Below are 57,671 nucleotides of genomic sequence, written 5' to 3'. Positions count from 1 at the left end.
CGCCTGACCAGGCTGTCCGGGGCCTACTGGCGGGGCGACTCGCGGAACGAGCAGCTGCAGCGGGTCTACGGCACGGCCTGGGCCGACAGGAAGCAGCTGTCCGCCTACCTGCAGCGCATCGAAGAAGCGGAGAAGCGCGATCACCGCAAGCTGGGTGCCCAGCTCGACCTGTTCCATTTCGACGAAGCCGCGCCGGGTTCGGTGTTCTGGCATCCCAGGGGCTGGACGCTGTTCCAGACCCTGATCGGCTACATGCGCCGACGCCAGGAGGCCGTCGGCTACGTCGAGGTCAACACGCCGGACGTGATGGACCGCAGCCTGTGGGAAACCTCGGGGCACTGGTTCAACTATCGGGAAAACATGTTCACCACCCGCACCGAGGACGACAGGGTGTTCGCCCTCAAGCCGATGAACTGTCCCGGCGCGGTGTCGCTCTATGCGCGCGGCCTGAAGAGCTACCGCGACCTGCCGCTGCGCATGGCCGAGTTCGGCAAGGTGCACCGCTACGAGCCGTCCGGCGCATTGCATGGGCTTTTGCGCGTGCGGCATTTCACCCAGGACGACGCGCACATCTTCTGCACCGCGGAACAGATGGAGCAGGAGTGCGCCGACACCATCGCCCTGGTGTTCGCCATCTACCGCGATTTCGGCTTCGAGGAGGTGGCCGTCAAGCTATCCACCCGGCCGGCCCATCGCATCGGCAGCGACGAAACCTGGGACATGCTCGAGGGCGCCCTGTCCGGCGCTCTGCAACGCATCGGCATCGAGTACCGGGTCAATGCCGGGGAAGGCGCGTTCTACGGGCCCAAGCTCGAGTTCGTGCTGCGCGATGCCATCGGCCGGGACTGGCAGTGCGGAACCCTCCAGGTCGACCTCAACCTGCCGGAGCGCTTCGATATCCATTATGTCGACGAGCAGGGCGGGCGGCAGCGCCCGGTCATGTTGCATCGTGCCCTGTTCGGCTCGCTGGAGCGCTTCATCGGCATCCTCATCGAGCAGTACAGCGGCGCCTTCCCGCTGTGGCTGGCTCCCCTGCAGGCGGTCGTACTCACTATCAGCGAGGCGCAGGATGACTACGCACGCGAAGTCGCCGGCTGCCTCAAGCATGCCGGAATTCGCGCCGCGGCCGATCTGCGCAACGAGAAGGTCGGTTACAAGATTCGCGAGTACACCCTGCAGAAGGTTCCGTACCTGCTGGTGGTCGGGGACAGGGAAAAGAGCGAGCGAACGGTGGCCTTGCGCAGCCGTGGCGGCCAGGACCTGGGGCCTTTGCCGCTGGCTCGGCTGATCGAGCGCTTGTGCGACGAGGCCCGGGTCCCGGCGAGCCGGAAAGCAGGAGATGCCCTGCCAGCACCGACGGCTGATGCCTCTCGGGCGTGCGTTCCTGAAGCCTTCACCTGAAGGGATTGGCCTCTCCAGGGGCGCACGGGCGCCGGCCAGGCCGCGGTCCCGTGCGCGCTGGCTATGATGCGCGTTCGTCTGACGTCAGGGTGCGGGCTTCGCTCTCGAGCATGACCGCAATGCCGTCTCGAATGGGAAAGGCCAGGCCGGCCTGCTTGCTGATCAGTTCGGTGCCGGCTTCGTTCAGCCGCAGGGGACCATGGGTGATGGGGCAGACGAGCAGGTCGAGCAGTTTCGGGTCCATGGGGCTGTCTCAGTAGCGTTCCGGGAGGCACCGCCCCGTTCGTGGAGGCATGCGGCGGTGTCTTGTCTCATGCCTGCCGGGGCGCGCAGTGGTCGAGCTTATCGGGGGCGCAGTACCTGGAAGGTTCTTTCGATCACGTCCCGTCCGACGTTCCGGGTGATGAAAACCAGTCGTGACCGGCGATCCTCGTCCGGCCAGGCCGGCAGTCTCGCGGGCGGATGGAAGATGTGCTGGACGCCGTGGATGACGATCGGCTGTTCGTTGCCCTCGACGTTCAGAATGCCCTTTACGCGCAGGATGTCGCTGCCGACGAAGCTCATCAACAGTTCCAGCCAGGACGCCAACAGGTCTTCCGATATCGGCCGGTCGATGGAAAAGCAGAACGCCCGAACCTGATCGTCGTGGCGATTGACGTCATGCTCGTGTGCGTGATGATGAGCGTCATGGTCATGGTCATGGTCATGGTCATGGTCATGGTCATGGTCATGGGCGTTCGCGCGTTGCGATGCATAGGCCTCTTCGCGCAGCCAGCGCTTGACGTCGGGCATCTTGCCCTCGGTCGAAAACAGCCCCAGCTCGAGTATCTTCGACGCGCTCGCCTCGCCGTGGCTGATCATCCAGCGCGGGGCCGCGGGGTTGATTCCGTCGAGCCGACGGAGCAGCTCGGTGCGCTGTTCAGTGCTCGCCAAGTCCGCTTTGGTCAGCAGCAGGCAATCGGCCATCGCGGCCTGTTTCAGCGCTTCGGTGTGGCGTTCCAGGCTGTGCAGCCCCGTCGCCAGGTCAAGAGTGGTGACGATGCCGTCGAGCCGATAACGGGAGGCGATCGACGGGTGCGTCATCAGGGTATGAACGATCGGGGCCGGATCGGCCAGTCCTGTGGTCTCGATCACCACACGGCGGAACTGTCGGTGTCCTTGGCGCGAAAAGCGCCAGGTGATGTCCTGCAACGTCTTCACCAGATCGCCGCGGATGGTGCAGCACAGGCAGCCGCTGCTCATTTCCATCACCAGGTTCTCGGTGCTGTGCGCGACCAGGGCGTGGTCCAGCGGCATCTCGCCGAATTCGTTGATGATGACCAGGGCATCAGCCAGTTCGGGCTGGCGCACGAGGTTGTTGAGCAGCGTGGTCTTGCCGCTGCCAAGGAAACCCGTGAGAAGCGTGACCGGGATCAGGGGGCGGCTGGTAGCAAAGCTCATCTCATCTCCTTCCAATACTTTTTTGTCTTTCGAAACGCTGGATGCAGCCGACCGCCTGCGCGGTGGCGATGAACCGTGGCCTGGCCAAGCTCGCCGGCACGGGCGACTCGGTCAGGCGGCGGGGTCGCCTGCCTGCACGTCCCTGGCCGCCCTCTGGAACCAGGCCAGTACGGCCTGCAGATGCGCGGCGCCATGCACTTGCGTGAAACGCTGGGTTTCGTATTCCTCGGGATTGCTCAGTATCGCGAGGCGCCGCTGGATGAAGTCGGCGGTCAACGGGATGCCGCATTCCACCGTGATGCAGTGGCGCCAGGCGGAGTAGCTGTCTGGAATGGCGGGAGTGTCGTTCATGGGCGCGCTCCGGATCTGCGGCTTTTCAAAGCATCGAGGTGAGCACCGTCGCCACCGCCAGCGAGCTGGCGGCCTGGCGGGCAGCGAGCGTGACGGCGAAGCGGATGCCGATTTCCCGCCCGATCGCCCAGAGGGTCACCAGGCAGGCGCTTAAGGTCGAGGCCAGCCAGGCGAGCAGGAACACCTGGCCGGGGGAGAGCAGGGCGAGTGGCTGTCCGTCATCGAAGTTGAGCACCAGCAGGCCGTCTTTGCGCAGCAGCGAGAAGATCAGGCCCGGGGCCATTTCCGCGGGTAGCCGAAGCGCTTGCATCGCCGGTGCGATGAGCCGGCTCAACCAACCGAGAAGGTCCAGCCAGTCGAGCAGGGAGGCGAGCAGGCAGATGGCGAGGAAGATCGGCATCGCCTGCCAGAGGAACTGCCGCACGCTGCTGCGCAGCCGCCAGAGCACTGCGCGGGAAGAGGGTATCTGGAGGAAGGCCCGCTCGCTCAGGGGCGTGGCGGCAGCCGGCTCGAGCCGGCCGTTCCACAGGCGCGTGTGCAGCGCGGCGACCACCGCCAGCAGCATGATGTACGGCAGGAACAGTGCGGGATGTCCGCTGGCGTTGAACAGCGACAGTGTGGCGCCTATCTGGTAGCTGCAGGCCGAGCCGAAGGCAATGGCGCCGAGACAGGCGCGCCGCGAGCAGGCTGAGCAGCCACGGCTCTGGAAAACGGCGACCACGTTGCAACCGAAGCCCGTGAGCACGGGGATCAGGTCCTGGCCGCTGAGGCCGATCCGGCGCAGCCAGGGGTCAAGGGCCGTGGTGATGCGATCCTTCAGGCCGCTTTCCTCGCACAGGGCGACGGACAGGCTGACCAGCATGACGACGGGGAAAGCCCAGACGAAGGAGTACCAGCCAAGGCTGAAAACGCCGTAGCTTCCCACCAGCAGGTGCTGTAGCAGCTCGGGAGATCCTTCGAGCATGGCCTTCGACGGCTGTATCAGCCCGAGGTCCAGCCAGGGCTGCAGCCAGTCGGAAAGCTGGAAGGCCAGGTAGACCGGCACGGCGAACAGCAATCCCAGGCAGGCCAGGGCCAGCACGGGGCCTGCAAGACGGTGCTCGAATGGCGTCGTCGCAGGAGGCGCTCCGCAAGCCTGGGCGGGGCAGGCCTCTTCCAGCAGTTGCCTGGCGTTGAGCGGAAGGCAGGCGGACCGTTCGATGGCCTCGAGCAGGCGCTGGCGCGTCAGCTCGTCCAGATGCCGGGCGTTCACCGACAGGCAGGGCACGCCCAGTACGCGTCGACAGACATGCGCTGGCTCGTCCGGCGGATCGGGCAACTTGTCGGCGAAGGTGCACAGGATGCACAGGGGTTGCTGGAGGGGCGGCAGGGCGCTCAGCAGTATCTGCAGCTCCCGCCAGGCATCGGTTGCGCGCACCACCAGGACCAGCCTGTCGGCGGCGGTCAACTGGGCGAGCGCGAGACGGGTGGTCTCGCTGTCGCTGCGCACCCGGATGCCGGGCGTGTCCACCAGTTCGCCCCGCAACTCGTCCAGCCATTGCCGGCGGCAATTCACCGTCGAGCCGCGAAAGTTGCTCTCGTCGCCACAGCGGGCACGCGCCAGGTTACGGAACAGTGCCGACTTGCCGACGTTCTCCAGCCCGATGAACACGATCGAGCGAACCGGCGCCCGGTATTCAGCAGTCGCAATCATTGGCGCAACAGGCCGGATCGACGCTTTCGAACATCCACCAGGCCTGGTCGGACGGTATGGAAGGCTGCAAACCCAGGCGCTCGGCGAGCGTGGCTCCGATCAGGGAGAAGCGCTGGCGAAACTTGTAGATGAAGCAGAAGATCCGCGCGTCGTGCCGCACCTGCGGCCCGGCAAGGAACAGGCCTGGTGTACGGGTCGATTCGTCATGCTCGGAAAGCAGAGGCATGCCGGCCTCGTTCCAGTCGAACAGCGCCTCGATCTGGCGAGCGCCACCACCACCTAGAAATCCGGTGGCCAGGACAGGCGCTCGATCGGTGAGCCAGGCTCGACCGTCGGCCGCCCGAATCAGATGACGCCCTTCTTCTTTCTCCACGGCGATGACGTCGGCGCCGAACACCACTTCCAGTCGGCCCGATTCCAGAGCCTGCTCCAGACGCTCCCGGGTATAGGGGGACAACGAGAGGCTGGGATCCAGCGGGCCGTCGGCATCCCAGGTCGACCTGCGCGCCAACAGGCGGACGCGACAGCCCTGGCGGACCAGCTGAATGGCCGCGTCGACGCCGCTTTCATAGCCACCGATCACAGAGCGCTCCTCGCCGGCGAACGCGCGCCAGGACTCCACCTGGGCGTAATGCCGGCACAGTTCGGCTCCCGGGAAGGGCGCGAGGTCAGGGAACTGGTATTCGCCGGTGGCCCAGACGACATGGCTCGCTGTTCCCGTGCCCTGGTCGGTGACGATTTCGAATCCGCCACCGGGCAACGGGGTCATCGTGCGTACCGCACACCCGGTGATCAGGGGCAGCTCATGCGTCTGTGCAAGAAGCTCGAGATAACGCGCATAGGCCTCGCCGGAAGGATGTTCGCTACCACAGGTGATGGCCGGCGAACTGGCGGGGGATACCGCGTTCAGGTCCGGCAGGCCGAACGGATTGCCATAGAACGAGGGGGTGATAAAGCGGGTTTCCCGCGGCCAGCGGCGGAACGAGGCACCCACCTCATGCCGCTCCAGCAGGGCAAAGCGCTCGACACCTATGGCCTGCAGCATCAGGCCGAGACCGATACCGGCGGCGCTTGCGCCGACGATGGCTACATCCAGCGTTGGTTTCATAAGCGGATTCTTACCTTGGCGTGAGGTAGGTGGCTGGCATCACAACGGCTAGGAAGGACTCTGTTGTTTTTGTTATATAATAACATTACGTTCGTTGCAGCTCCTTTTGAAGAACAGCATTCGCCGTCACGTATTGCAGCGGGCGCAGGCAGAGCCAGCTCCAGCAGGCGACACCCGTCGGCTGGCGGGTGCGCTTCTGGTAGAAGCGAGCTTGCTCGCGAACGGACCGCCTGGAAAGCTACCTACCACACGCTCGGCTGCCGCGATTCTCCGGCATCTTCCGCACGCTGGACTGTTCGACCCGTGCCGCGGCGCCCTTGGAGGCGTCTAGGTGGGGCTGATCCGACCGCCCGCTACGGCCAGAGCGCGTCGAGCATCCATCCCGACAATCCGCACGCCGCCACCACCAGCCAGGGCGGCAGCTTCCAGAACATCAGCGCGACCAGTGCCAGCAGCGCCAGGGCGAAGTCCTGCGGGGCGCGGATGCCGCTGGTCCACACCGGGTGGTAGAGCGCGGCAAGCAGGATGCCGACCACGGCGGCGTTGACTCCCATCAGCGCCGCCTGCGTCCTGGCGTTGCGACGCAGCCGCTCCCAGAACGGCAGGGCGCCGACCACCAGCAGGAACGATGGCAGGAAGATCGCCACCAGGCACAGCAGCCCGCCGAGCCAGCCGCTCGGCCCGTCGCGCATGGCGGCGCCGAGGAAGGCGGCGAAGGTGAACAGCGGGCCGGGCACGGCCTGGGTCAGCCCGTAGCCGGCGAGGAAGGCCTCTTCCCCGACCCAGCCGGTCGGCACCACTTCGGCCTGGAGCAGCGGCAGGACGACGTGTCCGCCGCCGAATACCAGTGCGCCGGCGCGGTAGAAGGCATCGACCAGCGCCAGGGAGCGCCACCCCAGCGCTTCGGCCAGGAGCGGCAGGCCGAATAGCAGGACCGCGAAAAGCGCCAGCCACAGCAGCGCGCGCCGGCGCCCGGTCCTGACCGGCAGGGCGTCGGTCGCGGCGCCCGGCTCGGGCCTGAACAGCACGAGGCCGATCAGGGCGGCCAGCAGGATGACCGCGACCTGCCCGAGCGCGCTCGGCACGGCCAGCACGAAGCAGGCGGCGGCCGCCATCAGGGTCACGCGCAGGCTGTCCGGGCACAGGCTGCGCGCCATGCCCCACACCGCCTGGGCGACCACCGCCACGGCGACCACCTTCAGTCCCTGCAGCAGCCCGGCGGGCATCGCCTCGCCCCAGGTCGAGAGGCCGAGCGCGCAGAGGATCAGGGCGATCGCCGAGGGCAGGGTGAAACCGGCCCAGGCGGCTAGCAGGCCGGGGTAGCCGCCGCGCGCGAGCCCCAACGCCATGCCCACCTGGCTGCTCGCAGGGCCCGGCAGGAACTGGCAGAGCGCGACCAGGTCGGCATAGCTCCTTTCCGCCAGCCATTTGCGCCGGGCGACGAATTCCTCGCGGAAATAGCCCAGGTGCGCGATGGGGCCGCCAAACGAGGTCAGCCCGAGCCTGAGGAAGATGAGGAAGATGGGCCAGGCACCTTCGTGCCGTTGCAGCGGGGCTGCGTCGGTATCGGTGGTCGGTTCGGACATGAAGGGCTCTCGATTCGAGGAACCGGCAAACTGTACGGATGCTTGATAACCGAAGGATGACGCGTACTGCGCCACGAAAGAAGCCGGTCGAGCGACCGGCTTCTTCACCACGCGAAAGGTTACATCAGGCGTCGCCCGTCCTCCCGGGTCACCACCACCGTGGCCGAGCGCGGCCGCCGGCCCGCGCCGTCCGGCCAGTGGCTGCTGAACTCGGTCGGCGTGCTGCCTTCGCCAGGGTGCTGGATGTTGACGAACAGCGTACGGAAATCCGGCGTGGCGGTGATGCCGGTCACCTCGGCGACCCGGGGGCCGGTGAGGAAACGCCTGGTCTCGCCGCTGTTCGGGTCCGACACCAGCATCTGGTTGTTGCCGAACGGCCCCGCGCTCAGCTGGCTGCCGCTCATGTCGGTCTGGATCCACAGGCGACCCTCGTCGTCGAACCAGAGGCCGTCCGGGCTGGCGCAGATGTTGTGCTCGTCCAGCGGCCGCCCGCGCGGATCGCGGCTGTCGTCCTGCGGGCCGGCGAGCAGGTAGAGGTCCCAGGTGAAGCGGGTGCCGCTGTGGTCGGCGCTCGCCTCGCGCCAGCGGATGATGTGCCCGTAGGGGTTCGGTGCACGCGGGTTCGGCTCGTCGGCGGTGGTGCGCGCGGCGTTGTTGGTGAGGGTGAAGTAGACCTCGCCGGTGTCCGGGTGCACGGCGCCCCACTCCGGGCGATCCATCTTGGTGGCGCCGATGACGTCGGCGGCCAGGCGCGTATTGATCAGCACCTCGCCCTGGTCCGCGAAGGCCACGCCGGCCGCGGCGCAGGCCTGCTGGAAGGCCGGGTCGGCGATGTCCAGCGCCAGCCATTCGCCGCTGCCGTCGGCGTTGAAGCGCGCGACGTAGAGCGTGCCGGCGTCCAGCAGGCGGCCGTCGCTGCGGCGCGGGTGGAAGGTGTCGCGGCTGACGAATTTGTAGATGTACTCGTTCTGCGAGTCGTCGCCGGAGTAGCAGACCACCGGGCGGCCGGCGCGGGTCGGGGCGAAGACCACGCCCTCGTGGGCGAAGCGGCCCAGCGCGGTCCGCTTGACCGGGGTGGAAGCGGGATCGAAGGGGTCGATCTCGACGATCCAGCCGAAGGTGTTCGGCTCGTTGCGGTAGTCGGCGGTCGGCTCCTGGGCGCTGCGGGTGGCGTCGAAGCGCCGGAATTCGTCGCCAGGCAGCGTCTCCCAGCCATAGCGGCCCGCACTGCCGACGCCGTAGCGCGCCAGCTCGCGGGGCGGCTCCGGGTCGCGCGAGGCGAAGTATCCGGCCCAGTTTTCCTCGCAGGTCAGGTAGGTGCCCCAGGGCGTGACGCCGTGGGAGCAGTTGTTCAGCGTCCCGCGGGTACGGGTGCCGTCCGGGCTGTAGCGGGTGCGCAGCAGGGCGTGGCCGCGAACCGGGCCGGCCATTTCCATCGTCGTGGCGCCGGTGATGCGGCGGTTGAGCGAGGAGGGCATCACTGCCCAGTCGCCGCGGACCTCGCGGCGGATCTCCACTACCGAAACCCCGTGTGCGTTGATTTCCTTGCGCACCTCTTCGGCGCTCACCCGCCGGTTGCCGGAGACGGTCGGGCCGTTCGGATGCAGCAGCGGAGCGTCGATGTACTCGTGGTTGAGCACCAGCAGGCCATGGTCGCTGCGGCGCCCACCGCGCTGGGCGTCGATCGGGAAGAAGTGCATGCCGTCGTGGTGCATGCCGATCTGCTCGGCCTGGTCCTGCGCGCTGTTGCTGGCGTCTTCCAGGTAGGCCGGGTAGCGCCCGGTGATGGGTGTGCCCCAGGGAATGAAGGCCGTGGCCCGGTAGCCTTGGGGCACGATCACCTCGTCGGCGCGGGAGACGGGCACCGCGGCGAAGGGCACGCGGCTGCGCTTGAGCGGCGCGCTGCCCGGCCCCCTGGCCAGCGGCTCGGCGGCGCCCGCTACCGCGGGCAGCACGCCGAGAAAGGCCAGCACGCCGGCCGCCGCGCCGCCGGCGACCAGCCTGCGGCGGTCGTGCGCGATGATGTCGTTGAGGTGCGGATTGGGCGAGCGGTTGCTCAGGGGCTCGTCGCCATTGCCAAACAGGACGTTGTCGTTGTCGGTCATCTTTTCGGCTCTCACGGTCAGGAGATGAGGGCGTCGTCTCGGCACAGCGGCCCACCGCCGAGGTCGCGCCCGCAGTCATGCGGTGCGTGTGATCAGTCGGTTCTGCGTGGTAGTGCGGGTAAGACCTTGCCGGCGCCGCATGACCCGACGGTTACAGCAGCCTGCCAACCGACCGGCGGCATGCGTGCCTGCCGCCCCGTGCGAAGGCCGCCGATGCTCAGGAGGGCGGCGTGCGTTGCGCGCGGCGCCAGGCGCCGGGCGTCAGGCCGGTCCAGCGCTTGAAGGCGCGCTGGAAGGCTTCGGCGGTGCTGAAGCCGAGCAGCCAGGCGATCTCGCCGAAGGTCAGGTCGGTGTCGCGGATGTAGGCCATCGCCAGGTCGCGACGGGTGTCGTTGAGCAGCCGCCGGTAGTGCGTGCCTTCCTCGGCGAGCTTGCGCCGCAGCGTCCAGCTCGGCAGTTGCAGGCGCGCGGCGACCTGTTGCAGGTCCGGCTCCTGGCCCTTGAGCAGCGGCCCGAGCACCTGCGTCACGCGTTCGCCGAGGCTGCGCGTGCGGGTGCGCTGCGCCAGCTCGGCCTCGCACAGGGCCAGCAGGTGGCGCCAGGTGCCGGGGCAGTGTTCCGGGTTGCGCCGGGCCAGGTCGGCCTGCCCCAGGCGCAGGCGGTTGCCCGGCGCGGCGAAGGCGACCGGGCAGCCGAACGCCGGCTCGTAGCGTTCGGCATAGTCGGGGGGGGCGAACTCGATCTCGACTTGAAGGGGCCGCAGCGGCTCGCCGGCGATCGCCTCGAGCTGACTGGCCCAGCTCGACAGCACGGTATCGACCACGAAGCGGTTGTAGGCGTTGTAGGGGCTGATGGAATAGAAGCACAGCCAGGCGCCGGTGCTGTCCTCGAGGAAGCTCGAGCGGCCGCGGTAGTTCGAGGCGTACAGCGGCTCGAAGCGGATCAGCGTGCGCGCCGCCTCGCGCACCGTCGGCGCCTGGGCCGCGGTCACCCCGGCCAGGCCGAGCTGCGCCGGGCGGCGCAGGCGGCCCATGTCGAGCCCCAGCGCCGGATCGCGCGCCAGCTGCATCGCCGCATGGCCGAGGCGCATGTAGCGCGGAATCGACAGCCGTGCCTGGGGCTCGGCCAGGCGCGCGGCGTCCAGTCCGTAGCTGTCGAGCAGCGGCTGCGGATCGAGGCCGCGGCGCAGCAGCGTTTCGGCGAGGCTGTGGACGAAGCCCACCGAGAGATCGCCGAGGCGCACGCGCTCGTGCTTCAAGGCGCCGCCAGCCAGTGGTTGACCAGTCGCGCCGGCTGCCGGGGATCGTTCCTGGACGGCCGCCGCGGCGAGCCGAGCAGGTTCCACGGCAGCCCCAGGGTGCGCACCTCCATGCGCGAGCCGGCGGGGAGCGTTACCGGACAGGGCTCGGTGGCGGCAGGTGCACCCGGTATCGCCAGCAGATCGGGCGTTTCGGCCGTCAGCGCGGGGGCGCCGCTGCACCCCAGACGCACCGCGAGGCGGCCGGCGGCGGTCGGCGTGGTGCCAGGCGGCAGCGGGCCGGGCGCGCTGTAGCGCCCTTCGTAGCGGCTCAGCCGGTCCTTGTACCAGATCGGTTCGAGAACCTCGCCGCGCGGGTCGAAGACCAGGCTCACCTGTTGCAGCGGGCCCTTGCCGATCCGTAGCCGGCCGGCCTCCAGGCGTGGTTCCGGCAGCACGATCGAGCCGGCCACCAGGGTGACGCCGAAGCGCGCGGCGAGCTCGCCGAAGACGTGCTGGTAGTACGCCGCCATCTCCGGCGCCTTGATGCGCAGCACGGCCTCGGTGCGGCGGTCGTCGCGCGCCTGGTTGCGCCACAGGGCGTGCAGGTAGCCCCAGGGATTGCTCAGCGCCGTCCACTGCATCGCATCGCGCAGGGTGCGGGCGTGCAGCACCTCCGGCTTCTCGCCGACGGCGAACAGGCCGGTGCCGACGTGCTCGGGCAGCACCACGACGGTGGCGGAATTGAGCAGCCCGGCGTCGCGCGCCTGCTCCAGGTAGTGGGCGAACTTGCGGCTCAGGCGCTCGGGGGCCTGGTAGTCCGCCGGGGCGAGCGCGGTCTCGATGCCGAGCAGGTTGCCGCGCGTGCTCGGCTCGCCGTGGCTGACCACGGTCGCTGGGCGCAGGTCGGAGAGCAGCACCACGGGCGGGCGCCGGGCGGACCAGTCGAGGTACAGCGCCAGGGCGAAGGCCGCCATCAGGCCGAGGACGAACAGGCGAATCGTATTGGGCATGTCGGAGCCGAGCGAAGGGACGACACAGCCTAGGCAAAGCGCGCTGGGCTGCCAAGTGCGGCTGTGCTGTTCGATCATCAAGTTGTCAGTTTCGATCATTGAGGCGACCGGACGCGCTCACTATCGTCGCCTCATTCGACCGCGCCGAAGAGACGCGGCGGCTCGCATCCGGGGGCGAGGCCACCCGTGCGGGCACTTCCGTGACCTGACGAGGACGATTCGATGACCACCTTTCCGCACCTGCTGGCGCCGCTGGACCTGGGCTTCGTCACGCTGCGCAACCGCACGCTGATGGGCTCGATGCATACCGGGCTGGAGGAGATGCCCGGCGGCTTCGAGCGCATGGCCGCCTATTTCGCCGAGCGCGCCCGCGGCGGCGTCGGCCTGATGGTGACCGGCGGGGTCGGGCCGAACGAGGAGGGCGCGGTGCGCATGGGCGGGGCCAAGCTGAGCACCCCCGAGGAAGCGCAGGCGCACCGGGTGGTCACCCAGGCGGTGCACGAGGCGGGCGGCCTGATCTGCATGCAGATCCTGCATGCCGGCCGCTACGCCTACAACCCCAAGCTGGTCGGGGCCAGCGCCATCCAGGCGCCGATCAATCCCTTCACTCCGCGCGAGCTGGACGAAGAGGGCATCGAGAAGCAGATCGCCGATTTCGTCAATTGCGCCGCGCTCGCCCGCGAAGCCGGATACGACGGCGTCGAGATCATGGGTTCGGAAGGCTACTTCATCAACCAGTTCCTGGTGGCGCACACCAACCACCGCAGCGATCGCTGGGGCGGCAGCTATGAGAACCGCATGCGCCTGCCGGTGGAGATCGTGCGCCGGGTGCGCGAGGCGGTCGGCCCGGACTTCATCGTCATCTATCGCCTGTCCATGCTCGATCTGGTCGAGGGCGGCAGCAGCTGGGAGGAGATCGTCCGCCTGGCCAGGGCGGTGGAACAGGCCGGCGCGACCCTGATCAACACCGGCATCGGCTGGCACGAGGCGCGCATCCCGACCATCGCCACCAAGGTGCCGCGCGCGGCCTTCACCAAGGTCACCGCGCGCCTGCGCGGCGAGGTGAAGATCCCGCTGATCACCACCAACCGCATCAACACCCCGGAGGTGGCCGAGCGGGTGCTGGCCGAGGGCGACGCCGACATGGTTTCGATGGCGCGGCCCTTCCTCGCCGACCCGGAGTTCGTCAACAAGGCCGCCGCCGGGCGCAGCGAGGCGATCAATACCTGCATCGGCTGCAACCAGGCCTGCCTGGACCATACCTTCGGCGGCAAGCTGACCACCTGCCTGGTCAACCCGCGCGCCTGCTACGAGACCGAGCTGAACTACGTGCCGGTGCGCGAGCCGCGTCGCATCGCCGTGGTCGGTGCCGGCCCCGCGGGGCTGGCGGCGGCGACCGTGGCCGCCGAGCGCGGGCACCGGGTCACCCTGTTCGAGGCGGCGGACGAGATCGGCGGGCAGTTCAACGTTGCCAAGCGCATCCCCGGCAAGGAAGAGTTCCACGAAACCCTGCGCTACTTCCGCCACAAGCTCGCCGAGGCCGGCGTCGAGCTGCGCCTCGGCCGGCGCGTCGGCGTGCAGGAACTGGTGGACGCCGGCTTCCAGGAGGTGCTGCTGGCCACTGGTGTGCGGCCGCGCACGCCGGCGCTGCCGGGCATCGACCATCCAAAGGTGATCGGCTATCTGGATGCCATCCTCGGGCGCAGGCCGGTCGGCCAGCGGGTGGCGATCATCGGCGCCGGCGGCATCGGCTTCGACGTCGCCGAGCTGATCACCCACTCGGGGCCGGCCACCAGCCTCGACCGCGAAGCCTTCTGGCGCGAATGGGGCATCGACCCCGAACTGCAGGCGCGCGGCGGCGTCGCCGGTATCCAGCCGCAGCCGGGCGCGGCGGCGCGAGAGGTGTTCCTGCTGCAGCGCAAGAAGGCCAAGGTCGGCAACGGGCTGGGCAAGACCACCGGCTGGATCCACCGCGCCGGGCTGAAGAACAGGCAGGTGCGCATGCTCAATTCGGTCGAATACCTGATGATCGACGACGAAGGGCTGCACATCCGCGTTGCCGAGGGCGAGCCGCAGGTCCTGCCGGTCGACACGGTGATCGTCTGCGCCGGCCAGGAGCCGCTGCGCGAGCTGCAGGCCGGCCTCGAGGCGGCCGGTCTGGCGGTGCACCTGATCGGCGGCGCCGACGTGGCCGCCGAGCTCGATGCCAAGCGCGCGATCAACCAGGGTTCGCGCCTGGCCGCCGCGCTCTGAGCGGGCCTCGGGGCGGAACAGCCGTCCGTCGGCGCCGGGGAGGTTTTGTGCAGCCGGTCGCAGGCGGTCGGAACGGCCGCCGGACGCCTGCCAACCCAGTCACACTGCCTGGCGCGGCTTTTCACCTAGACTAGCGGCCTGTGCGGTTGGTTGAACTGACCGAACAGGCCACCAGGCCCGTGATGAACCCGCGGCCGGCCACACGGCCGCACACCCCGGCAATGCCCCGGCTCGCGCCCGGCGAGCTGCCGAAGGACACCGCTCATGCAGAACAAACCGCAGATGGTCGAGGCCGTACTGTTCTTCAACGAACGGGGCATCTGCAAGGAAATGCTGTACCCCGAGTTCGAGGCCCTGCTCGACGGAGTGGTGAGCATGCCCAAGTTCGCCGACCAGCAGATGCGCGTCGCCTACGTGCTGGTGGACGCGCGGCTGCAGGTCCGTGCGGCGGTCTTCTTCTACCTGGACTTCACCGAGGACGGCGCCGCCGACGAGGGCTGGAACATCCCCCTGCGCCAGCTCGCCGAGCGTGCCGGCCGTGGTCCCGACCTCGGTGCCGGGCCGATCCGGCTGGCCTGCCGCAGCCAGTGCCCGGTGGCCTGGCACCAGATGCACCTGTGGGACCCGGAACAGACCGCGGGGGTGAGCGACCTGCAACTGTTGCGCGACACCCTCAGGCGCAACAGCCTGGGACTGCTGGTGGAAGAGGACGGCCCGAAGGCGGTGCCGGCCGACCGCCTGCAGGTCGCGGCGGAAGACAAGTGGTATCCCACCGCCGCGCCGGAGGCGCCGGCCCCCCAGCCGACGAGCCCGGACCACGAACAGCGGCTGAAGGCGGCACGGCTGATCAAGCAGCAGCGTCTGCGGATCGACAGCCTGGCCCGCGAGCACGAAGCCGAGCTGGCCGCCGCGCGCGAAGCGGCGGAGCAGGTGCGCCAGCTGCAGCAGGCCGAGATCGACCGGCTGGTCGCCCGGATCGAGGCGCTGGAACTGCACAACGCCCGCCTGCAGGCCGAGACCGCGACCCAGGCCGAGCGCTTCCAGCAGCAGCGCGAGGAGCTCGCCCGCCAGGTTCGCGCCTTGGAGCGCAACAGCCAGGCCGAGGCCGATACGCTGCGCCAGCAGCTGGAAGCGGGCATGCAGGCGAAGATCGCCGCCGCGGTGGAGAGCTACCGCGAGCAGATCTCCATCCGCGATGTCGAGCTGGCCTACCGCGACGAACTCGACAGCCAGCTGCAGGCCGACATCGAGCGCCTGAAGAAGGAGGCCGAGGAGCGCGCCGTGCAGGCGGCAGAGCAGGCATTGCAGGGCCTGGCCAAGCAGGGGGTGATGTTCGTCGCCTACCACCCCGGCGCCGGCCACCTCACCATTCCCCCCGGCGACCTTGCCACCTACTCGCAGAACCCGCAGGCCTATGCGGCCGCCAAGTGCAACGTGTCCCCCGAGCAGTACGGGCAGTGGCTGCGTCACTACGAGCGGCCGCTCTGCGTCGCCACCCTGCCGAGCGGCGAGCCCTGCGCCATGCCGATCGACCGGGTCGGCACGCCGGCGCGCTTCGTGCCCGGCGAATCGGATTGCTGCTCGCGCCACCGGACCGGCCACCGGCTGAAGACCGGCAGTTGAGTGTCTGAAGAACCCATCCCGCGGGCGCGGCTGCAGGCGTTGCGCCTCGACTGGCTGGACGATGCAGGCGTGGAAGTCGGCCTGCTGCGCCTCGACGAAGTCGACCCGCTGCTGTCCGGCAACAAGCGGTACAAGCTGCACGGCTATCTCCGTCAGCGCGAGGCGACTGGCGCGCCCGGCCTGATCAGCCTCGGCGGCCCGCATTCCAATCACCTGCATGCCCTGGCCGCGGCGGGTCGGCGCCACGGCTTCGCCACCGTCGGGCTGCTGCGCGGCGAGCCCAGGACAACGCCGACCGTGGCCGACCTCGAAGCCTTCGGCATGCGCCTGCACTGGCTCGGCTATGGCGGTTATCGTGCGCGGCACCAGCCGGGCTTCTGGAGAGTGTGGCAACGGCGCTATCCGGGATTCGCCTGCGTGCCCGAAGGCGGCGGTGGGCTGACCGGGGCGCTGGGTTGCGCGCCGCTGGTGGCGCAGGTGCAGGCGCAATTGCCCGGGTTCGGCTGGCCCGATCACCACGGCTGGTGGCTCGCCGTCGGCACCGGCACCACGCTGGCCGGGCTGGTGATCGGCGAGGACGGCCGGCGGCCGGTATATGGCGCGCTGGCCGGGCCGGTCACGCACGGCGTCGGCGCACAGGTCGCACGGCTGCTGGACGAACATGGCAGGCCCGATGAGGGGTATCGGCTGGTACCGGCGGCGCGCCGCGGCTTCGGTCGGGCGGACGACGAACTGCTGGCCTTCATGGCGGACACCGAACGGGCCGCGCGGATCCCGCTGGAGCCGGTCTACACCGCCAAGGCACTGCTGGCGCTGCGCGAGGAGATTGCCCGCGGGCGCTTCGCCGCGGGTACCCGGCTGATCGTGGTGCACACCGGCGGGCTGCAGGGGCGCCGGGCGCTCGCCGGCGAGGCTGGGGCTTTGCGCTAGAGCAGGTCGGGCGCCAGGTCGGGCCAGCCGTCGGGCACGAGAAACAGGCGCTCGCGCTCCAGCCAGTGGTTGTCCGGGCCAGGCGCCAGGCCGGCGAGCAACTGCGGCTGGAAGGTCTCGGGCAGGCTCGCCAGCCATTCATCCAACTGCCTGCGATCCCAGGCCTGCGATGGCGCGAGACGTGCCGGTGCCAGCCAGGCCGCGCGGGGCAGGGGCTGCCAGGGGCCGTCCATGGCGGCGATCACCGTTCCCCAGTCCCGTCTGGGCACCCAGCGGCCGCGCAGGTGCGTCGGATTCGCGCCGGCCGGCGCACCTGTATCGCCGGGCCAGGGCGCGAACAGGTAGCCGCCGAGCCAGAGGCTGGCGGCAAGGTCGTGTTCGGTCAGCTCGCGCAGCGTGGCCAGGCCTTCGGCGGTCGCGGACAGCCCGAGCTGGTGCTGCTGCAGCCGGGCGAGCTTGAGGTCCAGGCGGTCGCGGCCGCCGGGGCCGACCCAGCTGTCGTGGCGCAGCGGGTCGGCGCCGGCGCGCCGCAGGTAGAACTTGATCGCCAGCTCGCAGTGCTGCACGCCGGCCGGGTCGCGCAGGACGAGGTCGAGCTCGCCGAGCGTCTGGCCGCCCAGGCGGATCGGCAGGTTGGCGGCAAGCAGCTCGACGTCCGGCGCGCGGCTCAGGGCGAACTGCCAGAGGCGCTCGTAATACAGCCCCAGGCGCCGGTTGCTGGCGCGCGCGAGCCAGTTCTCCAGGGCCGCCGGGTCGAGTTCCTGGTGCAGCAGCCAGTCGGCCAGCAGCCCGGGCTGGCGGTACCAGCGGCTTTCCTGCAGGGGATGGCGCTGCGGCGCGGGCGTCGCGAGCAGCAGCGGCGGGGCCAGCAGCACCCAGGCGAGATCGCGCACCCGCGGGTGCCGGAGGCGATGCAGCAGTTCGGCGAATTCGAGCGTCATCGGCTGAGCATAGCCGCTCTGGTTTGCCGCTGCCGGGCGCTTTCGCCCATAATCCGGGCACCTCACGCCAGCCCCTCCGGGAGCCCTATGGAGCAGTTTCGCAACATCGGCATCATCGGCCGTCTCGGCAGCACCCAGGTCGTGGACACCATTCGCCGTCTCAAGCGCTTCCTCGTCGAACGGCACCTGCACGTGATCCTCGAGGAAAGCATCGCCGAGGTGCTGCCCGGGCATGGTATGCAGGTGGCGTCGCGGCACCAGATGGGCGAGGCCTGCGACCTGGTGATCGTCGTCGGCGGTGACGGCAGCATGCTCGGCGCGGCGCGGGTGATGTGCCGCTACCGGGTGCCGGTGCTGGGCATCAACCGCGGCAGCCTTGGGTTTCTCACCGACATCCGCCCCGACGAGCTGGAGGAGAAGGTCAGCGCCGTGCTCGACGGCCAGTACCTGCTGGAGAACCGCTTCCTGCTCGAGGCGCAGGCGCGCCGGATGGACGAGTCCATCGGCGAGGGCGACGCGCTGAACGACGTGGTCCTGCATCCGGGCAAGTCGACGCGGATGATCGAGTTCGAGTTGTACATCGACGGCCACTTCGTCTGCAGCCAGAAGGCCGACGGCCTGATCGTGGCGACGCCGACCGGCTCGACTGCCTATTCGCTGTCGGCCGGCGGGCCGATCATGCACCCGCGGCTGGACGCCATCGTCATCGTGCCGATGTACCCGCACACGCTTTCCAGCCGGCCGATCGTGGTCGATGGAAACAGCGAGCTGAAGATCGTTGTCTCACCGAATATGCAGATCTATCCCCAGGTTTCCTGCGATGGCCAGAACCACTTCACCTGCGCGCCGGGCGATACCGTCACGGTCCGGAAAAAGCCGCAGAAGCTGCACCTGATCCATCCGCTGGACCACAACTACTACGAGATCTGCCGCACCAAGCTCGGGTGGGGCAGCCGGCTCGGCGGAGGCGACTGATGCGCGTGGATCCGGCGCGCCGCTACGACCTCATCGGAGACATCCACGGCTGCGCCCGTACCCTGGCCCGGTTGCTCGACACCCTCGGCTATCGGCGACAGGGCGGCGTCTGGCGGCATCCGTCGCGGCACGCGGTGTTCCTCGGCGACATCATCGATCGCGGCCCGCGCATCCGCGAGGCGCTGCACCTGGTGCACGACATGGTCGACGCCGGCCAGGCCCACTGCATCCTCGGCAACCACGAATTCAATGCGCTCGGCTGGTACACGCCAGCGCCGCCCGGCAGCGGCCGCACCTTCGTGCGCGAGCACACGCCGCGCTACCGGCGCCTGCTGGAGGAGACCTTCCAGCAGTTCGAGCCCTATCCGGACGAGTGGAAGGCCTTCCGCGAGTGGTTCATGGAGTTGCCGCTGTACCTCGACGGCGAGCGTTTCCGGGTCGTCCACGCTTGCTGGGACAGCGCTCTGATCTCGCTGCTGGACGAGCGGCTGGACGAGGGCCGGCTCGACCCGGCGTTCCTGCAGGAGGCCGGCTTCGACAACAGCTTCGCCTGCCGCGCGCTGGACCGGCTGCTGCGCGGCACCGACATGCCGCTGCCCAACGGCATCACCCTGACCACCGAGGAAGGTTTCACCCGCACGGTGTTCCGCACCAAGTTCTGGGAGCAGGACCCGCAGACCTACGGCGACGTGGTGTTCCAGCCCGACGGGCTGCCCGAGCACGCCGCCCGCGTGCCGCTGACCGTGGAACAGAAGAACCGGCTGTTCCTCTACGGGCCGGAGGAGCCGCTGCTGTTCGTCGGGCATTACTGGCGCCGCGGCAAGCCGGCGCCGATCCGCCCGAACCTCGCCTGCCTGGACTACAGCGCGGTGAAGTACGGCAAGCTGGTGGCCTATCGGCTGGACGAGGAAACGCGGCTGGACCCGGCCAAGTTCGTCTGGGTCGATGTCGAGCGGCCGGAGCACTGAGGTGGCGGTCGAAGCGCTGCGTGTGCCGCTGAACGAGGACCTGTCCGGTTTCCTGCGTCTGCTGCAACAACTGCAGGTACCCTGCCGCGTGAGCGAGGAAGGGGGGCAGCAGGTCCTGCGCGTGCCGGACGGCCTGGCCGAGCAGGTGCGGCAGCTGTACCGGCGCTATCTCGAGGGCGAGCCCCTGGCGCTGGCCGAAACGCCGCCGCAGCAGCGCCAGGGCTTCTTCGCCGAACTGCGCCGTCGTCCGCTGACCGCGGCGATCCTGCTGCTCACCCTGCTGGTGGCCGGGCTGACCTGGCTGGGCGAGAACCTGGCGGGGGTGGCCTGGTTCAGCTTCACCGACTTCCGCATCGAAGGCGACTACATCTACTTCGCCACGCTCGGCCAGATGCTCGACAGCGGGCAGTGGTGGCGCCTGGTGACGCCGATGTTCGTGCATTTCGGGCTGCTGCACCTGGCGATGAATTCGCTCTGGTACTGGGAGCTCGGGCGGCGCATCGAGGGCCGGCAGGGCACCCTGATGCTGCTGGCGCTGACCTTGCTCTTCAGCCTGGGCTCGAACTTCGCGCAGTACCTGTACGGTGGCGTCGGCATCTTCGGCGGGCTGTCCGGCGTGCTCTACGGTCTGCTCGGGCACTGCTGGCTGTTCCAGAAGCTGGCGCCGACCGACGCCTACCGGCTGCCGCCGGGCGTGGTGGTGCTGATGCTCGCCTGGCTGCTGATCTGCCTCACCGGCGTGATCGACGTGGTGAGCTTCGGCACCCTGGCGATCGCCAACGCGGCGCACGTGGGCGGGCTGGTGCTGGGCTGCCTGACCGGTGTGATCGGCGGCCTGCTGGCGCGGCGGGCGGGTGGTCGGTAGGGGCGGGCTGTCACGGCGAGAGCGCGCCATGCTGGGTGCTCTTCGGTGGGCTGAAGCCCACCCTACCTGAACGGTGCGGCGTCGCTGAGGCTCAGTTGGACATTGGCGTCGCTCACCTGCGCACCTGTCCTGTGGCCTACCGTCGCCGCGAGGGCGCGCCTCCCACAGGTAGGCCAGTGTGCGTTCGCCGCTTTTGTGGGAGGCCCGCCCTCGGGGCGATGCTCTTGATCCTCCAGGCACCAGCCCCGACGCTGTCCAGCCTTCCAGCCTTCCAGCCTTCCAGCCTTCCAGCCTTCCAGCCTTCCAGCCTCCAGTTTTCGGTAGAATGGCCGCTCGTTTTCCTGGAGCACGCCATGTCTTCCTTCCTCGACGCCATCCGCAACATCACTCCCGAGATCTACCAGAACCTCAAGCAGGCCGTGGAACTCGGCAAGTGGGGCGACGGCCGCAAGCTCACCGCCGAGCAGAAGGCGCTCTGCCTGCAGGCGATGATCGCCTGGGAGACCGAGAACCTGCCGGAAGAAGAGCGAACCGGCTACATGGGCCCGCAGGAGTGCCAGTCCAAGTCCACCTCGATTCCCAACGTCCTGTTCAGCTCCGCCTCGCAGAGCGTTCACTGATGCTGGAGCTCGGCCGCGGCGCGCTGGACAAGATGACGGCGCGCATCGACGCACCGGTGCAGTACGCCTTTCGTCTCGATGGGCAGCAGGTGCCGGTCAACCCGCTGATCGGCAAAACCCTGCGCCTCGAATACCTCGGCGAGATCCGCTGCACGCACTGCGGGCGCAAGACCCGCAAGAGCTTCAGCCAGGGCTACTGCTATCCCTGCTTCACCAGGCTGCCGCAGTGCGACAGCTGCATCGTCAGCCCGGAGAAGTGCCACCACGAACTGGGCACCTGCCGCGATCCGGAGTGGGGCGAGTCGTTCTGCATGACCGACCACGTCGTCTACCTGGCCAATTCCTCGGGGGTCAAGGTCGGCATCACCCGCGCCACCCAGCTGCCGACGCGCTGGCTCGATCAGGGCGCCAGCCAGGCGCTGCCGATCCTGCGGGTGGCCACGCGCCAGCAGTCCGGCCTGGTCGAGGACCTGCTGCGCAGCCAGGTGGCCGACCGCACCAACTGGCGCGCGCTGCTCAAGGGCGACGCCGCGCCGGTCGACCTGCGGGCGGTCCGCGAGGGCGTGCTCGACGCCTGTGCCGACGGCCTGCGGGCCCTGCAGCAGCGTTTCGGCCTGCAGGCGATCCAGCCGCTGGACGGCGCCGAGGTGGTCGAGATTCGCTACCCGGTGACGGTCTATCCTCAGAAGATCGTCAGCCTCGATCTGGAAAAGACACCGGTGGTGGAGGGCACCCTGATGGGTATCAAGGGTCAGTACCTGATCCTGGACACGGGTGTGATCAATATCCGCAAGTTCACTGCCTACCAAACGGCCGTTAGCTGCAAGCTCCAAGCTGCTAGCTGACGCCAATCCCGAACCTGCAGCTTGAAGCTGTCGCTTGAGCTGCCTCGAAGAGGTCTACCGATGCGTACAGAACAGCCGAAAGTCATCCATCTCAAGGACTACCAGGCGCCGGAGTACCTGATCGATGAAACCCACCTGACCTTCGAGCTGTACGAAGACCGCACCCTGGTGCACGCGCAGCTGGTCATGCGGCGCAACCCCGAGCGCCCCGGCGAGGCGCTGCCGCCGCTGGAGCTGCACGGCCAGGAGCTGGAGCTGCTGCACCTGAAGCTCGACGACCGCGAGCTGTCGCCGGACCAGTACCAGCTGAGCGACGACGCCCTCAGGCTGCAGCCCGACAGCGCCGCCTTCACCCTCGACAGCACGGTGTGCATCCACCCGGAAAGCAACACCGCGCTGGAGGGCCTGTACAAGTCCGGCAAGATGTTCTGCACCCAGTGCGAGGCCGAGGGGTTCCGCAAGATCACCTACTACCTCGACCGCCCGGACGTGATGAGCAAGTTCACCACCACGGTCAGCGCCGACAAGCAGGCCTATCCGATCCTGCTGTCCAACGGCAACCCGATCGCCAGCGGCGAGGAGGGCGACGGCCGCCACTGGGCGACCTGGGAAGACCCGTTCAAGAAGCCGGCCTACCTGTTCGCGCTGGTCGCGGGCGACCTCTGGTGCGTGGAGGACAGCTTCACCACCATGAGCGGCCGCGAGGTGGCGCTGCGTATCTACGTCGAGCCGGAAAACATCGACAAGTGCCAGCACGCCATGGACAGCCTCAAGCGCTCCATGCGCTGGGACGAGGAGGTCTACGGCCGCGAGTACGACCTGGACATCTTCATGATCGTCGCGGTGAACGACTTCAACATGGGCGCCATGGAAAACAAGGGGCTCAACATCTTCAACTCCAGCGCAGTGCTGGCCAAGGCCGAGACCGCCACCGACGCCGCGCACCAGCGGGTCGAGGCGATCGTCGCGCACGAGTACTTCCACAACTGGTCGGGCAACCGCGTGACCTGCCGCGACTGGTTCCAGCTGTCGCTCAAGGAAGGCTTCACCGTGCTGCGCGACGCGCAGTTCTCCGCCGACATGAACTCGGCGACGGTCAAGCGCATCGAGGACGTGGCCTACCTGCGCACCCACCAGTTCGCCGAGGACGCCGGCCCCATGGCCCACTCGGTGCGCCCGGAATCCTTCATCGAGATCTCCAACTTCTACACCCTGACGGTCTACGAGAAGGGCGCCGAAGTGGTGGGCATGATCCGCACGCTGCTCGGCCCGGAGGGCTTCCGCAAGGGCACCGACCTGTATTTCGAGCGGCATGACGGCCAGGCGGTGACCTGCGATGACTTCGTCAAGGCCATGGAGGACGCCAACGGCGTCGACCTGACGCAGTTCAAGCGCTGGTACAGCCAGGCCGGAACGCCACGCCTGGCGGTGCGCGAGCACTACGACCAGGCCGCCGGGCGCTACAGCCTGACCTTCAGCCAGAGCTGTCCGCCGACGCCGGGCCAGCCGGACAAGCAGCCTTTCGTGATTCCGGTCGCCCTCGGCCTGCTCGACGCCGACGGCAGCGACCTGCCGCTGCGGCTGGAAGGCGAGGACGCGGCCGTCGGCACCCAGCGCGTGCTGTCGGTGACCGAGGCCGAGCAGACCTTCACCTTCCTGGACGTCGCCGAAAAGCCGCTGCCGTCGCTGCTGCGCGGCTTCTCCGCGCCGGTGAAGCTGGACTTCCCCTACGGTCGCGACCAGCTGATGTTCCTCATGCAGCACGACAGCGACGGCTTCAATCGCTGGGAAGCCGGCCAGCAGTTGGCGGTGCAGGTGCTGCAGGAGATGATCGGCCAGCACCAGCGCGGCGAAGCGCTGTCGATGGACACGCGCCTGGTCGACGCCCTGCGCACGGTGCTCGAGGACGGCAGCCTGGACCAGGCGATGGTCGCCGAGATGCTGTCGCTGCCGGGCGAGGCCTACCTGACCGAAATCAGCGAGGTCGCCGATGTCGACGCCATCCACGCGGCCCGCGAATTCGCCCGCCGCGAGCTGGCCGGGCGGCTGTACGACCCGCTGTTCCAGCGCTACATGGCCAACCGCGAAGTCTCCCGGCAGACGCCCTACGTGGCCTCGGCCGAGCATTTCGCCCGCCGCGCGCTGCAGAACGTCGCGCTGGCCTACCTGATGTTCAGCGAGCGCCCGGAAGTGCTCGCCCTGTGCGCCGACCAGTTCGACACCGCCGACAACATGACCGAGCGCCTCGCCGCGCTGGCCTCGCTGATCAACTCGCCGTTCGAGGAGAAGAAGGCGCTGGCGCTGGAGCTGTTCGCCGAGCAGTTCCGGGACGATCCGTTGGTCATGGACCAGTGGTTCAGCGTGCAGGCGGCCTCTCCGCTGCCCGGTGGCCTCGAGCGCGTGCAGCGGCTGATGCAGCACCCGGCGTTCACCCTGAAGAACCCGAACAAGGTGCGCGCGCTGATCGGTGCCTTCGCCAACCAGAACCTGGTCAACTTCCACCGCATCGACGGCGCCGGCTACGCCTTCCTCGCCGACCAGGTGATCATGCTCAACGCCCTCAACCCGCAGATCGCCTCGCGCCTGCTGGCGCCGCTGACCCGCTGGCGCAAGTACGACGCGACGCGCCAAGGGCTGATGAAGGCGCAGCTGGAGCGCATCCTGGCCTCGGGCGAGCTGTCCACCGACGTCTACGAGGTGGTCAGCAAGAGCCTCGCCTGAACGTCGCCCGAGCCTGCACTCTGCACCGGCCCCGCACTTCCGTCGCCCCGGTGAAGGCCGGGGCCCAGTAGGGCGCGTACCAGGCATCGTTCGGGCTCGGGGCTGTGGGTGCCGCACCGACCGCTGGAGCCGCTCACCTGGGTACCGGCCTGCGCCGGTACGACGGGTGCAAGAAGGGGCCAGGGTGCACACCTGGCTTCGCCCCCACACCTCACCGTCGCCCCGGCGAAGGCTGGGGCCCAGTCGGGTGCGCACCCGGGCCTGTCCGAGCTCGGCCGTGGAGGCTGCACGGACCCGTGCAAGCCTCTCCCCATCCCCCGGACAAGGCGTCCTTGAGCGCCGCATAAGCCTCGCTGATCCCTCGACAATCACGCCCTGCGGCGTTAACAAAACATAACGTCCGGCGCATTGTCACCGCTTTGAGCGGCTCGCTAGCATTGCCCGGCCTGCAACGTGCAGGCCTTACCTATAACAATAAAGGGGGTATGTATGAGCGAGCCCGTCTCTCGGCGCTCCCGTTCCGGCCGCGCGGCAGCGATCCGCTCCGCCGTGATACGCCACCACCGTTTCCCGCTGGCCAGCGTGCTCTCGCTGTGCAGCGTGCTCTCCATCCTCTCGCTGGGTGCTTCGACCGTTCAGGCCCAGGAGAGCGCCGATCCGCAGACCCGCTATTCCATCCCCACCGACAAGGCCGCTTCGCGCCTGCTGCTGGACATCGCGCGCGTCGGTGATCGGCTGGTCGCCGCCGGCGACCGTGGCCACATCATCTATTCCGACGACGAGGGCGCCACCTGGACCCAGGCCAAGGTGCCGACGCGGCAGATGCTCACCGCGCTCTCGTTCATCGACGCCAGGCAGGGCTGGGCCGTCGGCCACGACGCGCTGATCCTCGCCACCAGCGATGGCGGCCAGACCTGGACCCGCCAGTACGAGGAACGCGAGCGCGAGGCGCCGCTTCTGGACGTCTGGTTCGAAAACGCCGAGCACGGTATCGCGGTCGGCGCCTACGGTGCGCTGCTGGAGACCCTCGACGGCGGCCAGACCTGGGACGACGTCAGCGACCGGGTCGACAACGAGGACGGCTACCACCTCAATGCCATCGGCACGGCCGGCGGCGCGCTGTTCATCGTTGGCGAGATGGGCGGCATCTTCCGTTCGGACGACCAGGGACAGACCTGGAAACGCCTCGAATCCCCCTACGAGGGCTCGCTGTTCGGCGTGGTCGACGGCGGCCAGCCGGGCGCGGTGGTGGTGTTCGGCCTGCGCGGGCACATGTTCCGTTCCGCCGACCTCGGCGACAGCTGGGAGAACGTGCGGATCGTCGACGGCGGCAACGTCTTCGAGGCCGGGCTCGCCGACGGCAGCCTGCTGGCCGACGGGCGCGTCGCGGTGGTCGGGCACAGCGGCGCGGTGCTGACCAGCGAGGACCACGGGCAGACGTTCGCCCTGGTGAGCCGCCCGGACCGACGTTCGCTGGCCGGCGTCACCTCCGATTCCAGAGGCAACCTGATCCTGGTGGGGCAGGGCGGCGTTCGCATCGCCGCGCCGACGGGCGCCGATCTTGCCCAACGTCCTTGAGCCGGGAGTACTCGCATGAGCAACCAACAACAAAAACCGGCGTCCTTCCTCGAACGCCTGATCTTCGACAACCGGCCGGCGGTCATCCTGATCTGCCTGCTGATCAGCGTCTTCCTGTTCTACCAGGCCGCCCAGGTCCGGCCGGAAACCAGCTTCGAGAAGATGATCCCGCTGGGGCATCCGTACATCCAGCGCATGCTCGAACACCGCAACGACCTGGCCAACATGGGCAACGTGGTGCGCATCTCGGTCGCGGCGAAGGACGGCACCATCTTCTCCAAGGAGTACATGGAGACGCTGCGGCAGATCCATGACGAGGTGTTCTACATCCAGGGCGTCGATCGCTCGAACCTCAAGTCCCTGTGGAGCCCGAGCGTCCGCTGGACCGAGGTGACCGAGGAAGGCTTCGCCGGCGGCGAGGTCATCCCGCAGACCTACGACGGCTCGCCCGCCAGCCTGAACCAGCTGCGCGACAACATCCTCAAGTCCGGGCAGATCGGCCGGCTGGTGGCCAACAATTTCCAGTCCAGCATCGTCGACGTGCCGCTGATGGAGTCCTACTCCGATCCGGAGGACCCCAGCCGGCAGATCAGGCTCGACTACCAGAAGTTCTCCCATGAACTCGAGGAGAAGATCCGCGACAAGTACCAGGCGCAGAACCCGAACGTCGAGATCCACATCATCGGCTTCGCCAAGAAGGTCGGCGACCTGATCGACGGCCTGGTGGACGTGGCGATGTTCTTCATCGTCGCGATCGGCGTGACCCTGGCGCTGCTGCTGTGGTTCACCCGCTGCATGCGCAGCACCATCGCCGTGGTGGTCACCACCTTGATCGCGGTGATCTGGCAGCTCGGCCTGCTGCACACCTTCGGCTTCGGACTCGACCCGTATTCGATGCTGGTGCCCTTCCTGGTGTTCGCCATCGGCATCTCGCACGGCGTGCAGAAGATCAACGGCATCGCCATGGCCTCGGGCCAGGCGAGCGACCCGCTGACCGCCGCGCGCATGGCGTTCCGCCAGCTGTTCATCCCCGGCCTGGTGGCGCTGCTGTCCGATGCGGTCGGCTTCGTCACGCTATTGCTGATCGACATCGGCGTCATCCGCGAACTGGCGATCGGCGCCTCGCTGGGCGTGGCGGTGATCATCCTCACCAACCTGATCCTGCTGCCGGTGACCATCTCCTACCTCGGCATCAGCCCGCGGGCAGTGAAGCAGAGCCGCGACGACGCGGCGCGCGAGCACCCGTTCTGGCGCGCGCTGTCGAACTTCGCCAGCCCGAAGGTGGCGCCGATCTCGGTATTCGTCGCCGTCCTTGCCGTCATCGGCGGCCTGTGGTACGGCCAGAACCTGAAGATCGGCGACCTCGACCAGGGCGCGCCCGAACTGCATCCGGACTCGCGCTACAACCTGGACAACGACTTCATCATCCGCAACTACTCCACCAGCTCCGACATCCTGGTGGTGATGGTCAAGACCGCGCCGGAGGGCTGCGCCGCCTACGACACGCTGGCGGCCATGGACGAGCTGATGTGGAAGATGGAAAACACCGAGGGCGTGCAGTCGGCGGTCTCGATGGTCACGGTCGCCCGCCAGGGCATCAAGGGGATGAACGAGGGCAGCCTCAAGTGGGAGACGCTGTCGCGCAACCAGTTCGTCCTCAACAACTCCATCGCCCGCGCCGAGGGCATGTACAACAGCGACTGCTCGCTGGCCCCGGTGATCGTCTACCTCAACGATCACAAGGCCGAGACCCTCGAGCACGTGGTCGCGGCGGCGCGCGAGTTCGCCGAGGAGAACAACCGCGAGGGGCTGGAGTTCGTGCTCGCCGCCGGCAACGCCGGCATCGAGGCGGCCACCAACGAGGTGATCGCGGCGTCCGAGACCACCATGCTGATCGCCGTGTACCTGGCGGTGAGCGTGATGTGCCTGCTGACCTTCCGCTCGCTGGCCGCCACCCTCTGCGTGATCCTGCCGCTGGTGCTGACCTCGATCCTCGGCAACGCGCTGATGGCCTTCATGGGCATCGGGGTGAAGGTCGCGACCCTGCCGGTGATCGCGCTCGGCGTGGGCATCGGCGTCGACTACGGCATCTACATCTACAGCCGCCTGGAAACCTTCCTGCGCCAGGGGCTGTCGCTGCAGGAGGCCTACTACGAGACGCTCAAGTCCACCGGCAAGGCGGTCCTCTTCACCGGCGTGTGCCTGAGCATCGGCGTGGTGACCTGGGTGTTCTCGGCCATCAAGTTCCAGGCCGACATGGGCCTGATGCTGACCTTCATGTTCCTGTGGAACATGGTCGGTGCGATCTGGCTGCTGCCGGCCCTGGCACGCTTCCTCATCCGCCCCGAGAAGCTGCGGCAGAAGGCCCAGGTCGAGGCGCAGGTGCGGGCCGAGCCGGCCGAGGTCACGTCGTAGCGGGTTTGGGCCAGCGCAAGAGTTGCGGCCTACCTAAACAACCCCCTCTCCCTTCGGGAGAGGGCCGGGATGAAGGAGCCGTGCACGCGCCCTCATCCGGCCCTGCGGGCCACCTTCTCCCGGAGGGAGAAGGGAAAGGCCTGGCGTTGCCTGTGGCTGCTAATGCACACCTGTAGGAGCCGGCTCTGCCTGCGACCATGGCGCAGGCGCGCGTGCCGACACGAAGCCGCAGTCCACCGTAACCACCCCTCGCCCTGGAGCGAGGGCGCTGTTTCCGCCTCCCTCATCCGACCCTGCGGACCACCTTCTCCCAAGGGGAGAAGAGAAAGGCCTGGCGGGATTGACTGACTCCCGTGCAGGCTGTGTGAAAACTACTGCGCTCGGTCATGCTGCGTTGAAAACAGGCTCAAAATGCTCATTTACCACTTGTAAACTGCGCTTTTTCGCCTGTTTTCGCCTTGCCTGACCTTCGCTCGCGACGTTTTCACACGGCCTGCGTGGGAGCGTCTTGACCGCGAACTGAAAAGCTAGCGCGGATAGAGCGGCGGCAGCGGGCCCTGCTGCTGCTCGGCCGCCGGCTGGCTGGCCGGCGGCAGGGACTGGATCGCCTGCCAGAGCGCATCGCCCTGCCATTGCTGACCGGTTTCGCTGTAGAGCGCACCGTTCAATCCGTCCAGCGCGTCGGACAGCGGCACGAAGCGCGCTGCCATGTCGGCCAGCGTCTCAGGCTGGTTCCGCGCCCAGGCGTCGAGGGCCTGGCGGGTTGCCTGGCTGTCGTTGGCCAGGCAGGCGCGGCGAATGTCGTCGAGCAGCGTGCGCGGGCTGGGGCCGCTGGCCGCCGCGCGCTGTACGGCGGGCTGGCGGCGGGCGCGCAGCCAGAGCCCGAAGCCGAGCAGGGTGGTGCAGGCCAGCACCAGGTTGCCGAGCTGCCAGGGCCAGACCAATGGCGCTGCGCTTGCCGCCTCGCGCATCGGGGCGGGTTCCAGCGGCGGCTGGACGAGATCCGGGTTGGCCTGGATGTCCAGCTCGCGCGCCGGCAGTTCGGTGCGTTCCAGACGATCCTGTTCGGTGTTCCACCAGGTGATGGTCAGCGCCGGCAATGCGACCCGGCCAGGGTGGGTGGGAACCAGCGCGATGCGCTCCTCGCGGCTGCCCATGACGCCCTGGGCGGTCACCTGGTTGGCCAGGTTGGGCTGGTCCGGATAGCGGCGCGCGCCGGCGACCGAACCTTCGCCGAGTGGCGGCAGCTGCGCGCTGGACAGGCCCTCGGCCTGCAGCAGCAGGCTGCGGGTGAGCGAGTCGCCGACCTTGGCCTGCGCCGGTTCCGGGTTCCAGGCCTCGGCGAGCGTCACCCGGCGCGCGGGCAGCCAGGGGATGTCGCGCGGGTACTCCGGCGGGATCGGCCGGACCTGCAGCGGAATGCTCGGCGACTTGACCTCGGTGGCGCGCCCGGTGCGTGGCCCGAGCAGCGAGTAGGGATCGTCCTGGGCTACCGCCACCGCCCTGAACAGTTGGCTGGGAATGGCCAGTTCGCCGCTCTTCTGCGGGAAGATCGCGTAACGCACCTCGATGACGCCATGGCGCACGCCGTTGATGAGTTTCTCGTAGGTCCTCACGTCGCCCAGCCGCTCGACCAGGGCGTCGGTCATCTGCAGCGGCGACAGCGTGCTGTCCTCGTACAGCGAGACCGAATGGTAGATGCGCAGCGTGAGCACCACCTGCGCCTGCACGTAGACCTGGTCCTGATCCAGGCTGGCGTCGATGAACACCGGCGCCAGCGCCTCGGCCGAATCGGTCGCGCCGGCCTGCACCTGCAGCAGGATCGGCTCGCTCCGCCATTGCCCCATGCTCAGCGCCGGGACCTGCAGCTGCCCGGCGTGGCGCGGCTGCAGGGTGATCAGCCAGCGGGTGACCGGGCGGGTCTGGCCCTGGCTGCCGACCAGGCGGTTTTCACGGCGGGTGGCCGAGACCACGAAAGAATCGGCCAGCGGCGTGAGGTCGGGGTTGGCGAACTGGGTGCCGTCCTCGGACTCGAGGATCAGCTCGAAGGTTTCGCCGAAACCCACCTGGGTGCGGTCGACGCGCGCCTGGAGCCCGGCCGCGCCCGCCTGGGCGGTCAGGAACAGGAGGAGGAGGGCGATCAGGCGTGTCATGGTCTGGTTTCCTGCCGCTTGCGTTGCTCGTAGAGAAATTTGCGCCGGAGCAGCTCGCCCGGATCGTCCGGGATCCGTCTCAGCCACTGCTCGGTGGCCTGACGGTCCTCGGCGCTGCGCGGTGCGCCGTCGGCGTCCGGGTCGTCATCCTCGCCGGCTTGCGGGGCGATCGCCAGGTCGTCCTCGTTCTGCGCCGGGCTGTCGGGTTCGATGGGTGCGGCCGGCCCCTGCGGAGACCGCGCCGCCTCGGTCTCGCCGGCCGGGGCGGGGGCCTCCGGCGCACCGCCGGCGGCCGGCTGGCCAGGCTGCTGTGCGGGCTGGCTGCCTTGCTCGGCTGGCGGCGTTTCGCCTGTCTGCTGGTCCGGCTCCGACGGTTGCCGGGCCTGCTGCTGGCGCAGTTGCTCGACCAGCGCGCGGTTGTGGCGGGCCTGGTCGAGCCCGGGATCGAGATCGAGCGCCAGGTCGTAGGCCTCCAATGCCTCGTCGAGCGCGCCGCTGCGCGCCAGGGCGTTGCCACGGTTGTAATGATCGATCGCGCCCTGGCCCCTGGCGAAGTCTTCCGCGGCGCCCTGGTAGTCGCCGGCCAGGTAGCGGGCCAGGCCGCGCCAGAGCGGATCGGCGAAGCGTTGCGCCGCTTCTTCCGGACGCTGTTGGCGAAGCAGCCGCTGGCCCTGCTGGTCGGGACGCAGCCAGAGGTCGTCCCACTCCAATGCGTAGGCGGGGCGCGGCGGCAGCATCAGCAGCGGCAGCAGGCAGAACAGCCAGCCCTTGCGGCCGGCGCTGGCGGCGAGCAGCAGCAACGGCAGCAGCAGCCAGTGGCCCTGGTCGAACCAGGTGTCCAGGCGCGTGCGCTCGTTGGTCCGGCGCGCGCCGCCGGTGTTCTCCAGCAGTCCGAGGTTGGCCAGGTCGGCGTCGTCCAGCCGCGCGGCCTGGTAGCGCCCGCCGAGTTCGGCGGCGAAGGCGCGCAGGCCCTGGCTGTCCAGGCGAGGAATGAAGATCGCGCCGCGCTCGTCCTTCATCAGGCTGCCGTCTTCGGCCAGCACCGGCGCGCCTTCGGCGGTGCCGACCCCGAGGATCGCCAGGCGCTCGCCGCGGTCGGCGAGTTGCAGGCGAATCTGCGCCTGGGCGTGTTCGTCGAGCCCGGTGCCGATGAGCAGCAGGCGCCCCTGGCCCTGGCCGCCCTGTTCGAGCAGGGCCAGGCCCTGGGCGACCGCCAGCTCGGTGCGTCGTCCGGCTTCCGGCATAATCGCCGGGCTCACCGCGTCCAGCAGGTTGCGCGTGGTGCCGATGTCGTCGGACAACGGCACCAGCGTGTGTGCGCTGCCGGCGAACACCACCACGGCGGTCTGCGCGTCCTCGCGGGCGGCCAGCAGGTCCAGCAGCTTGCGCTTGGCCTGCTCCAGGCGCGTGGGACTGGCGTCGCCGGCGAGCATCGCCGGGGTCACCTCCAGCAGCACCACCAACGGGTCGGCGCGCTTGAAGGTGCTCTGTTCGATGCGCTCCCAGCTGGGGCCGACCAGCGCCAGGCAGGCCAGCAGCCAGGCGACGCCGAGCAGCACCCAGGGCAGCCGGCTGTTGCGCAGCCGGCCGCGGGTCAGCAGCACGGCCTGGAACGCGGGCGGCAGCAGCAACTGCCAGCGGCCGACGCGCCGCTGCCGGTGCCAGAGGCGCCACAGCAGCCAGCCGAGCAGCGGCAACAGCAGCAGCCACCAGGGGCGCAACAGGTGCGGCAGCAGCGCGCTCATCGCCGCGCTCCGCCCGGACCGGACAGGCGCCACCGTCTCGGCCACAGGCTGCGGGCCACCAGCAGCAGGCTGCCGAGCAGGGCCGCGGCCAGCGGCCAGGGGTAGAGCGCCTTGACCAGGCGCGCCCGTTCCGGGCGCTGGGCCGCCGGCTCCAACTCGTCCAGCGTCTCGCCGATGGCCTGCAGCGCTTCGCGTGACTGGGCGCGGAAATAGCGGCCGCCGGTGGCCTCGGCGACGCCGCGCAGGGTGGTTTCGTCGAGTTCCATGCCGGCGCTGAAGCCGAACCGGCCTAGAACGCCGTCGGCATCCGGCTCGGCGCCGATGCCGATGGTGTGGATGCGCACGCCTTCGCGGGCGGCCAGTTCGGCGGCGACCAGCGGCTCGATCTCGCCGCCGTTGTTGGCGCCGTCGGTGACCAAGATCAGCACCCGGCTCTGCACCGGGCGCTCGCCGAGGCGCTTGAGCGCCAGCCCGATGGCATCGCCGATCGCGGTGTTGCTGCCGGCGATGCCGATCAGCGCCTCGTCGAGCCAGACGCGCACGGTATGTCGGTCGAAGGTCAGCGGCGCCTGCAGGTAGGCCTTGCTGCCGAACAGGATCAGGCCCACGCGGTCGCCATGGCGGGCCTCGAGAAAGTCGCCGAGCAGGCGCTTGACCAGCTCCAGGCGGCTGATTTCCTCGTCCTCCCAGAGCATGTCCGGGTAATCCATGGAGCCGGAAACGTCCACCGCCAGCAGCAGGTCGCGGCCGGTGGTGGGCTGCGGCAGCGGCTCGCCGAGCCATTGCGGCCGCGCCGCGGCGACCAGCAGCGCCAGCCAGATGAGCACGTAGGGCAGTTGCTGACGCCAGCCCGGCAGGCCGATGCCGGCCTTGCGGTCGGACAGCGTCGCCAGCTCCCCGAGGAAGGTCACCTTCAGTGCGGCTTCGCGGCTGTCGGAGGCGGGAAGCAGGCGCCGCAGCAGCCAGGGCAGCGGCGCCAGCAGGAACACCCAGGGCCAGGCCAGCTCAAGCATGCTTGCGGATCCAGATGTCGATCGCCTGGGTCAGGCCGTCGATGGCCTTGTCGTCGAGCCGGCATTCGGCCCGATAGGCGCCTTCGACCAGCACCATCCAGCGGGTCAGGCCGGCGGCCGGGCAGCGGTTGTCGAGGAAGGCGAGCCAGGCGCGACCGCTGAGCGTGTGCGGGTTGTCGGCCGGGTAGTGGGTGCGGCAGAGCCGCTTGAGCAGGGCGTTGAGCTGCTGCAGCCAGTGGTTGGCCGGCTGGCCGCCATAGGGTTTGGGCAGCGCAGCCAGTTCGTTCAGCGCGGCGATCCGCTGTGGGTCGAGGCTTTCCGCCGGCGCGGCGGCGGTCGCGCGGGTGCCGCGGCGCCTGTACAGCAGCCATGCGAGCAAGGGGAGCAGCAGCGCCAGCGCGGCGAGCACCCACCAGCCCGGCGCCGGCGGCCACCAGGAGACGGCCGGCGGGGCGATCGCGGGTGCCAGCTGGTCGAGCGGATTCATCGCGGGCCGCCCTTGTCCAGCCCGAGGTGCCTGCGCAGCTGCTCGACCGGATCGGTCGCGGTGTTCAGCGGCAGCAGGGGCACGCAAAGCTTGCTCGCCAGCCGCTGCCAGCGCTCGGCGCGTTCGCCGGCGGCGGCCCGGTAAGCCTGGCGCAGCGTGGCGTCGTGGCTGTCGAGTTCCAGCCGCGCGGGCCCGGAGGCGAAGCGCAGCAGGCCGGCGGCGGGCAGGGCGTGGTCCAGCGGATCGGACAGCGGCATCAGCAGCAGGTCGACGTGGCGGCCGAGCAGGCGCAGCTGCTGTTCGGCGGTATCGCTCAGCGAGCGCTCGTCGCACAGCAGCACCGCGAGGCTGCCGGGGCGCAGCACCTCGCGCGTGCGGCGCAGGGCCTGGGCGAGGTTCTCGGGATCGACCGGCGCCTCGTCCAGCAGCCGCCGGTTGGCGCTCGCCAGCCGGTCGAGCAGCAGCAGGAGGCTGTGCTTGCTGCGGCGCGGGCGGATCTCGTCCTGCCCCTGGTTGCCGAACACCAGGCCGCCGACCCGGTCGTTGTGCTCCAGCGCGGCCCAGCCCACCAGCGCGGCGGCCTCGGCGGCCAGCACCGATTTCAGTACCCGGCCGCTGCCGAAGAACAACCGGCGGCTCTGCTCCACGACCAGGTAGATCGGCCGCTCGCGTTCCTCGTGGAAGAGCTTGGTGTGCGGCTCCAGGGTGCGCGCGGTGACGCGCCAGTCGATGGTGCGCACGTCGTCGCCGGGCTGGTAGACGCGGACCTGGTCGAAATCGACGCCGCGCCCGCGCAGGCGCGAGTGATGCAGGCCGACCAGCGGGCTGCGGCGCTGCGGCGAGGAGAACAGCGGAACTTCGCGCGTCCGGTGGCGGATCTCGATGAGCCGGGCGAGGCGGGTAAACACGCCTGCGTCGGCAAGGGCCTCGACGACGGCCGGGCTCGGGTCGCCGGCCGCGCCCTGGGTCTGCGCCCGGCGTTCCATCAGGCCACCGCCACCACGTCCAGGATGCGCTGGATGACGCGGTCCTGGTCGACCCCGGCGGCTTCGGCCTCGAAGGAAAGGATGATGCGGTGGCGCAGCACGTCGAACAGCATCGCCTGGATGTCTTCCGGGCTGACGAAGTCGCGCCCGGCCAGCCAGGCATGCGCCCGCGCGCAACGGTCCAGGGCGATGGAGCCGCGCGGGCTGGAGCCGTAGGCGATCCACTCGCCGAGCTCGGCGTCGAACTTGGCCGGCGTGCGGGTCGCCATCACCAGCTGAACCAGGTATTCCTCCACCGCATCGGCCATGTACAGGCCAAGGATCTCCTTGCGTGCGGCGAAGATCGCCTGCTGGCTGACCCGGTGCTCCGGCGCCGCCTCGCCGTTGATCGCTTCGCCGCGGGCCTGCTGCAGGATGCGCCGTTCCACCGAGGCATCTGGAAAGCCGATCTTCACGTGCAGCAGGAAGCGGTCGAGCTGGGCCTCGGGCAGCGGATAGGTGCCTTCCTGCTCAATGGGGTTCTGCGTCGCCATGACCAGGAACAGCGGCGACAGGTCGTAGGTGCTGCGGCCGACGCTGACCTGGCGCTCGGCCATGGCCTCGAGAAGCGCCGACTGCACCTTGGCCGGGGCGCGGTTGATCTCGTCGGCCAGCACCAGGTTGTGGAAGATCGGCCCCTGCTGGAAGACGAAGCTGCCGGTTTCCGGGCGGTAGATCTCGGTGCCGGTGATGTCGGCCGGCAGCAGGTCGGGGGTGAACTGGATGCGGTGGAATTCGGCCTCCAGGCCGTCGGCCAGCTCCTTGATCGCGCGCGTCTTGGCCAGGCCGGGGGCGCCTTCGACGAGCATGTGGCCGTCGGCGAGCAGGGCGATGAGCAGGCGCTCGATCAGGCGCTCCTGGCCGAGGATCTGGTTGGAAAGGAACTGGCGCAGCGAGATGAGCGCTTCACGGTGGTCCATCACGGCTCCCGATACTTGAGGACTGCCAGGGGTCGGTTCGCCGCCTCCGGAAGCTCCGGAGCGGGGAGTGCGATTGTATTGCACTGCCGCCGCCTGTGCTCGGTATCCCGCCGTGATTGTGAGAGGGTTCCAACGCGGCCTCGAAGCTACCGCTGCCTTCCCCGTCTGAGAAAATGGCGCCGCTCGTCGGCCCTCGCCCCGACCCTCTTCCGAGGCAGGCTGTCAGGACCGTACCGAAGAGACGCGCCCCGCTGGCGATGTCGCCGCGAGGCGCGCAACCTCAGGGATGTGGTGAATGCCGCAAGCCCGTCCGGAACGGACGCGGCCTCCCGCAGGATCGGGCGGGCTTGCCATTGTGGGAGGCCCGACCTCGGGGCGATGAGCTCTCTGTGCGGTCTTGACCGCGAACTACTACGGGAGACCGGCGGTGCCGCAGGCTTTTCCCTTCTCCCTGCGGGAGAAGGTGGCCCGCAGGGCGGGATGAGGGCGGTGTGCACCCCGGCCCTCTCCCGGAGGAGGCGGGATGGTCTGGCGTGGGGCCGCGACCTCGTGCATGCGGTCGCAGGCAGAGCCTGCTTCTGCAGGGTCAGTGCCAGTGGGCGAGCAGGCGCTGGTGGGCCAGTTCGGCGGTGCGCTGGGCCACCGGGCGCAGGCGCAGCCGGGCGCCCGGCAGGCATTGTCCGAGGCGCGCGACGGCCTCCGGGGTGAGCGCGCCCAGGCGCGGGTAGCCGCCGATGGTCTGGCGGTCGTTCAGCAGCACGATCGGCTGGCCATCCGGTGGCACCTGCACGGCGCCGAGCGGCACGCCCTCGGAGACGATGCCGGACATCCGGCTGCGCAACTGCGGACCGGTGAGCCGCACGCCCATGCGGTCGCTGCGGCTGTCCACCGTCCATTCGCTGTTGAATGCGTCGAACAGGCTCTGTCCGGCGAATTCGCCGATCTGCGCGCCGACCACCAGGTCCAGCGGGCGCTCGGTCGTCAGGTCGGACACGCGGCTCTTCGGCACCTGGCAGAGCGCGCCGCCCTGGCCGGGCCAGTCCAGGCGGTCGCCCTCACGCAGCGGCTGGCCGTCGCCGTGCAGGCCGCCGAGGCCCTCGCGCACCACCGTAGCCAGGCTGCCGAGCACCGTTTCGCCCTCGAAGCCGCCGGGCGCGGCGAGGTAGGCGCGGGCGCCGGTGCGCGGCTGGCGGAAGGTCAGCACCTGGCCGCGGCGCACGCTGAAGCTGCGCCAGGGCGCCAGCGGCTGGTCGTCGAGGCTCGCCTGCAGGTCGGCGCCGGCGAGCGCCAGGCAGGCGTCGCGTTCGCAGACCAGGCGCAGGCCGCCAAGGGTGATCTCGATCACCGGCGCGTCCAGCGCGTTGCCCAGCAGCCAGTTGGCCCAGTACATGGAGATCCAGTCGAAGGCGCCGCCCTGGGTGACGCCCAGGTGGCGCACGCCGAAGCGCCCGTCGTCCTGCAGCAGGGCCAGCGACCGGCTGTAGTCCACCGTCATCGCGCTCATGCGGCCAGGCCCTCGATGACGGCCTGGGGCGTGTCGTCGCCGCCCAGGCGCAGGAAGTCGTCGCGATCGATCGGCTCGAAGCGCACGCGGTCGCCCGGGCGCACCAGGCTGTAGCCCTCGCGCTGGTAGTCGAAGAGTTTTACCGGGGTGCGTCCGATCAGGTTCCAGCCGCCCGGCGAGACTACCGGGTAGGCGGCGGTCTGGCGGTCGGCGATGCCCACGCTGCCGGCCGCCACGCGCTTGCGCGGCGTGCTCAGGCGGGGTGTCGCCAGGCATTCCTCGACCAGCCCCATGAAGGCGAACCCGGGGGCGAAGCCGAGGGCGAACACCTGGTATTCGTGGGCGCAGTGACGCTCGACCACCTGCTGCACGCTCAGCTCCGCGCGGCGGGCGATCAGCTCCAGCTCGGGGCCGACGGCCGGGTCGTACCAGACCGGCACCCGATGCAGCGCGCCGCCCGATTCCTGCGCGGCCTCCAGGCCGTCGACCGCACGGGCGAGGCAGGCATGCGCCTGCGTCGAGGACAGCAGGCCGAGGTCATAATGGACCATCAGCGTGGTGTAGGAGGGCACCAGGTCCACCAGCGCCGGGCCGAACAGCGTGGCGATCCGCCGGCTGGCCGCCAGCAGCCAGGGCATGTTGCGCTCGTCGATGGTGTCGAACAGGCGCAGGGTCAGGCAGTCGATCGCCGATACCTCGATGCGCGGGGTCATGCCGTCTCCAGCTCGCTCAGCGCTTCGCGGATGCGCCGCACGGCGGCGACCGAGCCGGCGTTGTCGCCGTGCACGCAGAGGGTGTCGCTGGTCAGCCGCAGGGCGCTGCCGTCGCTGGCCTGCAGCGGTTCGCCGCGGGCGAGGGTGACGGCCTGGCGCACGATCACCTCGCTGTCGTGGTGCACCGCGCCGGGCAGGCTGCGCGAGACCAGGTAGCCGGCGCCGTCGTAGGCGCGGTCGGCGAAGGTCTCGAACCAGAGCGTCAGGCCGAATTCCCCGGCCATGCACAGCGGCGCGGCGTTGTCGGCGGTGCTCATCAGCATCAGCGGCAGCTGGCGGTCGTAATGGGCGACCGCCTGCATCACCGCGCGCAGCCGCGCCGGGTCGCGCATCATGTCCTGGTACAGGGCGCCATGTGGCTTCACGTAGCTGACGCGCTGGCCGTGGGCCTGGCAGATGCCTTCCAGCGCGCCGATCTGGTAGAGCAGCATGTCCTCGATCTCCTGCGGGGTGCAGGCCATCGAGCGACGACCGAAGCCGACCAGGTCGGGGTAGGCGGGGTGGGCGCCGATGCGCACCTCGTGCTCGGCGGCGAGAGCGACCGTCCTGCGCATGGTGCCCGGTTCCGAGGCGTGGAACCCGCAGGCGATGTTGGCGCAGTCGATGTAGGGCATGACCTCGGCATCCAGGCCCATGCTCCAGGCGCCGAAGCTTTCCCCGATGTCGCAGTTCAGCAGCAGGTTCTTCATGGGGGTGTCCTCTTGTTGGTTTGCGCCGAGTGCTCGGTCCTTCGGACGGAGGCGGTGGTCCTGGGCATTGTTGAGGGGCGCCTGATTGGCGTCCAACAAATTAAGACGTGCACAGGGGATAAGAAATTTCGATACGTGGCGCCGTGGGCCGGCGGTAACGGGGCCGCCGGCGGATCGCGTGTTTCCGATCGAAGGCGACAGGTTTTTCTCGTTGGACTGCGGGCGGGTAGGGGGCGAAAGTGAGGTGGCTCCCTTGGCGCATCACTCGCGCTTGGCCCGGCCAACGGTTCGCTGGCTGGGCCGTTTTTTCTACCTTCGGGCGCTGGTACGCCGGCGCCAGCCGGTGTTTGCGTCTGGCCGCAGGGGCGATCCGCATCGGCCTGCGATGCATCGAATTCAGGTCGTGCAGGTCATCCGCTTTCGCTCTTCACAAGGATTTGCGGAATTGATCGGGCCCTTTGCCCGTCCAGCGCTTGAGCGCCTTCCTGAAACTGGCGACATCGGAAAAACCCAGCAGCGTCGCCGTATCCAGAAGGCTCATCCGGCTCGCTCCGAGATATTCCTGCGCCAGCTTCAAGCGCACCTCGTCACGGATCGCCTGGAAGGACGTGGCTTCGGCGTCCAGCCGGCGACGCAGCGTGCGGCTGGTCATGTTGAGCATCTGCGCCGCCGCTTCCATGTCCGGAAAGTGGCCCGGTCGATCCATCAGCAGCCGGTAGACCGAGCCCGCCGTCCCCGAGGCGATCCTGCTCTGGCCGATCAGCCGGTCACAGGTCTCCTGCACCAGCACCGAGGTCAGCGGATGCGCCATTACCGGTTTGCGGTCGAGTATGGCGCGGTCGTAGACCAGCTCGCAGCGGGGCTGGTCGAACAGGCAGGGGCAGTTCAGGTAACGGCTGTAGAGGTCGGCATGCGGCGGTGCGGGATAGGAAAAACAGGCCCGCAACGGAGGGTAGGGCTGGCCCACCACGTCCTGTAGATGGGTGACGTTGATGCTGAACTGCTTTTCCAGGAGAAACTGGCGCAGCGCCGGGGCCGGGTTCAGCACGAACACATCGTTGACGAACCAGCGCACCTCGTTTTCATCTTCATGCCATTCGACGGTCATGGGCGGGGTGGCCAGGCGCCGGAACCTCTCCGCCAGTCCGAAGTAGTCGCGCAGCGACAGGCAGGACAGCAATGCATAGCCATAGATGCCATAGGCGGAGACGTGCAGGCTGGCCCCTGCTTCGAAGGGCGTCGCGGGATCGCGTGACAGCGCCAGCGCGTTGGCGCAGACGGTCATGTACTGGCGCATGGACGTCTGTGCGAAGGGGTCGGCGAGGTCGTCGACGTCGACACCGCTGCCCATGAGGCATTCGGCACGTGGCACGCCCTGCGCCTCGAGGACCTCGACGAGCGCGCTGATCTTGTAGGGCGTATAGATCCGCTCGTCCGGCAGGGGTAAACGGGGTTGCATTGAGCCCTCTTTATTTTTATGTCCGCGAAGAACCCGATTCTGTCCGCTCAGAACCTTATTGGGTCCGGATTTTTCTGACACCTTATCCGCTACCAATCATTCCAAACAACAACAATAGGAGGGTCGCCGGGAGCCACTGAAAGAGGCTGACCGGTCGGCACCGCTCTGGTAGGCCTGTAGGGTTGGTTCAACCAACCGCACAGGTCACTGGCAGCGACACACCGGAAAGCCGCAGCGGATCATCGCCACCGAACGCAGCGTGCCTCGACCGGCCCGGTTGTCGGGTCACGACCTGCGCCCCGCCGTCCTGGCCGGCCTCGCGCGCTCGATCCCCTGGACACAGTGACTTCCTTCGACGTTCTCCTGGCGTGCGCCAGCATCGAGGCGATGCGCGCATGGCCGGTTCCGAGGCCCGTCATCGCAGCTTTCTGCGGTGCCTGGCCATAGGCAACTCGAGGAGGAAAGACGTATGTGGATTGCACTGATGTTCTGGGGAACGAGCGTCGCGTTCTGTATCGGAGTCTCGGCCTGTCTTTGCGCAAGGATCGAGAAGTCGGGTGTGCGCCGCTGGGGCGCGACCGGCAAACTCTTTCGCTATGAGTGAGGCGCGGCGATGAGCATCTCTTATTTCGTCGTCTTCGGCGCCTATCTGCTGTTTCTCGCCTGGACTTGCATCGCGAGCATAAGGCAGGTGGAGTCACTGTCCGATTTCACCACGGGCGGGCACCGCATGGGGCTGCTGCTGGGGGTCGGCACCTCGGTCGCCACCTGGGTCAGCGTGGCCTCGGTCATGGGCGTGCCGGGCTATCTGTATCGCACCGGCGTCGCGGCGATCATCGGCTGGGTCGCGGGCTGGTTCCTCGCCACCGCGGTGATGCCGATCCTCGCCCAGAGGGTACGCCGTCCCGAATTGCCGGCCCGCACCTTCCCCGAATTCATCCGCATGCGCTACGAGCCGTTCCAGCGCGTGAGCGTGCTGCAGCTGATCGTCGCCGTGCTGATGCTGGTGGGGTATTTCATCTTCTGTCATCTACAGGTCGTGGGCTTCGGGATCGTGTTCAATACGATCACCGGCGTGCCCTACGAATACGCGATCTTCGCCTTCCTCGCGCTGCTGGCGCTGACCTCGCTGGGCGGCTTCTGGTCGGTCGCGGCTACGGATACCCTGAACGCGGTACTGATCCTGGTCGGCCTCGCGTTCGGTACCGGCAGCATCCTCTATGCGACCGGAGGGATCGGACCGATCCTCGACACCGTCGCGCAGACGACCGCACCGATCAACGTCGGCGGGGAGCCGCTGGAGCCCGGGATCCTGTTGTCGCCGGCCGGAACCTTCGGCTGGTCGGTGCTGATCGGCATCTTCATGTCGAACGCAGTCGGGGCTTCGGTGGCGCCGCACTGGATCAACCGCTTCATGGCACCGAAGAACAGCAAGGCGGCGGTCCTGCAGATGATGTGGACCGTGGTCGCGCTGATCCCGATCTTCGTCTGCCTGATCATCATCGGCCTCGGCGCCAAGGCGCTTCTGCCCAGCCTGCCCGACGGCAAGACCACCGACTACATCATGCCGCTGATCGTGCAACAGCATGCCCCGGCCTTCGTCGGCGCCATGACCCTGATCGCGCTGCTGGCGGCCGCGGTCTCCACCGCGAACTCCATGCTGTTGAACTGCGGCACCTCGCTCTACTACGACATCTACCGTTCGTGCTTTCCCGAGCGGAAGTTCGACGACCGCAGCGCGACCCGCCAGCTGCGCATTGCCGTGCTGGTGCTCGGCGTGCTGTCGGTGCTGAGCGCGATCAAGCCGCCGCTGTTGCTGGCGATGGGCTTCACCTATGTCTACGGCGCGTTTGGCGCAGCCTTCATGTGGCCGGTCTGGCTGGGGCTGTTCTGGCGGCGCATGAACCGGACCGGTGCCTACGCCGGGGTGGTCATCGGGATGATCGCCTACGTCGCCGCCAAGAGCCTGGACGCCTCGAATCCCTTCGTGGTCGGCGCCGGTCTCTCGCTGGTGGCCACCCTGGTCGGCGTGTTCCTCACCCCCGCGCCGCCCAAGGAAGCCTACGAGGCCTATTTCGAGCCTGAGGTCAGTCCCTCCACCCGTGCCGTCGCGCTGCGAATCCGCCGTGAAAGCGATGAAGTCCAGGTTGCCGATTCGCCGGCTGTGGAACTCAAGGGAGCGAGCGCATGAGAACCGCAATCATCGGAGCCGGATCGCTGGGAACCATCATCGGTGCCCTGATGGCGAAAGGCGGGCGGCCGGTCCATCTGGTCGATACCAACCGCGCCCATGTCGAGGCCCTGAATCGCGACGGCGCGCGCGTCATCGGGGAAATGGATTTGCTCGTACCCGTCGAGGCCCTGACCCCCGAGCAGATGACGGGCCGGTACGACCTGGTCTTCCTGCTGAACAAGCAGACGGCCAACCAGGCGGTGCTGACGCATCTGCAGGCCTTCCTGCATCCGGACAGCACCGTCTGCACCTTGCAGAACGGCATTCCCGAGCCCTCGGTGGCGGCCATCCTCGGCGCCTCGCGCACCATCGGCGGGGCGGTGGGATTTGGCGCGACATGGGTCGGCCCCGGCGTCTCGCGCCTGACCACCGCGGCGCAGACGGTCCGCAACTTCGCCTTCGAGATCGGCGAGATCGACGGGACGCTCCGCCCTCGGCTACGGGCGGTGCAGGACTACCTGTCCTGCGTCGGCCGCACCGAGCTTCTGTCCGACCTGATGGGCATCCGCTGGTCGAAGGTGCTCATGAACGCGACCTTCAGCGGCATGTCGGCGGCGTTGGGATGCACCTTCGGCGAGGTGCTGGACGACCCGCGGGCCCTGCTTTGCGTGGCGTTGATCGCCAACGAGACGGCGAGGGCCGCGCATGCCGAAGGCCACCGCATGGCGGCGATGCAGGGCGAGGACTTCGAACGCTTCCTGCTGCAGACGCCGGCCGACATTCCGGGCGTTCTGCCCCTGATCCGCAAGATCTGGACGCCGCACCGGCAACTGCGTGCCTCGATGCTGCAGGACCTCGAAAAAGGGCTCGACACCGAGATCGCCTTCATCAACGGCGTCGTCAGCCAGGCCGGACGCCGGCATGGCCTGTCCACGCCCTTCAACGACCGGGTGGTGGAACTGGTCAGCGCGGCGCAATCCATTCGCGCCGTGCCGGACTTTTCCAACATCGACCGCTTCGACACGCTGCTGCAGCCCTACCTGGCGCTGCTCGACTGAAATCCAGGAGAAACCCAATGGCACGGCAACCCGTCATCATCACCTGCGCGCTCACCGGGGCGATCCATACCCCGACCATGTCCGACGCGCTGCCCTATACACCCGACGACATCACCGCCCAGGCCATCGCGGCCGCCGAGGCGGGGGCGTCGATCCTGCACCTGCATGCCCGTCGCCCGCACGACGGTGGCGTGAGCATCGACCCGGAGGTGTTCAACGGCTTCCTGCCCCGGATCAAGCAGGCGACCGATGCCGTGATCAACATCTCGACCGGGGGCAGCCTGACCTGCACCATCGACGAGCGCGTCGGCCCGGCCCTGCGCTTCTCGCCCGAGATGTGCTCGTTGAACATGGGCTCGATGAATTTCAGCTTCCATCCCCTGGCCAAGCGCTACCAGAGCTGGAAGTTCGATTGGGAGCGGGATTATGTGAAGAATTCCGATCACAACATCTTCCGCAACACCTTCGCCGACATCGAGAACGCGGCCAACCAGCTCAAGCCCCACGGCATCAAGTTCGAACACGAATGCTATGACGTCGGCCACCTCTACAACCTGCGCTTCTGCATGGACATCGGCCTGTTCCAGGCGCCGATCTTCATCCAGTTCGTGCTCGGCATACTCGGTGGCATCGGTCCGGAAGTGGACAACCTGATCTTCATGAAACGCACCGCGGACCGCTTGTTCGGCGACGACTACCGGTGGTCGGTCCTCGGCGCAGGCGCCGCACAGATGCCGCTGGCGACCACCGCCAGCCAGATGGGCGGCAATGTCCGCGTCGGCCTGGAGGACAGCCTCTACATCAAGCGGGGCACGCTGGCGGAGTCGAACGCACAGCAGGTCGCCAAGATCCGCCGCATCATCGAGGAGCTGGGGGCCGAAGTCGCCACGCCGGATCAGGCCCGCGACCTGCTGGGCCTGAAGGGCGGCGACAAGGTCAACTTCTGAGTCGGGGCACGGCAGGCGCCGCGCGACCCTGGGCCGACGGCATCAGACCCGGAACCGGCCGGTCCGCTCGTGCAAGGCCTGCACCTGCCCCGACAGGCTCCGGGTGTGGTCGTCAAGCGTCTGCCGCAGGGTTCGGGTGCGGCCGGTGTGGGTATTGATCTCCTCCATCTTGCCGGCGATGTCTTCGGTGGTGGTGGAGATTTCCTCCACCGCCACGACCACCTGGTTCATCTCCGAGGTGAGCTTCTCCACCGACAGGGTGATTTCGTCGATCGCACCGGCGGCCTGGCCGGCGTCGGTTTCGCTCTGGTGCGCCAGCTCCAGGCCGCTGCCGATCAGCTGATCCATCTGCTTCGTCTGCCGGCCCAGCTCATCGACGATACGGGTGATGTCGGTGGTGGCCGAGACGGTCTTCTGCGCCAGCGAACGCACCTCGTCGGCGACCACCGAGAACCCGCGACCGGCCTCTCCGGCACGAGCCGCTTCGATGGCGGCGTTGAGCGCGAGCAGGTTGGTCTGGTCGGCCAGGCCGTTGATCACGCCGATGATGCTGTTCACCTGGGTAGCGGAGTGGGTGAGCGAACTGACCTGGGCGTGGGTGTCGCGGATCAGCCCGGACAGCCGGCGCATGTTCTCAACGCTGGTGCCGATGACCTGGCTGCCGACCTGCGCCGAGTCGCAGGCGGCGCGGGTGGCCGTGCCGACGTCGGTGGTGCGCTCGGCGATCTCGCTGATGGTCCGGGAAATCTGCTGCGACGCCGCGGTGGCCTGCTCGGTCTGCTGTTCGACCTGGGCGCTGTTGTCGTCGAGCCGCTTCATCGCGTCGTTCAGGTGGCCGTGCAGCCGCTTCAGGTCCTCGTTGCCGTCGGCGACCTGGCGGATCAGCGAGCAGATGCTCTGCACCATCTGGTTCACCGCCAGGCCGAGCTGGTTGAACTCGTCCCGCGGGTTCCGGCCGACGGCCAGTTGCCCGGTGAGATCCCCGGCGGCGACTCGGGCCAGGGCGTCGTTGACGCGCGTCAACTGGCCTAGCAGGGCGCTGGAAGCCCGGCCGAGGGTGAGCAGCAGCACCGCCGCGCCGACCAGGAAGACCAGCCCGAGAATCAGCGCCGCCGACGTGCGTGCACGTTCCACCTCGGCCGCGGTGCGCGCGATGATGCCGTCGCGCAGGTCGCCGAGGAGCCGGTCGATGGCCTGTTCGATGTCCTGGCCCTGGCTGTCCAGGCGCGCTTGCAGCCTGTCGATCTGCCCGATGATCGTATCCGCCGTGAGGAAGGCATCGCGAAAGGCGACGGTATCCATGCCGATCTGACTGTCGCGCCAGTCCAGTTCGTCGATCTGCACGAGCAGGCCGTCGATGGCCGCCCGGGCCTTGTCCGCGAAGCCCGGGTCGAAGGTGGCGAGGTAGTCGCGCTGAGCGCCCACCGCCTCGCGAATGAACGGCTGGATCAGGCCGATGGTGATCGCCTCCAGCGGTTTCGTGGCCGTCGCCAGCGCCTGCCGCGCACCGTCCTCGGGACGCAGGCCGAGCGCCTGGTTCTGCTCGAGCCATTGTCGTTGCAGGCCGGCGTCGGTGCGCAGCAGCTCGCCGACCCGCTCGGCCTGACGGAGCAGCGCAGGGTCGCCGAGCCGACTGGCATTCTCGCCGAGCGCTGCAGCCTGTCGTTCGATCTCGGCGAGCTGCCCGGCGTACCGCTCGCTGGTCTCCGGCCGCAGCCCCCGTCGCTGGGCGCCGACGCGCAGCCAGTCGTTCAGCAGGTCGAGGGTCTCGCCGCGAAACGAGGTGGCGGCGCGCTGCGCTTCGAACGAGCCGCCCAGGCGTTCGTTGATCCACAACGCTGCGCCGACCATAGCCGCGAGGCTGATCAGCGAGACGGCGATCAGGGCGCGGAACTTGTCCTTCCAGGAAAGAAACCTTGGCATGGCGACTCCTTGTCCGTATCTGGCGACCCACTACAGGGTGGTCGGCCGGTGACGGCGTCTCTTTAGCGACAGGCCGGAAAACGCAAGGCCCGGCCACCGGCTGCATGCCGTTGGCCGGGCGCTGGTCGCCGGGCGTATTACCAGAGGGCCAGGCTGTAGGTCAGGATCAGGCGGTTCTCGTCCAGGTCGTTGCCGAAGTTGGAACGAACCGTGGCGTTGCGCCACTTGATGCCCAGGTCCTTCAGCGGGCCGCTCTGGATCACGTAGCCGATGTCCATGTTGCGTTCCCACTCCTTGCCTTCCCGCTCGCGACCGGCGACGGCGACGTCGTCACCGGAGATGTAGCGGGTCATGAAGGTCAGACCGGGGAGGCCGATGGCGGCGAAGTTGTAGTCGTAACGCAGTTGCCATGACTTCTCTTCGGCGTTGGCGAAGTTGTTGATCTGTACGAAGTTGACCAGATAGGGGTCGCTGATGAAGGGGAAGGCGTCGTCTCCTGACATCCGCTGATAGGCCGCGCCGAATGCATGGCCACCCAGGCTGTAGGTGACCATGGAACCGAATGCCTTGTTGTCGAGGTTGCGGAAGTTGCCGTCCTCGGTGGAGCGCGCATAACGAAGGTCGAACTTAAGAGACTGTTTGTCGCCGAGCGGAAGAACGTAGTTGAGCGTGCCGTAATACTGCTTGTAGACATCTTCCAGATTGCCATAGTGCAGGCCTGCCGAAAGATTGGGCGTGAACTTGTAATCGCCGCCGGCAAAGATGAACGCGTCACTGGCCTTGCCGAACACGACCATGTCTTCGTAGTTGCTGCTGCTGTTCTGGCGAATGGCCGTGAGCTTGCCGCCCTGCAGGGTCAGGTTGTCGATTTCCTGGATGTTCACCAGGCCGCCGCGGAAGGCGGTCGGCAGCAGGCGGCTGTCGTTCGACGAGACGATCGGGCTGCGGAAACGCAGGTCGCCCAGGCGCAGGGTGCTCCTGGAAAAGCGTGCCTTGGCGGTCGCAGCCAGCTTGGAATACTCGTCTTCCGAACCGCGCGCCGGGTTGCCGTCGTTGGGCAGCAGGCCGCTGCCGTAGGTGCCGCCGCCGGAATCGAGCTTGACGCCGAGCATCCCCAGCGCATCGACACCGAAGCCTACCGGCCCTTCGGTATAACCCGATTCGATGTTCAGCAGAAAACCCTGGGCCCATTCTTCGGCCTTGTCGCGCGAACCGTCCTGACGAAAATCACGGTTGAAATAGAAGTTGCGAAGTTCGAGTGCGCCCTTGCTGTCGGCAAAGAAGTCGGCATGGGCCAGATTGGGTATTGCGCCGCTGACCACTGCCAATGCGGCAATCCGGTTGATCGGTTTCATTGAAGTCTCCTGTAAGTTGCGCGCAGCCGTAGATCCCTCGGCTGCCGGCAGAGCGCGATCGGTAAAGTTCTAGTTATGGGGGCTCGATTACTGCCGGCGCATTCTTGGGAGTTCGCGGAATAATCGTCCAACGAGAAAAAGCAGTTTCGCCCGACAAGAAAAATCTATCGGGCCGACAGCCGAGCGATGGCACAGGCGTTGCACTCGTTTCGGGCGGAGCGTGATTTTGCACCTCTCAGGCCCAAGCAAAGCAGGGAGCGTCATCTGCCAATGAACATGCGATTTCTCGAGACATTCGTCTGGGTAGCCAGGCTGAAGAGCTTCCGCCTCACCGCGGAGAAGCTGTTCAGCACCCAGGCGTCGATTTCAAGCCGTATCGCAGCCCTCGAGGACGAGCTCGGCGTGCAGCTGTTCCTGCGCGATTCCAAGGGCGTCACGCTGACCGCGCAGGGCCAGCGGGTGCTGGAATACGCCGAGCAGATGATGGACACCCTGCAGGCGATGAAGCAGTCGATCAGCAATGTCGGGGACACGCGCGGCCTGATCCGCATCGGTGCGATGGATACGGTCATGCACACCTGGTTGAGTTCATTCGTAGCGCGAATCATGGAGTGTTACCCGGCGGTGGAGATCGAGCTCACCGCCGACACCGCCCGGAACCTCTGCGACCAGTTGCAGAAGGGCTACCTGGACATCATTTTCCAGACCGACGAGGTGCGCGCCGACTCGGTGCGCAACCAGGCGCTGGCGCAGTATCCCGTGCAGTGGGTGGTTTCCTCGGGGTCCATCTTCGATCGCGCCTACCCGTCGCTGGACGACCTGACGCGCGAGCGGGTGATCACCTTTTCCAAGAACTCACGGCCGCACCAGGACCTGCTGAACATGCTGCACGCCAGCAACATCGCCTCGCCCCGGGTGAGCTGCGTCAACTCGGTGGCCGCCATGACGCGCTTGATCCGCGACGGCTTCGGCATCGGCGCGCTGCCACCCGCGCTGGTCGCCGACGAACTCAGGCAGGGCGCGCTGGCGATGCTGGACGACGTGCCGGTGCCGCCGGTGATGGATATCGTCGCGACCTGGCGCGCCGGCGTCGGGCTGGAACTGGTCGACAGCGTGGTCGCCCTGGTGCACGAGGTGATCGCCGAGTACGCCCGCAGCATGGGCCCGGACATGGTGCGGCCGGTGGACCCGGGCGCGCCGGTGCTGGTGTCGGAATCGGCCTGATGGTCTCCTGGCCGATCCCGTATCGGCACAGGCGCCGGCATGCCGTTTCGCCTCGGACGAGGGGGCTTCGCCATTGCGGTGAAAGCCCCTTTTTTGTGCACGCATGCAGGCCGGCGTGGCAGGGATGCGCTATCTGAACCCATAAGGTTTTCCGATCATGCGTTGCCGGATTTTCTAGTTGGACACCGCCTGTCCGGCTGCCGAGACTCGAACCGAGCTCCACCGTAATGCGTAACGAATACCGACAAGCAAAGCCAACAGAGCGACTGGAGAAAGTCCCCATGAAAACATTGATGTCTCGCTTCGGCCTTCCGGCCCTCGCCTGTGCCATCGGCCTGGCGACGTTCGACGCCCAGGCCGCGGAGCGGTGGAACATGACCGTCGAGAACCCCGACGGCAATTCCATCACCGAAGTGGCCAAGGAATTCGCCAGGAACGTGGCGGCGGCTACCGACAACGAACTGCAGATCCGCGTGCACAGCAACTCGGTGCTGTTCAAGCGCCCCGAGGTCAAGCGCGCGGTGCAGACCGGCCAGGTGCAGGCCGGCGACGTGCTGATGTCGGTGCTCGGCAACGAGGACCCGATCTTCGAAGCCGACAGCGTGCCGTTCCTCGCCCGCAGCTATCCCGAAGCCCGCAAGCTGTGGCAAGCCAGCCGCCCGCTGATCGAGGCGCGCCTGGAGAAGCAGGGCATCAGGCTGCTGTACGCCATGCCCTGGTCGCCGCAGAGCATCTATACGCAGAAGCCGGTCAACGGCATGGCCGATTTCAAGGGCATGAAATTCCGCGCCTACAACCCGGCGACCTCGCGCATGGTCGAGCTGATGGGCGCCGTGCCCACCGTGATCAACGTCGCCGAGGTGCCGCAGGCATTCAGCACCGGCATGATCAACGCCATGCTGACCTCGCCGACCACCGGCGTCGACACCCAGGCCTGGGACTTCGCCAAGCACTACTACGACGTGCAGGCCTTCATTCCGAAGAACATGGTGATCGTCAACGCCCGCGCCTTCGGCCGTCTGCCGGAGGCCGCGCAGAAGGCAGTGCTCGATGCCGCGGCCAAGGCCGAGGAGCAGGGCTGGCAGGCCGCCGAGGCCGAGACCGGCGAGCTGGTCAAGAAGCTGGCCGACAACGGCATGCAGATCCATGCCGAGGCGCCGGCGGACATCGAGGCGGCGCTGGCCGACATCGGCCGGACCATGACCGACGAGTGGCTGCGCAAGGCCGGCGAGGACGGGCAGAAGGTCGTCGGCGCCTTCCAGAACTGAAGCCGTGCAAACCCGCCCCGGCCGGGGCGGGATTCATGAACAGGGGTAACTTCATGAAGCCGCTAAAACCGCTCTATGGATTCTGTGGGCTGCTGTCCGGCGTGTTCATGGTGCTGATCTGCGTACTGGTGGTCACCCAGATCATCGCCCGCCTGTTCGGCACCATGGTGCCCTCGTCGGACGAACTGGCCGGCTACGCCATGGCCTCCTCGGGATTCCTGGGCCTGCCGTACGCGCTGCACCGTGGCGCGCACATCCGCGTCTCGCTGCTGTTCAAGGCGCTTTCCGAACGCGGCCAGCACCTGCTGGAGATCGCCAGCACGCTGGTCGGCCTGGTCATCGTCGCCTACCTGGCCTGGTTCACGGCCTTGTTCGTCCATGAAAGCTATGTGTTCGGCGAGGTGTCCTCGGGGCTGCTGCCGATTCCGATGTGGATGCCGCAGGTGCCCATGGCGCTGGGTACCGCCGTGCTGGTGGTCGCCATGCTGGACAGGTTGGTCTCGCTGCTGACGGACCGCAGCTTCGAGGTCGCCGACGCGCAGCCCGCCCTGAGCGAGTGAGCGTGCCGCGGGCCGTTCTCCAACAACAATCAGCGAGATAACCGTGGAATATTTCATCATCTCAGCGACGTTGCTGGTCGCGCTCTTCGTGCTGCTGGGCGGCGGCGTCTGGGTGGCCCTGTCGCTGCTGGGCGTGGGCATCATCGCCATGGAGGTCTTCGGCGGCGCGCCGGCGGGTCCGATCCTGGCGACCACCGCCTGGGCCTCCAGCGCGAGCTGGACGCTGACGGCGCTGCCGCTGTTCATCTGGATGGGGGAAATCCTCTATCGCACCAAGCTTTCGCAGGACATGTTCCACGGCCTGTCGCCCTGGGTCCGGTTCCTGCCGGGGCGGTTGCTGCACGCCAACGTGTTCGGCTGCGGCATCTTCGCCGCGGTCAGCGGCTCCTCGGCGGCCACCGCCGCCACCATCGGCCGCATCTCGCTGCCGGAGCTGAAATCGCGCGGCTATCCGGAGGCGATCTCCATGGGCTCGCTCGCCGGCGCCGGCACGCTGGGCCTGCTGATCCCGCCGTCGATCATGATGATCGTCTACGGCGTCGCCGCCCAGGTCTCGATCTCGCGGCTGTTCATCGCCGGGCTGCTGCCGGGGCTCCTGCTGCTGGCGATCTTCTCGGGCTACCTGATGCTCTGGTCGATGCTGAACCGCGAGCAGGTCCCGGAGGAAAGCGAGCGGCTGTCGTTTCGCGAGAAGCTGGTCCGCGCGCGCCTGCTGATCCCGGTGGCGCTGCTGATCGTCGCGGTCATCGGTTCGATCTACGCCGGCATCGCGACCGCCACCGAGGCGGCGGCGGTCGGCGTGGTCGGCGCCCTGATCATCGCTGCGGTGTCGGGCTCGCTGACACGCGAAACCTTCACCGCCAGCCTGATGGGGGCGGTCGCCACCTCCTGCATGATCTTCTTCATCCTGCTCGGCGCGCACTACCTGACCGCCTCCATGAGCTTCACCGGGCTGCCCTCGGCGCTGGCCGACTGGATCGTCGCCAGGGAGCTGTCGCCGTACCTGCTGCTGCTTTCGCTCACGGTGCTGTTCATCCTGCTCGGCTGCTTCCTGGACGGCATCTCGATCATCCTGCTGACCACCGCGGTGGTGATGCCGGCGATCCAGGCGGCGGGCATCGACCTGCTCTGGTTCGGCGTGTTCGTGATCCTGGTGGTGGAGATGGCGCAGATCACGCCGCCGGTGGGATTCAACCTGTTCGTGATTCAGGGCCTGACCGGGCGGGACCTGTGGTCGGTGGCGCGGGCCAGCATGCCGTTCTTCTTCCTGATCGTGCTGGCGACCATCCTGATCACGCTCTTTCCGCAGATCGTCCTGGTGCTGCCGCAGGCGGTCATGGGGCGGTAGCGGGGCGCAGGTAGGCTGTTGCGCAATACGGGGGAACTGGAGACTCGCACTCATATCTGAACAGTCGGCGTGACGGTCCGGCATCCCGGATCGTCAGGCCCCTTGAGGCCCGACAAGGACGTGCAGCGTCGTGCGATTCGGAAGTTGGTGCGCCGCAGTCCTCGATGGCCCGTTCGACCGGCCGATCACGCTGCCCTTTCCCCGTGCCCGGCCGGCCTTCACCCACGACAAGTCCTAGCGGAGCGAAAACATGGCGTTCTTCAGCGCGACCAGCAAGGCCGATTTCCAGCACCAACTGAAAACGGCCCTGGCGCAGCACGTAGGCGATGACTTCCTGCCACAAGTGGGGCTCTTCGCCGAGCAGTTCTTCGGCATCACACCGCTCGCGGAGCTGACCCAGCGGCGCATGTCCGACCTGGTCGGTTCCACCCTGGCCACCTGGCGCCTGCTCGAGCACCACGAGCCGGACGCACCGGTGGTGCACGTGTTCAACCCGGACTACGAGAAGCACGGCTGGCAGTCCACCCACACGGTGGTCGAGGTGCTGCATCCGGACCTGCCGTTCCTGGTCGACTCGGTGCGCATGGAGCTCACCCGCCGCCGCTACAGCATCCACACCCTGCAGAACAGCGTGCTGCAGGTGCGCCGCGACGCCGAGGGCAATCTGTTGCAGCTGTCGCCCAGGGGCGCCGCCACGACCGACAGCCGCCCCGAGTCGCTGATCTTTCTGGAGATCGACCGCACGGCCAGCGCCGCGGAACTGCGCGAACTCGAGCAGGCGCTGCTCAGCGTGCTCAGCGACGTGCGCCTGGCGGTCGGCGACTTCGAGGTGATGAAGGCCAAGGCCAGCGAGCTGGCCGCGGGCCTGAACGGTGCCAACGCCGCCGCCGAACCCGAACTGCCGGAGATCCGCGCCTTCCTGGAGTGGCTGGCGGACGACCACTTCACCTTCCTCGGCTACGAGGAGTTCACCGTCGAGGAGCGGCCCGACGGCGGGCAGATCGTCTACGACGAAGGCTCCCTGCTCGGGCTGTCCAAGCGGCTGCGCGTCGGCCTGTCGGAGGCCGAGCTGCACATCGAGCCGCGCGCCGTGCAATACCTGCGCGAGCCTCTGCTGCTGTCCTTCGCCAAGGCCGCGGTGCCGAGCCGCGTGCACCGCCCGGCCTATCCGGATTTCGTCTCCATCCGCCAGCTCGACGAGCACGGTCGGGTGATGCGCGAGTGCCGCTTCATGGGCCTGTTCACCTCCTCGGTGTACACCCAGAGCGTGCGCGACATTCCCTTCATCCGGCGCAAAGTCGAGGCGCTGGTGGAGCGCTCCGGCTTCGGCAGCTCCGCGCACCTGGACAAGGAGCTGGCCCAGGTGCTCGAGGTGCTGCCGCGCGACGAGCTGTTCCAGACGCCGGTGGACGAGCTGTTCGAGACCGCCATCGCCATCGTGCAGATCCAGGAGCGCAACAAGCTGCGGCTGTTCCTGCGCACCGACCCCTACGGCCGTTTCTGCTACTGCCTGGTCTACGTGCCGCGCGACCTGTATTCCACCGAGACGCGGCTGAAGATCCAGCAGGTGCTGATGGAGCACCTGCAGGCCAGCGACTGCGAGTTCTGGACCTACTTCTCCGAATCGGTGCTGACCCGGGTGCAGTTCATCCTGCGCATCGATCCGTCGCGGCAACTGTCGATCGACGTGGCGCAGCTGGAGCAGGAGGTGGTGCAGGCCTGCCGCACCTGGCAGGACGAATACGCCAGCCTGATGGTCGAGCGCTTCGGCGAAGCCCAGGGCAACCTGCTGCTGCACGACTTTCCCAAGGGTTTCCCGGCCGGCTACCGCGAGCGCTTCCCGGCGCATTCGGCAGCGGTGGACATGCAGCACATGCAGAGCCTGTCGGAGGAGCGCCCGCTGCTGATGAGCTTCTATCAGCCCATCATCGCCGAGGATAACCGGCTGCACTGCAAGCTCTATCACATCGACCGGCCGCTGCCGCTGTCGGACGTGCTGCCGATCCTGGAGAACCTTGGCCTGCGCGTGCTCGGCGAGTTCCCGTACCGGCTGCAGCGCCGCGACGGCCGGGTGTTCTGGATCCACGATTTCGCCTTCACCTACGCCGAAGGGCTGGAAATCGACCTGCTGGAAATCAACGAGCCGCTGCAGGACGCCTTCATCGCCACGGTGAACGGCCAGGCCGAGAACGACGCCTTCAATCGCCTGGTACTCACCGCCGGGCTGACCTGGCGTGAAGTCGCGCTGCTACGCGCCTATGCCCGCTACCTGAAGCAGATCCGCATGGGCTTCGACCTCGGCTACATCGCCTCGGCGCTGCTCAACCACACTGCCATCGCGCGCGAGCTGGTGCGGCTGTTCAAGATGCGCTTCTACCTCGCCCGCAAGCTCGGCGACGAAGACCTGGCCGACAAGCAGCAGCGCCTGGAGCAGGCCATCCTCGCCGCGCTGGACAACGTCGCGGTGCTCAGCGAGGACCGCATCCTGCGGCGCTACCTGGCGCTGATCAAGGCGACCCTGCGGACCAACTTCTACCAGCCGGACGCCGCCGGACGGGCCAAGGACTACTTCAGCTTCAAGTTCGATCCGCGCGCCATCCCGGAACTGCCGCGGCCGGTGCCGCGCTACGAAATCTTCGTCTACTCGCCGCGCGTCGAGGGCGTGCACCTGCGCGGCGGCAAGGTGGCGCGCGGCGGCCTGCGTTGGTCCGACCGCGAGGAGGACTACCGCACCGAGGTGCTCGGGCTGGTCAAGGCGCAGCAGGTGAAGAACGCCGTCATCGTGCCCGGCGGCGCCAAGGGCGGCTTCGTGCCGCGCCGGCTGCCGAGCGGTGGAACGCGCGACGAAATCCAGGCCGAGGCGATCGCCTGCTACCGGATCTTCGTCAGCGGCCTGCTGGACATCACCGACAACCTGAAGGAAGGCCAGGTGGTGCCGCCGACCAGCGTGGTGCGCTACGACGAGGACGATCCCTATCTGGTCGTGGCGGCGGACAAGGGCACCGCGACCTTCTCCGACATCGCCAACGGCATCGCCGCCGACTACGGCTTCTGGCTCGGCGACGCCTTCGCCTCTGGTGGCTCGGCGGGCTACGACCACAAGAAGATGGGCATCACCGCCAAGGGCGCCTGGGTCTCGGTGCAGCGGCATTTCCGCGAGCGCGGGATCAACGTGCAGACCGACCCGATCAGTGTCATCGGCATCGGCGACATGGCCGGCGACGTGTTCGGCAACGGCCTGCTGCTGTCCGGGACGGTGCAGCTGGTGGCCGCCTTCAACCACCTGCACATCTTCATCGACCCGAACCCGGACGCCGCCGCCAGCTTCGCCGAACGCCAGCGGCTGTTCGAGCTGCCGCGCTCGTCCTGGGCCGATTACGACGCCTCGCTGATTTCCGAGGGTGGTGGCGTGTTCGCCCGTTCGGCCAAAAGCATCGCCATCAGCCCGCAGATGAAGGCGCGCTTCGACATCGAGGCCGACCAGCTGACCCCGGCCGAACTCATCCATGCGCTGCTCAAGGCGCCGGTCGACCTGATCTGGAACGGCGGCATCGGCACCTACGTCAAGTCCAGCGAGGAGAGCCACGCCGACGTCGGCGACAAGGCCAACGACGTCCTGCGGGTCAACGGCAACGAGCTGCGCGCGAAAGTGGTGGGCGAGGGGGGCAACCTCGGCATGACCCAGCTCGGTCGGGTGGAATTCAACCTCGCCGGCGGCGCCAGCTTCACCGACTTCATCGACAACGCCGGCGGGGTGAACTGCTCCGACCACGAGGTCAACATCAAGATCCTGCTCAACGAGGTGGTGAGCGCCGGCGACCTGACCGAAAAGCAGCGCAACCAGCTGCTCGCCGAGATGACCGACGCGGTGGCCGAACTGGTGCTGCACGACAACTACAAGCAGACCCAGGCCATCTCCAAGGCGAGCTTCCGCGCCCATGAGCGCGCCGGCGAGTTCAGGCGCCTGATCGCCGCGTTGGAGGCCGAGGGGCTGCTCGACCGCACGCTGGAATTCCTGCCCGCGGATGACGCCATCGAGCAGCGCGCCGCCGAAGGCAAGGGGCTGACGCGCCCGGAGCTGTCGGTGCTGATTTCCTACACCAAGATCGACCTGAAGCAGGCCCTGCTCAAATCCGCGGTGCCGGACGACCCGTACTTCATGCGCGAGATGGAGACGGCCTTCCCGCGGCGCATGGCCGAGCAGTATCCGGACGCCATGTACCGCCACCGCCTGCGCCGCGAGATCGTCAGCACGCAGATCGCCAACGACCTGGTGAACAACATGGGCATCACCTTCGCCCATCGCCTGGTCGAGGCCACCGGGATGAGCCAGGCGAACGTGGCCGGCGCCTACATCGTGGTGCGCGACATCTTCCACCTGCGCCACTGGTGGCGGCAGATCGAGGAACTGGACTACCGCGTGCCCGCCGACCTGCAGAACGTGCTGCTGGATGAGCTCACCCGCCTGGGCCGGCGCGCCACCCGCTGGTTCCTGCGCAACCGCCGCGGGCAGCTGGACGCCACCCGCGACGTGGAACATTTCGGGCCGCGCGTCGAGGCGCTCTACACGCGCCTGGGGGAGCTGCTCGAGGGCTCGGCGCATGCGCAGTGGCAAACACGCTACGAGCAGTACATCGAGGCCGGCATCCCGGAGGAACTGGCGCGCGTGGTCGCCGGCACCAGCCATTTGTATACGCTGCTGCCGATCATCGAGGCGGCGGACGTCACCGGGCAGCCGCTGGAGCAGGTGGCGACCACCTACTTCTCCGTCGGCGGTGCGCTGGACCTTCCCTGGTACCTCCAGCAGCTCACCTCGCTGCCGGTCGGTAGCAACTGGCAGGCGCTGGCGCGCGAAGCCTTCCGCGACGACCTCGATCTGCAACAGCGCGCCATCACCGTCTCGGTGCTGCAGATGGGCGACCACCAGGGCGCGCCGAAGGAGCGCGTGGCCCTGTGGATGGCCCAGCGGGAGGAGCAGGTGGAGCGCTGGCGACGCATGCTCGCCGACCTGCGTAACGCCACGCAGCCGGACTACGCCATGTACGCGGTGGCCAGCCGGGAACTGCAGGACCTGACGCAGAGCCCGCCGAGCGCCTGACGGGAAGCAGGCAAGGCATTCGCAATCCCGTAGGAGCGAGCTTGCTCGCGAACGGGAAGGGCAGGCCCTCACCCCTGGCCCTCTCCCGGAGGGATAGGGGGTTGGCCACGCGTGGCCGGCAGCTCGTGCCATGGTCGCAGGCAGCGCCTCTTTTCCCTTCTCCCCGCGGGAGAAGGTGGTCCGCAGGGCCGGATGAGGGTAGCTGTGCCGTGCGGGTCCGGGTCGCAGGCAGAGCCTGCTCCTACGGGTTCACCGCGTGGCCGCAGCTTTTCCCTTCTCCC

General features: G+C 68.2%; 43 protein-coding genes (1 of these 43 only partly in view). 21 read left to right on the top strand and 22 right to left on the bottom strand.

The window, feature by feature from the left end; translation table 11 throughout:
• Positions 1-1,401, top strand: the 3' portion of a protein-coding gene (thrS, locus tag H610_RS23640) for a threonine--tRNA ligase (protein WP_084166419.1). 585 nt of this gene lie to the left of the window's left edge; only the last 1,401 of its 1,986 coding nucleotides appear in the window; its start codon lies off the left edge, out of view; the stop codon is at positions 1,399-1,401.
• Positions 1,402-1,462: 61 nt separating this feature from the next.
• Here the strand turns inward: thrS and H610_RS0108950 are convergent, their stop codons facing one another.
• The 9 genes from H610_RS0108950 to H610_RS0108910 all read right to left on the bottom strand — a co-directional run bounded on the left by H610_RS0108950 (position 1,463) and on the right by H610_RS0108910 (position 11,934).
• Positions 1,463-1,645 (bottom strand): Trm112 family protein, encoded by a 183-nt coding sequence (locus tag H610_RS0108950; protein ID WP_028239337.1) that lies wholly within the window; start codon positions 1,643-1,645, stop codon positions 1,463-1,465.
• 98 nt (positions 1,646-1,743) lie between these two features.
• Positions 1,744-2,841, bottom strand: a complete 1,098-nt coding sequence (locus H610_RS0108945; protein ID WP_028239336.1) for a CobW family GTP-binding protein — start codon at positions 2,839-2,841, stop codon at positions 1,744-1,746.
• A gap of 111 nt (positions 2,842-2,952) precedes the next feature.
• On the bottom strand, positions 2,953-3,192 hold the full coding sequence (locus tag H610_RS0108940; RefSeq protein ID WP_028239335.1) for a hypothetical protein: 240 nt from the start codon (positions 3,190-3,192) through the stop codon (positions 2,953-2,955).
• A gap of 25 nt (positions 3,193-3,217) precedes the next feature.
• Positions 3,218-4,885, bottom strand: coding sequence for a nucleoside recognition domain-containing protein (locus H610_RS0108935; RefSeq protein WP_028239334.1), 1,668 nt, complete (start codon positions 4,883-4,885; stop codon positions 3,218-3,220).
• Positions 4,869-5,993: an NAD(P)/FAD-dependent oxidoreductase gene (locus H610_RS0108930; RefSeq protein WP_028239333.1), complete on the bottom strand. Its 1,125-nt coding sequence runs from the start codon at positions 5,991-5,993 to the stop codon at positions 4,869-4,871. Before H610_RS0108930 ends, H610_RS0108935 begins: the two co-directional genes overlap by 17 nt.
• Before the next feature lie 353 nt (positions 5,994-6,346).
• Positions 6,347-7,579: a chromate efflux transporter gene (gene chrA / locus H610_RS0108925; RefSeq protein WP_051231628.1), complete on the bottom strand. Its 1,233-nt coding sequence runs from the start codon at positions 7,577-7,579 to the stop codon at positions 6,347-6,349.
• Positions 7,580-7,698: 119 nt separating this feature from the next.
• The gene (locus H610_RS0108920) at positions 7,699-9,684 is read right to left on the bottom strand and encodes a PhoX family protein (protein WP_028239331.1); all 1,986 of its coding nucleotides are present in this window, start codon (positions 9,682-9,684) and stop codon (positions 7,699-7,701) included.
• A 217-nt stretch (positions 9,685-9,901) separates the two neighbouring features.
• Complete coding sequence (locus tag H610_RS0108915; RefSeq protein ID WP_043238133.1) at positions 9,902-10,942, bottom strand: AraC family transcriptional regulator; 1,041 nt, start codon at positions 10,940-10,942, stop codon at positions 9,902-9,904.
• Positions 10,939-11,934, bottom strand: coding sequence for a carbon-nitrogen hydrolase (locus H610_RS0108910; protein ID WP_028239329.1), 996 nt, complete (start codon positions 11,932-11,934; stop codon positions 10,939-10,941). The genes H610_RS0108915 and H610_RS0108910 overlap by 4 nt, the downstream gene beginning before the upstream one ends.
• Positions 11,935-12,156: 222 nt before the next feature.
• Here H610_RS0108910 and H610_RS0108905 point away from each other — a divergent pair, with 222 nt between their 5' ends.
• The 3 genes from H610_RS0108905 to H610_RS0108895 all read left to right on the top strand — a co-directional run bounded on the left by H610_RS0108905 (position 12,157) and on the right by H610_RS0108895 (position 16,740).
• Positions 12,157-14,187 (top strand): NADPH-dependent 2,4-dienoyl-CoA reductase, encoded by a 2,031-nt coding sequence (locus H610_RS0108905; RefSeq protein WP_028239328.1) that lies wholly within the window; start codon positions 12,157-12,159, stop codon positions 14,185-14,187.
• Between the two features lie 264 nt (positions 14,188-14,451).
• Positions 14,452-15,810 carry a chromosome partitioning protein ParA gene (locus H610_RS0108900; protein WP_028239327.1) on the top strand — a complete coding sequence of 453 codons (1,359 nt, stop codon included), beginning with the start codon at positions 14,452-14,454 and terminating at the stop codon, positions 15,808-15,810.
• Positions 15,811-16,740: a 1-aminocyclopropane-1-carboxylate deaminase/D-cysteine desulfhydrase gene (locus tag H610_RS0108895; RefSeq protein WP_028239326.1), complete on the top strand. Its 930-nt coding sequence runs from the start codon at positions 15,811-15,813 to the stop codon at positions 16,738-16,740. It abuts the gene before it with no gap.
• Here H610_RS0108895 and H610_RS0108890 read toward each other — a convergent pair.
• Positions 16,737-17,681, bottom strand: a complete 945-nt coding sequence (locus tag H610_RS0108890) for a DUF1853 family protein (RefSeq protein ID WP_028239325.1) — start codon at positions 17,679-17,681, stop codon at positions 16,737-16,739. The genes H610_RS0108895 and H610_RS0108890 overlap by 4 nt on opposite strands.
• Before the next feature lie 87 nt (positions 17,682-17,768).
• Here H610_RS0108890 and H610_RS0108885 point away from each other — a divergent pair, with 87 nt between their 5' ends.
• The 8 genes from H610_RS0108885 (at position 17,769) to H610_RS23635 (ending at position 28,668) form a co-directional block, all read left to right on the top strand.
• Positions 17,769-18,656 (top strand): NAD(+) kinase, encoded by an 888-nt coding sequence (locus H610_RS0108885; RefSeq protein ID WP_028239324.1) that lies wholly within the window; start codon positions 17,769-17,771, stop codon positions 18,654-18,656.
• The gene (locus H610_RS0108880) at positions 18,656-19,624 is read left to right on the top strand and encodes a metallophosphoesterase (RefSeq protein WP_028239323.1); all 969 of its coding nucleotides are present in this window, start codon (positions 18,656-18,658) and stop codon (positions 19,622-19,624) included. The genes H610_RS0108885 and H610_RS0108880 overlap by 1 nt, the downstream gene beginning before the upstream one ends.
• Positions 19,602-20,489 (top strand): rhomboid family intramembrane serine protease, encoded by an 888-nt coding sequence (locus tag H610_RS0108875; protein WP_028239322.1) that lies wholly within the window; start codon positions 19,602-19,604, stop codon positions 20,487-20,489. The genes H610_RS0108880 and H610_RS0108875 overlap by 23 nt, the downstream gene beginning before the upstream one ends.
• 353 nt (positions 20,490-20,842) lie before the next feature.
• A complete protein-coding gene (locus H610_RS0108870; protein WP_028239321.1) occupies positions 20,843-21,109 on the top strand; it encodes a YeaC family protein in 267 nt (88 codons plus the stop codon).
• Positions 21,109-21,954 carry a DUF2797 domain-containing protein gene (locus H610_RS0108865; RefSeq protein WP_028239320.1) on the top strand — a complete coding sequence of 282 codons (846 nt, stop codon included), beginning with the start codon at positions 21,109-21,111 and terminating at the stop codon, positions 21,952-21,954. Before H610_RS0108870 ends, H610_RS0108865 begins: the two co-directional genes overlap by 1 nt.
• A gap of 60 nt (positions 21,955-22,014) precedes the next feature.
• On the top strand, positions 22,015-24,675 hold the full coding sequence (gene pepN / locus H610_RS0108860; RefSeq protein ID WP_028239319.1) for an aminopeptidase N: 2,661 nt from the start codon (positions 22,015-22,017) through the stop codon (positions 24,673-24,675).
• Between the two features lie 489 nt (positions 24,676-25,164).
• On the top strand, positions 25,165-26,253 hold the full coding sequence (locus H610_RS0108855) for a WD40/YVTN/BNR-like repeat-containing protein (protein ID WP_028239318.1): 1,089 nt from the start codon (positions 25,165-25,167) through the stop codon (positions 26,251-26,253).
• Between the two features lie 15 nt (positions 26,254-26,268).
• A complete protein-coding gene (locus tag H610_RS23635) occupies positions 26,269-28,668 on the top strand; it encodes an efflux RND transporter permease subunit (protein WP_051231626.1) in 2,400 nt (799 codons plus the stop codon).
• A gap of 527 nt (positions 28,669-29,195) precedes the next feature.
• On the opposite strand, the gene H610_RS0108845 is transcribed toward H610_RS23635, so the two are convergent.
• From H610_RS0108845 to H610_RS0108800, 10 genes are all read right to left on the bottom strand, one after another.
• Positions 29,196-30,821 carry a BatD family protein gene (locus tag H610_RS0108845; RefSeq protein ID WP_028239317.1) on the bottom strand — a complete coding sequence of 542 codons (1,626 nt, stop codon included), beginning with the start codon at positions 30,819-30,821 and terminating at the stop codon, positions 29,196-29,198.
• Positions 30,818-32,566, bottom strand: a complete 1,749-nt coding sequence (locus H610_RS0108840) for a VWA domain-containing protein (protein WP_028239316.1) — start codon at positions 32,564-32,566, stop codon at positions 30,818-30,820. Before H610_RS0108840 ends, H610_RS0108845 begins: the two co-directional genes overlap by 4 nt.
• A complete protein-coding gene (locus H610_RS0108835; protein ID WP_028239315.1) occupies positions 32,563-33,579 on the bottom strand; it encodes a VWA domain-containing protein in 1,017 nt (338 codons plus the stop codon). The genes H610_RS0108840 and H610_RS0108835 overlap by 4 nt, the downstream gene beginning before the upstream one ends.
• Positions 33,572-34,066: a DUF4381 domain-containing protein gene (locus H610_RS0108830; RefSeq protein ID WP_028239314.1), complete on the bottom strand. Its 495-nt coding sequence runs from the start codon at positions 34,064-34,066 to the stop codon at positions 33,572-33,574. The genes H610_RS0108835 and H610_RS0108830 overlap by 8 nt, the downstream gene beginning before the upstream one ends.
• Positions 34,063-35,052 carry a DUF58 domain-containing protein gene (locus H610_RS23630; RefSeq protein WP_084166418.1) on the bottom strand — a complete coding sequence of 330 codons (990 nt, stop codon included), beginning with the start codon at positions 35,050-35,052 and terminating at the stop codon, positions 34,063-34,065. The genes H610_RS0108830 and H610_RS23630 overlap by 4 nt, the downstream gene beginning before the upstream one ends.
• Positions 35,052-36,011, bottom strand: a complete 960-nt coding sequence (locus tag H610_RS0108820; RefSeq protein WP_028239313.1) for an AAA family ATPase — start codon at positions 36,009-36,011, stop codon at positions 35,052-35,054. The genes H610_RS23630 and H610_RS0108820 overlap by 1 nt, the downstream gene beginning before the upstream one ends.
• A gap of 586 nt (positions 36,012-36,597) precedes the next feature.
• A complete protein-coding gene (locus H610_RS0108815) occupies positions 36,598-37,515 on the bottom strand; it encodes a 5-oxoprolinase subunit C family protein (RefSeq protein WP_028239312.1) in 918 nt (305 codons plus the stop codon).
• Positions 37,512-38,228, bottom strand: a complete 717-nt coding sequence (gene pxpB / locus H610_RS0108810) for a 5-oxoprolinase subunit PxpB (protein ID WP_028239311.1) — start codon at positions 38,226-38,228, stop codon at positions 37,512-37,514. The genes H610_RS0108815 and pxpB overlap by 4 nt, the downstream gene beginning before the upstream one ends.
• Entirely contained in the window at positions 38,225-38,977 is a 753-nt protein-coding gene (locus H610_RS0108805) for a 5-oxoprolinase subunit PxpA (protein WP_028239310.1), read from the bottom strand. The genes pxpB and H610_RS0108805 overlap by 4 nt, the downstream gene beginning before the upstream one ends.
• A 427-nt stretch (positions 38,978-39,404) precedes the next feature.
• Complete coding sequence (locus H610_RS0108800; RefSeq protein ID WP_236614284.1) at positions 39,405-40,517, bottom strand: AraC family transcriptional regulator; 1,113 nt, start codon at positions 40,515-40,517, stop codon at positions 39,405-39,407.
• 388 nt (positions 40,518-40,905) lie between these two features.
• On the opposite strand from H610_RS0108800, the gene H610_RS26075 reads away from it, so the two are divergent.
• Genes H610_RS26075 through H610_RS0108780 form a run of 4 tightly spaced genes read left to right on the top strand, consistent with a single transcriptional unit; the run spans position 40,906 to position 44,614 of the window.
• Complete coding sequence (locus H610_RS26075) at positions 40,906-41,040, top strand: hypothetical protein (RefSeq protein ID WP_256380899.1); 135 nt, start codon at positions 40,906-40,908, stop codon at positions 41,038-41,040.
• 9 nt (positions 41,041-41,049) lie between these two features.
• Positions 41,050-42,627 (top strand): sodium:solute symporter family protein, encoded by a 1,578-nt coding sequence (locus H610_RS23625; RefSeq protein WP_051231624.1) that lies wholly within the window; start codon positions 41,050-41,052, stop codon positions 42,625-42,627.
• Complete coding sequence (locus H610_RS0108785; protein WP_028239308.1) at positions 42,624-43,667, top strand: ketopantoate reductase family protein; 1,044 nt, start codon at positions 42,624-42,626, stop codon at positions 43,665-43,667. The genes H610_RS23625 and H610_RS0108785 overlap by 4 nt, the downstream gene beginning before the upstream one ends.
• Before the next feature lie 17 nt (positions 43,668-43,684).
• Positions 43,685-44,614, top strand: coding sequence for a BKACE family enzyme (locus H610_RS0108780; protein ID WP_028239307.1), 930 nt, complete (start codon positions 43,685-43,687; stop codon positions 44,612-44,614).
• Positions 44,615-44,656: 42 nt separating this feature from the next.
• Here the strand turns inward: H610_RS0108780 and H610_RS0108775 are convergent, their stop codons facing one another.
• Together H610_RS0108775 and H610_RS0108770 are read right to left on the bottom strand one after the other, a co-directional pair.
• Entirely contained in the window at positions 44,657-46,537 is a 1,881-nt protein-coding gene (locus H610_RS0108775) for a methyl-accepting chemotaxis protein (protein ID WP_028239306.1), read from the bottom strand.
• Positions 46,538-46,674: 137 nt separating this feature from the next.
• Positions 46,675-47,892 (bottom strand): OprD family porin, encoded by a 1,218-nt coding sequence (locus H610_RS0108770; protein WP_028239305.1) that lies wholly within the window; start codon positions 47,890-47,892, stop codon positions 46,675-46,677.
• 270 nt (positions 47,893-48,162) lie between these two features.
• On the opposite strand from H610_RS0108770, the gene H610_RS0108765 reads away from it, so the two are divergent.
• The 5 genes from H610_RS0108765 (at position 48,163) to H610_RS0108745 (ending at position 57,390) form a co-directional block, all read left to right on the top strand.
• Positions 48,163-49,116, top strand: a complete 954-nt coding sequence (locus tag H610_RS0108765; RefSeq protein WP_028239304.1) for a LysR family transcriptional regulator — start codon at positions 48,163-48,165, stop codon at positions 49,114-49,116.
• A 281-nt stretch (positions 49,117-49,397) separates the two neighbouring features.
• Entirely contained in the window at positions 49,398-50,384 is a 987-nt protein-coding gene (locus H610_RS0108760; RefSeq protein WP_028239303.1) for a TRAP transporter substrate-binding protein, read from the top strand.
• 53 nt (positions 50,385-50,437) lie between these two features.
• Complete coding sequence (locus H610_RS0108755; RefSeq protein ID WP_028239302.1) at positions 50,438-50,944, top strand: TRAP transporter small permease; 507 nt, start codon at positions 50,438-50,440, stop codon at positions 50,942-50,944.
• Positions 50,945-50,987: 43 nt separating this feature from the next.
• Positions 50,988-52,292 (top strand): TRAP transporter large permease, encoded by a 1,305-nt coding sequence (locus H610_RS0108750; protein WP_028239301.1) that lies wholly within the window; start codon positions 50,988-50,990, stop codon positions 52,290-52,292.
• A 250-nt stretch (positions 52,293-52,542) separates the two neighbouring features.
• On the top strand, positions 52,543-57,390 hold the full coding sequence (locus H610_RS0108745) for an NAD-glutamate dehydrogenase (protein ID WP_028239300.1): 4,848 nt from the start codon (positions 52,543-52,545) through the stop codon (positions 57,388-57,390).
• Positions 57,391-57,671: the final 281 nt, after the last annotated feature.

The organism is Stutzerimonas azotifigens DSM 17556, assembly GCF_000425625.1.
In the GTDB taxonomy this organism is placed as follows: Bacteria; Pseudomonadota; Gammaproteobacteria; order Pseudomonadales; family Pseudomonadaceae; genus Stutzerimonas; species Stutzerimonas azotifigens.
This window is presented reverse-complemented; position numbering and strand designations above follow the sequence as displayed.

Excerpts from the sequence above, each read along its gene's own strand:
- H610_RS0108840 (WP_028239316.1), bottom strand. The coding sequence starts at position 32,566 with ATGAGCGCGCTGCTGCCGCACCTGTTGCGCCCCTGGTGGCTGCTGCTG.
- H610_RS0108770 (WP_028239305.1), bottom strand. The coding sequence starts at position 47,892 with ATGAAACCGATCAACCGGATTGCCGCATTGGCAGTGGTCAGCGGCGCA.
- H610_RS0108760 (WP_028239303.1), top strand. The coding sequence starts at position 49,398 with ATGAAAACATTGATGTCTCGCTTCGGCCTTCCGGCCCTCGCCTGTGCC.
- H610_RS0108820 (WP_028239313.1), bottom strand. The coding sequence starts at position 36,011 with ATGGACCACCGTGAAGCGCTCATCTCGCTGCGCCAGTTCCTTTCCAAC.
- H610_RS0108775 (WP_028239306.1), bottom strand. The coding sequence starts at position 46,537 with ATGCCAAGGTTTCTTTCCTGGAAGGACAAGTTCCGCGCCCTGATCGCC.
- H610_RS0108905 (WP_028239328.1), top strand. The coding sequence starts at position 12,157 with ATGACCACCTTTCCGCACCTGCTGGCGCCGCTGGACCTGGGCTTCGTC.
- H610_RS0108890 (WP_028239325.1), bottom strand. The coding sequence starts at position 17,681 with ATGACGCTCGAATTCGCCGAACTGCTGCATCGCCTCCGGCACCCGCGG.
- H610_RS0108875 (WP_028239322.1), top strand. The coding sequence starts at position 19,602 with ATGTCGAGCGGCCGGAGCACTGAGGTGGCGGTCGAAGCGCTGCGTGTG.
- H610_RS0108755 (WP_028239302.1), top strand. The coding sequence starts at position 50,438 with ATGAAGCCGCTAAAACCGCTCTATGGATTCTGTGGGCTGCTGTCCGGC.
- H610_RS23625 (WP_051231624.1), top strand. The coding sequence starts at position 41,050 with ATGAGCATCTCTTATTTCGTCGTCTTCGGCGCCTATCTGCTGTTTCTC.
- H610_RS0108945 (WP_028239336.1), bottom strand. The coding sequence starts at position 2,841 with ATGAGCTTTGCTACCAGCCGCCCCCTGATCCCGGTCACGCTTCTCACG.
- H610_RS26075 (WP_256380899.1), top strand. The coding sequence starts at position 40,906 with ATGTGGATTGCACTGATGTTCTGGGGAACGAGCGTCGCGTTCTGTATC.
- H610_RS0108930 (WP_028239333.1), bottom strand. The coding sequence starts at position 5,993 with ATGAAACCAACGCTGGATGTAGCCATCGTCGGCGCAAGCGCCGCCGGT.
- H610_RS0108765 (WP_028239304.1), top strand. The coding sequence starts at position 48,163 with ATGAACATGCGATTTCTCGAGACATTCGTCTGGGTAGCCAGGCTGAAG.
- H610_RS23635 (WP_051231626.1), top strand. The coding sequence starts at position 26,269 with ATGAGCAACCAACAACAAAAACCGGCGTCCTTCCTCGAACGCCTGATC.
- H610_RS0108885 (WP_028239324.1), top strand. The coding sequence starts at position 17,769 with ATGGAGCAGTTTCGCAACATCGGCATCATCGGCCGTCTCGGCAGCACC.
- H610_RS0108845 (WP_028239317.1), bottom strand. The coding sequence starts at position 30,821 with ATGACACGCCTGATCGCCCTCCTCCTCCTGTTCCTGACCGCCCAGGCG.
- H610_RS0108785 (WP_028239308.1), top strand. The coding sequence starts at position 42,624 with ATGAGAACCGCAATCATCGGAGCCGGATCGCTGGGAACCATCATCGGT.
- H610_RS0108935 (WP_028239334.1), bottom strand. The coding sequence starts at position 4,885 with ATGATTGCGACTGCTGAATACCGGGCGCCGGTTCGCTCGATCGTGTTC.
- H610_RS0108870 (WP_028239321.1), top strand. The coding sequence starts at position 20,843 with ATGTCTTCCTTCCTCGACGCCATCCGCAACATCACTCCCGAGATCTAC.
- chrA (WP_051231628.1), bottom strand. The coding sequence starts at position 7,579 with ATGTCCGAACCGACCACCGATACCGACGCAGCCCCGCTGCAACGGCAC.
- H610_RS0108865 (WP_028239320.1), top strand. The coding sequence starts at position 21,109 with ATGCTGGAGCTCGGCCGCGGCGCGCTGGACAAGATGACGGCGCGCATC.
- H610_RS0108910 (WP_028239329.1), bottom strand. The coding sequence starts at position 11,934 with ATGCCCAATACGATTCGCCTGTTCGTCCTCGGCCTGATGGCGGCCTTC.
- pepN (WP_028239319.1), top strand. The coding sequence starts at position 22,015 with ATGCGTACAGAACAGCCGAAAGTCATCCATCTCAAGGACTACCAGGCG.
- H610_RS0108830 (WP_028239314.1), bottom strand. The coding sequence starts at position 34,066 with ATGAATCCGCTCGACCAGCTGGCACCCGCGATCGCCCCGCCGGCCGTC.
- H610_RS0108855 (WP_028239318.1), top strand. The coding sequence starts at position 25,165 with ATGAGCGAGCCCGTCTCTCGGCGCTCCCGTTCCGGCCGCGCGGCAGCG.
- H610_RS0108780 (WP_028239307.1), top strand. The coding sequence starts at position 43,685 with ATGGCACGGCAACCCGTCATCATCACCTGCGCGCTCACCGGGGCGATC.
- H610_RS0108920 (WP_028239331.1), bottom strand. The coding sequence starts at position 9,684 with ATGACCGACAACGACAACGTCCTGTTTGGCAATGGCGACGAGCCCCTG.
- H610_RS0108900 (WP_028239327.1), top strand. The coding sequence starts at position 14,452 with ATGCAGAACAAACCGCAGATGGTCGAGGCCGTACTGTTCTTCAACGAA.
- H610_RS0108880 (WP_028239323.1), top strand. The coding sequence starts at position 18,656 with ATGCGCGTGGATCCGGCGCGCCGCTACGACCTCATCGGAGACATCCAC.
- H610_RS0108805 (WP_028239310.1), bottom strand. The coding sequence starts at position 38,977 with ATGAAGAACCTGCTGCTGAACTGCGACATCGGGGAAAGCTTCGGCGCC.
- H610_RS0108815 (WP_028239312.1), bottom strand. The coding sequence starts at position 37,515 with ATGAGCGCGATGACGGTGGACTACAGCCGGTCGCTGGCCCTGCTGCAG.
- H610_RS0108835 (WP_028239315.1), bottom strand. The coding sequence starts at position 33,579 with ATGCTTGAGCTGGCCTGGCCCTGGGTGTTCCTGCTGGCGCCGCTGCCC.
- H610_RS0108950 (WP_028239337.1), bottom strand. The coding sequence starts at position 1,645 with ATGGACCCGAAACTGCTCGACCTGCTCGTCTGCCCCATCACCCATGGT.
- H610_RS0108940 (WP_028239335.1), bottom strand. The coding sequence starts at position 3,192 with ATGAACGACACTCCCGCCATTCCAGACAGCTACTCCGCCTGGCGCCAC.
- pxpB (WP_028239311.1), bottom strand. The coding sequence starts at position 38,228 with ATGACCCCGCGCATCGAGGTATCGGCGATCGACTGCCTGACCCTGCGC.
- H610_RS0108745 (WP_028239300.1), top strand. The coding sequence starts at position 52,543 with ATGGCGTTCTTCAGCGCGACCAGCAAGGCCGATTTCCAGCACCAACTG.
- H610_RS23630 (WP_084166418.1), bottom strand. The coding sequence starts at position 35,052 with ATGGAACGCCGGGCGCAGACCCAGGGCGCGGCCGGCGACCCGAGCCCG.